The 55,130-nt window shown below is 63.6% G+C and carries 54 protein-coding genes and 1 pseudogene (2 of these 55 running past the window's edge); 20 read left to right on the top strand and 35 right to left on the bottom strand.

All coding sequences use genetic code 11. The annotated features are described in order from the left end of the window. Together LMTR21_RS21135 and LMTR21_RS21130 are read left to right on the top strand one after the other, a co-directional pair. Window positions 1-579, top strand: the 3' portion of a protein-coding gene (locus LMTR21_RS21135; protein WP_065755507.1) for a DUF502 domain-containing protein. The gene continues 207 nt to the left of window position 1, outside the view; the window shows 579 of its 786 coding nt (coding positions 208-786); its start codon lies off the left edge, out of view; the stop codon is at window positions 577-579. A gap of 130 nt (window positions 580-709) precedes the next feature. After that, a complete protein-coding gene (locus LMTR21_RS21130; RefSeq protein ID WP_065755508.1) occupies window positions 710-1,693 on the top strand; it encodes a dihydrodipicolinate synthase family protein in 984 nt (327 codons plus the stop codon). On the opposite strand, the gene recG is transcribed toward LMTR21_RS21130, so the two are convergent. The 3 genes from recG to LMTR21_RS21115 form a co-directional block, all read right to left on the bottom strand. Then, complete coding sequence (gene recG, locus LMTR21_RS21125; protein WP_065755509.1) at window positions 1,645-3,753, bottom strand: ATP-dependent DNA helicase RecG; 2,109 nt, start codon at window positions 3,751-3,753, stop codon at window positions 1,645-1,647. The two genes, LMTR21_RS21130 and recG, sit on opposite strands and share 49 nt — an antisense overlap. Before the next feature lie 84 nt (window positions 3,754-3,837). Further along, window positions 3,838-4,461 carry a peptide chain release factor H gene (prfH, locus tag LMTR21_RS21120; RefSeq protein ID WP_065755510.1) on the bottom strand — a complete coding sequence of 208 codons (624 nt, stop codon included), beginning with the start codon at window positions 4,459-4,461 and terminating at the stop codon, window positions 3,838-3,840. Beyond that, window positions 4,458-5,651: an RNA ligase RtcB family protein gene (locus tag LMTR21_RS21115; protein ID WP_065755511.1), complete on the bottom strand. Its 1,194-nt coding sequence runs from the start codon at window positions 5,649-5,651 to the stop codon at window positions 4,458-4,460. The genes prfH and LMTR21_RS21115 overlap by 4 nt, the downstream gene beginning before the upstream one ends. A gap of 466 nt (window positions 5,652-6,117) precedes the next feature. Here LMTR21_RS21115 and LMTR21_RS21110 point away from each other — a divergent pair, with 466 nt between their 5' ends. Beyond that, window positions 6,118-6,408, top strand: a complete 291-nt coding sequence (locus LMTR21_RS21110; protein WP_065755512.1) for an FAD assembly factor SdhE — start codon at window positions 6,118-6,120, stop codon at window positions 6,406-6,408. Then, window positions 6,405-9,923, top strand: a complete 3,519-nt coding sequence (gene mfd, locus LMTR21_RS21105; protein WP_065755513.1) for a transcription-repair coupling factor — start codon at window positions 6,405-6,407, stop codon at window positions 9,921-9,923. The genes LMTR21_RS21110 and mfd overlap by 4 nt, the downstream gene beginning before the upstream one ends. Window positions 9,924-10,055: 132 nt before the next feature. Here mfd and LMTR21_RS21100 read toward each other — a convergent pair whose 3' ends face one another. The 3 genes from LMTR21_RS21100 to LMTR21_RS21090 form a co-directional block, all read right to left on the bottom strand. Next, window positions 10,056-11,306 carry a PleD family two-component system response regulator gene (locus tag LMTR21_RS21100; protein ID WP_065755514.1) on the bottom strand — a complete coding sequence of 417 codons (1,251 nt, stop codon included), beginning with the start codon at window positions 11,304-11,306 and terminating at the stop codon, window positions 10,056-10,058. An 81-nt stretch (window positions 11,307-11,387) separates the two neighbouring features. After that, on the bottom strand, window positions 11,388-12,893 hold the full coding sequence (locus LMTR21_RS21095) for an AMP-binding protein (protein WP_065755515.1): 1,506 nt from the start codon (window positions 12,891-12,893) through the stop codon (window positions 11,388-11,390). Window positions 12,894-12,984: 91 nt separating this feature from the next. After that, the gene (locus tag LMTR21_RS21090; protein ID WP_065755516.1) at window positions 12,985-14,802 is read right to left on the bottom strand and encodes an extracellular solute-binding protein; all 1,818 of its coding nucleotides are present in this window, start codon (window positions 14,800-14,802) and stop codon (window positions 12,985-12,987) included. Between the two features lie 262 nt (window positions 14,803-15,064). Here LMTR21_RS21090 and LMTR21_RS21085 point away from each other — a divergent pair, with 262 nt between their 5' ends. Next, a complete protein-coding gene (locus tag LMTR21_RS21085) occupies window positions 15,065-15,841 on the top strand; it encodes an invasion associated locus B family protein (protein WP_065755517.1) in 777 nt (258 codons plus the stop codon). Between the two features lie 116 nt (window positions 15,842-15,957). On the opposite strand, the gene LMTR21_RS21080 is transcribed toward LMTR21_RS21085, so the two are convergent. After that, window positions 15,958-16,272, bottom strand: a complete 315-nt coding sequence (locus tag LMTR21_RS21080; RefSeq protein ID WP_065755518.1) for a hypothetical protein — start codon at window positions 16,270-16,272, stop codon at window positions 15,958-15,960. A 48-nt stretch (window positions 16,273-16,320) separates the two neighbouring features. Next, window positions 16,321-16,653, bottom strand: a complete 333-nt coding sequence (gene hspQ, locus LMTR21_RS21075) for a heat shock protein HspQ (protein WP_027537766.1) — start codon at window positions 16,651-16,653, stop codon at window positions 16,321-16,323. A gap of 123 nt (window positions 16,654-16,776) precedes the next feature. Here hspQ and LMTR21_RS21070 point away from each other — a divergent pair, with 123 nt between their 5' ends. Next, a complete protein-coding gene (locus LMTR21_RS21070) occupies window positions 16,777-17,730 on the top strand; it encodes an AEC family transporter (protein WP_065755519.1) in 954 nt (317 codons plus the stop codon). A 195-nt stretch (window positions 17,731-17,925) separates the two neighbouring features. Here LMTR21_RS21070 and LMTR21_RS21065 read toward each other — a convergent pair whose 3' ends face one another. Further along, window positions 17,926-19,116: a UbiH/UbiF family hydroxylase gene (locus LMTR21_RS21065; protein ID WP_065755520.1), complete on the bottom strand. Its 1,191-nt coding sequence runs from the start codon at window positions 19,114-19,116 to the stop codon at window positions 17,926-17,928. Between the two features lie 134 nt (window positions 19,117-19,250). Between LMTR21_RS21065 and pcsA the strand changes: the two genes are divergently transcribed. The 3 genes from pcsA to LMTR21_RS21050 all read left to right on the top strand — a co-directional run bounded on the left by pcsA (window position 19,251) and on the right by LMTR21_RS21050 (window position 21,768). Next, window positions 19,251-19,985 carry a phosphatidylcholine synthase gene (gene pcsA, locus LMTR21_RS21060; RefSeq protein WP_141688550.1) on the top strand — a complete coding sequence of 245 codons (735 nt, stop codon included), beginning with the start codon at window positions 19,251-19,253 and terminating at the stop codon, window positions 19,983-19,985. Next, a complete protein-coding gene (locus tag LMTR21_RS21055) occupies window positions 19,982-20,716 on the top strand; it encodes a TerC family protein (protein WP_065755522.1) in 735 nt (244 codons plus the stop codon). Before pcsA ends, LMTR21_RS21055 begins: the two co-directional genes overlap by 4 nt. 77 nt (window positions 20,717-20,793) lie before the next feature. After that, window positions 20,794-21,768 (top strand): quinone oxidoreductase family protein, encoded by a 975-nt coding sequence (locus LMTR21_RS21050; RefSeq protein ID WP_065755523.1) that lies wholly within the window; start codon window positions 20,794-20,796, stop codon window positions 21,766-21,768. Window positions 21,769-21,900: 132 nt separating this feature from the next. On the opposite strand, the gene LMTR21_RS21045 is transcribed toward LMTR21_RS21050, so the two are convergent. The 3 genes from LMTR21_RS21045 to rimO all read right to left on the bottom strand — a co-directional run bounded on the left by LMTR21_RS21045 (window position 21,901) and on the right by rimO (window position 25,137). Then, on the bottom strand, window positions 21,901-23,097 hold the full coding sequence (locus tag LMTR21_RS21045) for an acetylornithine transaminase (RefSeq protein ID WP_065755524.1): 1,197 nt from the start codon (window positions 23,095-23,097) through the stop codon (window positions 21,901-21,903). A 266-nt stretch (window positions 23,098-23,363) separates the two neighbouring features. Beyond that, complete coding sequence (locus tag LMTR21_RS21040) at window positions 23,364-23,771, bottom strand: PaaI family thioesterase (protein ID WP_246173944.1); 408 nt, start codon at window positions 23,769-23,771, stop codon at window positions 23,364-23,366. 40 nt (window positions 23,772-23,811) lie between these two features. Beyond that, the gene (rimO, locus tag LMTR21_RS21035) at window positions 23,812-25,137 is read right to left on the bottom strand and encodes a 30S ribosomal protein S12 methylthiotransferase RimO (RefSeq protein ID WP_065755526.1); all 1,326 of its coding nucleotides are present in this window, start codon (window positions 25,135-25,137) and stop codon (window positions 23,812-23,814) included. A gap of 131 nt (window positions 25,138-25,268) precedes the next feature. Between rimO and LMTR21_RS21030 the strand changes: the two genes are divergently transcribed. The 3 genes from LMTR21_RS21030 to LMTR21_RS21020 all read left to right on the top strand — a co-directional run bounded on the left by LMTR21_RS21030 (window position 25,269) and on the right by LMTR21_RS21020 (window position 27,419). Then, window positions 25,269-25,859, top strand: a complete 591-nt coding sequence (locus tag LMTR21_RS21030; protein WP_028346026.1) for an ANTAR domain-containing response regulator — start codon at window positions 25,269-25,271, stop codon at window positions 25,857-25,859. Further along, window positions 25,856-27,022, top strand: a complete 1,167-nt coding sequence (locus LMTR21_RS21025) for a CmpA/NrtA family ABC transporter substrate-binding protein (protein ID WP_065755527.1) — start codon at window positions 25,856-25,858, stop codon at window positions 27,020-27,022. Before LMTR21_RS21030 ends, LMTR21_RS21025 begins: the two co-directional genes overlap by 4 nt. A gap of 244 nt (window positions 27,023-27,266) precedes the next feature. After that, entirely contained in the window at window positions 27,267-27,419 is a 153-nt protein-coding gene (locus tag LMTR21_RS21020) for a hypothetical protein (RefSeq protein ID WP_176721835.1), read from the top strand. A 95-nt stretch (window positions 27,420-27,514) separates the two neighbouring features. On the opposite strand, the gene LMTR21_RS21015 is transcribed toward LMTR21_RS21020, so the two are convergent. Genes LMTR21_RS21015 through pxpB form a run of 3 tightly spaced genes read right to left on the bottom strand, consistent with a single transcriptional unit; the run spans window position 27,515 to window position 30,106 of the window. Continuing rightward, window positions 27,515-28,288 (bottom strand): LamB/YcsF family protein, encoded by a 774-nt coding sequence (locus tag LMTR21_RS21015; protein ID WP_065755529.1) that lies wholly within the window; start codon window positions 28,286-28,288, stop codon window positions 27,515-27,517. A gap of 34 nt (window positions 28,289-28,322) precedes the next feature. Further along, window positions 28,323-29,378: a 5-oxoprolinase subunit C family protein gene (locus LMTR21_RS21010; protein WP_065755530.1), complete on the bottom strand. Its 1,056-nt coding sequence runs from the start codon at window positions 29,376-29,378 to the stop codon at window positions 28,323-28,325. Then, complete coding sequence (pxpB, locus tag LMTR21_RS21005) at window positions 29,375-30,106, bottom strand: 5-oxoprolinase subunit PxpB (protein WP_065755531.1); 732 nt, start codon at window positions 30,104-30,106, stop codon at window positions 29,375-29,377. Before pxpB ends, LMTR21_RS21010 begins: the two co-directional genes overlap by 4 nt. A 231-nt stretch (window positions 30,107-30,337) precedes the next feature. Between pxpB and LMTR21_RS21000 the strand changes: the two genes are divergently transcribed. The 4 genes from LMTR21_RS21000 to LMTR21_RS20985 all read left to right on the top strand — a co-directional run bounded on the left by LMTR21_RS21000 (window position 30,338) and on the right by LMTR21_RS20985 (window position 33,347). After that, window positions 30,338-31,036, top strand: coding sequence for a ribonuclease activity regulator RraA (locus LMTR21_RS21000; protein ID WP_065755532.1), 699 nt, complete (start codon window positions 30,338-30,340; stop codon window positions 31,034-31,036). Between the two features lie 23 nt (window positions 31,037-31,059). Next, complete coding sequence (locus tag LMTR21_RS20995; protein WP_065755533.1) at window positions 31,060-31,464, top strand: (R)-mandelonitrile lyase; 405 nt, start codon at window positions 31,060-31,062, stop codon at window positions 31,462-31,464. Window positions 31,465-31,588: 124 nt separating this feature from the next. Continuing rightward, window positions 31,589-31,936, top strand: coding sequence for a DUF6788 family protein (locus LMTR21_RS20990; RefSeq protein WP_065756982.1), 348 nt, complete (start codon window positions 31,589-31,591; stop codon window positions 31,934-31,936). 1 nt (window position 31,937) lies between these two features. Next, entirely contained in the window at window positions 31,938-33,347 is a 1,410-nt protein-coding gene (locus LMTR21_RS20985; protein ID WP_065756981.1) for an ISNCY family transposase, read from the top strand. A gap of 196 nt (window positions 33,348-33,543) precedes the next feature. Here LMTR21_RS20985 and LMTR21_RS20980 read toward each other — a convergent pair whose 3' ends face one another. The 3 genes and pseudogenes from LMTR21_RS20980 to LMTR21_RS20970 all read right to left on the bottom strand — a co-directional run bounded on the left by LMTR21_RS20980 (window position 33,544) and on the right by LMTR21_RS20970 (window position 35,816). Continuing rightward, on the bottom strand, window positions 33,544-33,897 hold the full coding sequence (locus tag LMTR21_RS20980) for a hypothetical protein (protein WP_065756969.1): 354 nt from the start codon (window positions 33,895-33,897) through the stop codon (window positions 33,544-33,546). A gap of 142 nt (window positions 33,898-34,039) precedes the next feature. Beyond that, window positions 34,040-34,876, bottom strand: coding sequence for a DUF2147 domain-containing protein (locus LMTR21_RS20975; protein ID WP_065756968.1), 837 nt, complete (start codon window positions 34,874-34,876; stop codon window positions 34,040-34,042). Window positions 34,877-35,062: 186 nt separating this feature from the next. Next, window positions 35,063-35,816: pseudogene (locus LMTR21_RS20970) on the bottom strand (transporter substrate-binding domain-containing protein). A 125-nt stretch (window positions 35,817-35,941) separates the two neighbouring features. On the opposite strand from LMTR21_RS20970, the gene LMTR21_RS20965 reads away from it, so the two are divergent. Next, complete coding sequence (locus LMTR21_RS20965; protein ID WP_065756970.1) at window positions 35,942-36,454, top strand: DUF1993 domain-containing protein; 513 nt, start codon at window positions 35,942-35,944, stop codon at window positions 36,452-36,454. A gap of 125 nt (window positions 36,455-36,579) precedes the next feature. Here LMTR21_RS20965 and LMTR21_RS20960 read toward each other — a convergent pair whose 3' ends face one another. The 8 genes from LMTR21_RS20960 to LMTR21_RS20925 form a co-directional block, all read right to left on the bottom strand. Next, window positions 36,580-37,725, bottom strand: a complete 1,146-nt coding sequence (locus LMTR21_RS20960) for an IS4 family transposase (RefSeq protein WP_148635931.1) — start codon at window positions 37,723-37,725, stop codon at window positions 36,580-36,582. A 141-nt stretch (window positions 37,726-37,866) separates the two neighbouring features. Further along, on the bottom strand, window positions 37,867-38,292 hold the full coding sequence (locus LMTR21_RS20955) for a hypothetical protein (protein ID WP_065756097.1): 426 nt from the start codon (window positions 38,290-38,292) through the stop codon (window positions 37,867-37,869). Between the two features lie 118 nt (window positions 38,293-38,410). Further along, on the bottom strand, window positions 38,411-39,835 hold the full coding sequence (locus LMTR21_RS20950) for an amidase (RefSeq protein ID WP_065756098.1): 1,425 nt from the start codon (window positions 39,833-39,835) through the stop codon (window positions 38,411-38,413). 68 nt (window positions 39,836-39,903) lie between these two features. Continuing rightward, on the bottom strand, window positions 39,904-40,893 hold the full coding sequence (locus LMTR21_RS20945) for a hydroxyacid dehydrogenase (RefSeq protein ID WP_065756099.1): 990 nt from the start codon (window positions 40,891-40,893) through the stop codon (window positions 39,904-39,906). 30 nt (window positions 40,894-40,923) lie between these two features. Further along, window positions 40,924-42,024 (bottom strand): ABC transporter ATP-binding protein, encoded by a 1,101-nt coding sequence (locus LMTR21_RS20940; protein WP_065756100.1) that lies wholly within the window; start codon window positions 42,022-42,024, stop codon window positions 40,924-40,926. A 4-nt stretch (window positions 42,025-42,028) separates the two neighbouring features. Then, a complete protein-coding gene (locus LMTR21_RS20935) occupies window positions 42,029-42,940 on the bottom strand; it encodes a carbohydrate ABC transporter permease (protein WP_065756101.1) in 912 nt (303 codons plus the stop codon). After that, window positions 42,940-43,878, bottom strand: coding sequence for a carbohydrate ABC transporter permease (locus LMTR21_RS20930; RefSeq protein WP_065756102.1), 939 nt, complete (start codon window positions 43,876-43,878; stop codon window positions 42,940-42,942). The genes LMTR21_RS20935 and LMTR21_RS20930 overlap by 1 nt, the downstream gene beginning before the upstream one ends. A 107-nt stretch (window positions 43,879-43,985) precedes the next feature. Then, on the bottom strand, window positions 43,986-45,326 hold the full coding sequence (locus LMTR21_RS20925; protein ID WP_065756103.1) for an ABC transporter substrate-binding protein: 1,341 nt from the start codon (window positions 45,324-45,326) through the stop codon (window positions 43,986-43,988). Between the two features lie 454 nt (window positions 45,327-45,780). Here LMTR21_RS20925 and LMTR21_RS20920 point away from each other — a divergent pair, with 454 nt between their 5' ends. Then, window positions 45,781-46,572, top strand: a complete 792-nt coding sequence (locus LMTR21_RS20920) for a Spy/CpxP family protein refolding chaperone (protein ID WP_065756104.1) — start codon at window positions 45,781-45,783, stop codon at window positions 46,570-46,572. A gap of 248 nt (window positions 46,573-46,820) precedes the next feature. Here the strand turns inward: LMTR21_RS20920 and LMTR21_RS20915 are convergent, their stop codons facing one another. Together LMTR21_RS20915 and LMTR21_RS20910 are read right to left on the bottom strand one after the other, a co-directional pair. Continuing rightward, window positions 46,821-47,222, bottom strand: a complete 402-nt coding sequence (locus LMTR21_RS20915) for a VOC family protein (RefSeq protein ID WP_065756105.1) — start codon at window positions 47,220-47,222, stop codon at window positions 46,821-46,823. A 12-nt stretch (window positions 47,223-47,234) separates the two neighbouring features. Beyond that, window positions 47,235-48,437 (bottom strand): acyl-CoA dehydrogenase family protein, encoded by a 1,203-nt coding sequence (locus LMTR21_RS20910; protein WP_065756106.1) that lies wholly within the window; start codon window positions 48,435-48,437, stop codon window positions 47,235-47,237. 249 nt (window positions 48,438-48,686) lie between these two features. Between LMTR21_RS20910 and LMTR21_RS20905 the strand changes: the two genes are divergently transcribed. After that, entirely contained in the window at window positions 48,687-48,977 is a 291-nt protein-coding gene (locus LMTR21_RS20905; protein ID WP_065756107.1) for a PilZ domain-containing protein, read from the top strand. A 5-nt stretch (window positions 48,978-48,982) separates the two neighbouring features. Here LMTR21_RS20905 and LMTR21_RS20900 read toward each other — a convergent pair whose 3' ends face one another. Beyond that, on the bottom strand, window positions 48,983-49,951 hold the full coding sequence (locus tag LMTR21_RS20900) for a Bug family tripartite tricarboxylate transporter substrate binding protein (protein ID WP_065756108.1): 969 nt from the start codon (window positions 49,949-49,951) through the stop codon (window positions 48,983-48,985). A gap of 83 nt (window positions 49,952-50,034) precedes the next feature. After that, the gene (locus tag LMTR21_RS20895) at window positions 50,035-50,703 is read right to left on the bottom strand and encodes a DsbA family protein (RefSeq protein WP_084030980.1); all 669 of its coding nucleotides are present in this window, start codon (window positions 50,701-50,703) and stop codon (window positions 50,035-50,037) included. Between the two features lie 194 nt (window positions 50,704-50,897). On the opposite strand from LMTR21_RS20895, the gene LMTR21_RS20890 reads away from it, so the two are divergent. Continuing rightward, window positions 50,898-52,148 (top strand): aminotransferase class III-fold pyridoxal phosphate-dependent enzyme, encoded by a 1,251-nt coding sequence (locus LMTR21_RS20890; protein WP_065756321.1) that lies wholly within the window; start codon window positions 50,898-50,900, stop codon window positions 52,146-52,148. A gap of 268 nt (window positions 52,149-52,416) precedes the next feature. Here LMTR21_RS20890 and LMTR21_RS20885 read toward each other — a convergent pair whose 3' ends face one another. The 5 genes from LMTR21_RS20885 to fixL all read right to left on the bottom strand — a co-directional run. Then, window positions 52,417-52,674 (bottom strand): hypothetical protein, encoded by a 258-nt coding sequence (locus LMTR21_RS20885; protein WP_065756110.1) that lies wholly within the window; start codon window positions 52,672-52,674, stop codon window positions 52,417-52,419. A 41-nt stretch (window positions 52,675-52,715) separates the two neighbouring features. Continuing rightward, a complete protein-coding gene (locus tag LMTR21_RS20880) occupies window positions 52,716-53,420 on the bottom strand; it encodes a helix-turn-helix domain-containing protein (RefSeq protein ID WP_065756111.1) in 705 nt (234 codons plus the stop codon). A 119-nt stretch (window positions 53,421-53,539) separates the two neighbouring features. After that, window positions 53,540-53,977, bottom strand: a complete 438-nt coding sequence (locus tag LMTR21_RS20875) for a response regulator (protein WP_084030966.1) — start codon at window positions 53,975-53,977, stop codon at window positions 53,540-53,542. Window positions 53,978-54,020: 43 nt separating this feature from the next. Then, a complete protein-coding gene (gene fixJ / locus LMTR21_RS20870) occupies window positions 54,021-54,638 on the bottom strand; it encodes a response regulator FixJ (protein ID WP_065756112.1) in 618 nt (205 codons plus the stop codon). Further along, on the bottom strand, window positions 54,622-55,130 hold the final stretch of the coding sequence (gene fixL, locus LMTR21_RS20865; RefSeq protein WP_065756113.1) for a sensor protein FixL. 1,033 nt of this gene lie beyond the right edge of the window; only the last 509 of its 1,542 coding nucleotides appear in the window; the start codon falls outside the window, past its right edge — the gene reads right to left on this strand; its stop codon occupies window positions 54,622-54,624. The genes fixJ and fixL overlap by 17 nt, the downstream gene beginning before the upstream one ends.

The following is a 55,130-nucleotide window of genomic DNA, read 5'->3' as shown; positions in this document are numbered from 1 at the left end:
CCGGAAACCTATCTGCCGTTCGGATTGCCGGGCTCCGGGCTGATCGTCGCGGTGTTTGCGCTGACGATGCTGGGTTTCCTCACCGCCAATTTGATCGGACGGACGCTGGTTGATCTTGGCGAACGGCTGCTCGGCCGCATGCCGGTGGTGCGCGCGATCTATCGCGGCCTGAAGCAGGTGTTCGAGACGCTGTTCTCCGGCAAGGGTTCGAGCTTCCGGAAGGTCGGCCTGGTCGAATTTCCCTCGCCCGGCATGTGGTCGATCGTCCTGATCTCGCAGTCGCCGAGCGCGAATGTCGCGAGCCAGCTTCCCGGCCAGGAGGAGCACATCTCGGTGTTCCTGCCCTGCGCGCCGAACCCGACCACGGGTTTCTTCTTCTACGTGCCAAAGAGCAAGATCATCGAAGTCGACATGAGCACCGAGGACGCCGCAACCCTGATCATGTCGGCCGGCGTGGTGCAGCCCGGCTCCGACCCGCAGAAGCGCAACGCCGCGCTGGCCGGCATGGCGAATGCGGCACGCGTGGCGAATTCAGCAGCCGCACTGCAGCCAGCTCCCGCAAAGGTGAAGGTGGAGTGATTTGAGCCGCCATTCCGGGGCGCATCGAAGATGCGAACCCGGAATCTCGAGATTCCGGGTCTGCGCTTCGCGCATCCCGGAATGACGACAATCCTTGCATCGAAAATCCTCGAATGCTCCTAGGCCGAACATGACCAAGAAGATCGAAGGCATCATTCCCGTGATGATCACGCCGTTCACCGAAAGCGGCGGGATTGACTATCCCGGCCTCGGCCGGCTGGTGGAATGGTACATCGACAATGGTTCGGACGCGCTGTTTGCGGTCTGCCAGTCCAGCGAAATGCAGTTTCTCACGCTTGACGAACGCGTCGAACTCGCCGCTTTCGTCAGACAAGCCGCCGCCCGCCGCGTGCCGGTGATTGCCTCCGGCCACATCAGCGAAAGCCTGGACGATCAGCTCACTGAACTGACCGCGATTGCCGCAACCGGCGTCGACGGTATGGTGCTCGTCACCAACCGTCTCGACGCCAGGCAGGAAGGCGGGACGAAGTTCATCGACGACCTGACCTGGCTGCTCGACCGGCTGCCGAAGCACATTCCGCTCGGCCTCTATGAGTGCCCGGCGCCCTATCGGCGTCTGCTCAGCGACGACGAACTGAAATTCTGCGCGAATAGCGGCCGCTTCGTCATTCTCAAGGATGTCTCCTGCGACCTCGAAACGGTCAAGCGTCGCGTGGCGTTGACGAAGGGCACGCCGCTTGCCATCGTCAACGCCAATGCGGCGATCGCCTTCGATGCGATGAAAGCGGGCTCACGCGGCTTCACCGGCGTGTTCACGAACTTCCATCCCGATCTCTACCAGTGGATGATGACCGAGCACGCCAGCCATCCGGCGCTGGCGGACGAGCTTTCGGTTTTTCTCGCGCTGTCGGCGATGGCCGAACCGATGGGCTATCCGAAGCTGGCAAAACTCTACCACCAGCGTCTCGGTACATTCGAGTGCACCGACAGCCGTGCCGTCACCTACGATGTCCACGAGAAATTCTGGGCGCTGGAGGATCTGCTCGACAAGATCGTCGAGGGCACCGAACTCTACCGGGGCCGCATTGCCGACGCCGCGGCGCGTCATCCCGCGCCGATCAGCGGCACGGCTTCATCGCGCTCATACAGGTAGAGCAGGCAGCGCAGCGCCTCGCCGCGCTCGCCCTTGAGTTTCGGATTGTCCTTCATGATCCGCAGCGCCTCGTCGCGCGCCTGCGTGATCAATTGGGCGTGCACGTCGGAGCGGGCGATGCGATAGCCGGGCAGGCCGCTCTGGCGGATGCCGAGCACGTCGCCTTCGCCGCGCAGCTTCAAATCCTCCTCGGCGATCCGGAAGCCGTCGGTGGTCTCGCGGATCACCTTCAGCCGCGCCTTCGACATCTCGCCGAGCGGCTCCTTGTAGAGCAGCAGACAGGTCGACGCCTCCGACCCGCGCCCGATCCGGCCGCGCAACTGGTGCAATTGCGCGAGCCCAAAACGCTCGGCGTTCTCGATCACCATGATGGTCGCGGCCGGGACGTCGACGCCGACCTCGACCACCGTGGTCGCCACCAAGAGCCCGATCTCGTGCGCGGCGAACTGCGCCATCACGCGGTCTTTCTCCGTGCCCTTCATCTGCCCATGGACGAGACCGACCTTGTCGCCAAAACGCTTCTGCAGCTTCTCGAAGCGCTCGGTGGCGTTGGTGAGATGTTCAGTGCCTTCGGCCTCGGATTCCTCGACCAGCGGACAGATCCAGTAGACCAGCTTGCCGGCCTTGAGCGCGCGGCCAACCGCGTCGACGACCTCGTCGAGGCGGCTGGCCGGAACCGCGCGGGTTTCGATCGGCTGCCGGCCGGCGGGCTTCTCGCGCAACTCGGATACATCCATGTCGCCAAAGTATGTCAGCACCAGCGTGCGCGGGATCGGCGTCGCGCTCAGCACCAGCACGTCGACGGCTTCGCCCTTGTTGGTGAGCGCAAGGCGTTCGCGGACGCCGAAACGGTGCTGTTCGTCGACCACCGCCAGCGCCAGCGCCTTGAAGATCACGTCGTCCTGGATCAGCGCGTGCGTGCCGACCAGAAAATCGATCTCGCCGGCTTCGAGCTGCGCCAAAATCTCGCGCCGCTCCTTGCCCTTCTCGCGACCGGTCAGGATGGCGACCCGCAAGCCCGCGCGTTCGGCCAGCGGGGCGATGGTCTTGATATGCTGGCGGGCGAGAATTTCGGTCGGCGCCATCAGCGCGGCCTGCTTGCCGGCCTCGGTGACAGCGGCGGCGGCGAGCAGCGCCACCACCGTCTTGCCGGAGCCGACATCGCCTTGCAGCAGACGCAGCATCCGCACCGGTTGGAGCAAATCCGCGGTGATGGCGGCGACCGCCTCGCGCTGTGACGCCGTCAGCGCGTAGGGCAGGGCGTCGATGATCCTGTGGCGCAGATGGCCGTCGCCGGCATTGCGGTCGCCGGCCGGACGCCGGAGTTGCGCGCGCACCAGCGCCAGCGCCAGTTGGCCGGCCAAGAGTTCGTCGAAGGCGAGCCGTGACCAGAACGGGCCATCAGGCAAAATGTCGGTGAGTTCGACCGGCACGTGCACGCGATTGAGCGCCTCGCGGATTGGCGGAAAGCTGCAGCGGCGGATCACTTCCGGGCTGATCCATTCGGGAAGCTCGGGGGCCTTCTGCAGCGCCTGCGCGATCGCGCGGCGTAGCGAACCCAGCGCGAGGCCTTGGGTCAGCGGATAGACCGGATCGATGCCGCTGAGTTTCGAGAATGCCGCCTCATCGACGACACGGTCGGGATGCACGATCTGCGGGATGCCGTCATACATCTGCAGCGTGCCCGACACGTAGCGCTTCTCGCCGACCGGCAGCAGCTTCTCGACATAGCCGGGCTTGGCGCGGAAGAATGTCAGCACGACGTCGCCGGTATCGTCAGAGGCATAGACAAGGTAGGGCGCGCGGGAATTGCGCGGCGGAGGCGGGCGGTGGCGATCCACGGTGACCTCCAGCGTCACCACGGTTCCCTGTGCCGCCTCGCGGATCTTCGGCCGCGCCCGGCGGTCGATCACGCTGGCCGGCAGATGCAGCAGCAGATCGACCAGCCGCGGCGTCTCATCGCGGCCAAGCAGGTAGCGCAACAGCTTGTCCTGCTTCGGCCCGACGCCGGGAAGGCTCGTGACCGGTGCAAACAAGGAATTGAGCAAAGTGGGACGCATTGCAGAAGCCTAAGACCGTTTCGTGCCGTCATGCGCGGGATTGCGCGGAACGTCCACGGCTTTTTTCCGGCCAGGGGCAACGATCTATGCCGTCTTGAAGGCCATGCCCTTGAACCGCTTCACCGCCCGCCCGCGTTCCAGCCGATCATGCGCTGCATGCGCATCGTTCCGCGCGGTGATCGCTTCGAGTTCGCCCTGCAGCCGGAGTAGCGCCGCAATCCGCTCCAGGGCCAGCGCCTTGTTGCGGTGCTGCGAGCGTTCCTCCCGCGCCACGACAGAAAGCCCGCTGGCGATGTGGGTGGCGCGCACGGCGCTCTCGGTCTTGTTCTGATGCTGGCCGCCGGGACCTCCGGCCCGGAAGGCTTCGAAGTGGACATCCTGCGCTGCCAGCGCCTTCGGGGCTTCCGGCGGTGCCGGAAGCTCGACGACGCCGATGAACCAGTTCTTGCGCTTGTGATGCGGCCGGACCGGGCTTTGCGCCACCCATTGGATCGCACCGATCCATGGCCGCGCGAACGTGGCCGCGGCCTCGCCGTGGATCACGACGATGGCCGAGCCCGGACCATGCTTGTCGGGGCTCGGGCCTTCTACGCAGTCGGTTTCAAGCCCTAGCGCAGCAGCTTCGGCCACGAGCGTTGCAATGGCTTTCCGGACCGCGATCTGGCATTCCGCCGGACCGCGTCCGCTGGTGAAGAGAAGCCGGATCATCGGCGATCCTCCTTCCAGGATTTCTCCCGTCGGGAGGCACCGGCCGCGACACTGGACTGCGCCTTCTTGAACGTCACCAGCGGACGGAACGTCGCCACTACGCGTGCGAGGCCGAACTCGACGAGATCGGCGATGACGCGTTCGATGTTCTTGTAGGCCTCCGGCGCCTCTTCCGCGAGCAGGCCGCGATCGCCGCAGACGACGATGCCGCCATAGGGATTGCGCTCGAGCCGTGCGACGTCCGACTTTTTGACCCGGACGCGGCCGTGCATGGAGGCGCGATCGTATTTGCGGCCGGCACCGTGGGCGAGGGAAGCGAGCGCATCGGTTTGCATCGCCGCCAGCGGCTCCACGAGATACGACAACGTCCCGCGCGATCCCGGCACCGGCACCAGCCCGCGGTCGGAAGCCGCCGCGCCCTTTCGATGCAGCGCCATTACGTTGCCGCCTGCGTCGGCCTGACGCTCGACCATGTTGTGCGCCAGATCGTTGACAAGACGCAGGTCCGCTCGCGCCGCGGCCGCAGCGCGTTCAGCGATGATGCGGCGGTTGAGCCTGGCCCACTGTACGGCGTGGTCATGCGCATCCATGTAGGCGCTGCCGGCTTCACTCGCGGGGGCAAGCGCTACCTGCCCATTCCCCATCTCTCGCTCCAGGATCGAGAAGCCGAGGCCCCGCGAACCGGAATGGACCAGGACATAGGCATGGTCGCGGTCGAGCCCGGCCTCTGCGGCGGTGGCAGGCTCGAGGATTTCCTCGATCGCCTGGAATTCGCAGAAGTGGTTGCCGCCGCCAATGCTGCCGAGCGACGCATCGAACGCGGTAGTGTGAAGGCTGGCGTCAGCCAGAACGCTGCTTGTATCGCCGTCCCATGGCCGATCGAGCGCGTGCAAGCGCCCGGCCAGTTGATCGAGCCGCAGCTTGCGCGCGGCGACATCAAGCTGAAACAGCCCCATGCCGCAGCCGATGTCGGAGCCGACAAGTTGCGGGTGAATGTGATCCGACAGAACGGCGCAGCCTACGGGACCGTATTTGCCGGGATGAAGGTCCGGCATCGCGGCGACCGCGCGGACGCCGGGCAATCCGGCGACCTGTTGGAGTTGCAGTGTAGCATTGCCCTCGATCCAGGATTTGGACGAGGCGAAGACGTGGATCGGCGCGCAGCCGTCCACTTTGGGAGAAGTGCCCATTGAAAAACTTTCAGGAGATCTGAGAATCGTCGACGCGCGCTGGCGCAACTATCGTTGGCTCTAAACGCGCGAGTTCCCAAGCGGCACGGCTAACGCACGCGCGCTTAGGCGATGCCCTCGACGGGGCGGCGAGACATCAACGTCATCGAGCCTTCTCCCTGATGATCGTGCCAAAATCGGCACCGATCGCGGGCAGACACATAACGGCGAAATGCAAAAGCTGCAACCCCCGCGGCTACGAGGAGAAGGCGCAGCCAAAACTCCTGCCGTCATGCCCGGGCTTGTCTCGGGCATCCACGTCTTTTGCTCAATGTGGAAGCGAGACCTGGATGGCCGGGACAAGCCCGGCCATGACGAGCATTTGTGGAGGCAATGCAGACAACAAGGGCTGACATCGGCGGTCCCGAACGCTATATCAACCCCGCCCGGCACGTCCGGGCTTTTGGCGTTCGGATGGGACAGGGAAATGACGGGTACGACACGATCGAGCGGTGGCCTGGATGACCGCCGCAAGCGGCTTTTGTTTCGCTGCTGGCATCGCGGTACCCGCGAAATGGACCTCATCCTCGGACGCTTTGCGGATGCCGAGATAGCTGACATGCGCGATGACGAACTGACCGAGCTGGAACGCCTGATCGAGGTGCCCGATCCCGATCTCTATGCCGCGCTGATCGGCGACACGCCGCTCGATCCGGAATATGCGACCGCGCTGTTCGAGCGCATCAAGGCGTTTCGCGCCGTGGATCACGACGCATGAAGGCGCCCGTCAAATCGCCCGCCGCGCTGCTGGCTCCGGGCCGCGCGCTGACCTTTGCCAATGTCGCCGAAGGCGCCGAGGGGCTGGTCGTCTCGGACCTCGCCCGTGCGGTGGCGGCGCGGCCGAAACCACCGGCGGTCAGCCTTGCCGTGGTCTGCCGCGATGGCCCGCGCATGCAGCAACTGGCGCGGGCGCTGGAGTTCTTCGCGCCCGATCTGCCGGTGATGCAGTTTCCGGCCTGGGATTGCCAGCCCTATGACCGGGTGTCGCCGCATGGCGGCATCCTGGCGCAGCGCCTGACTACGCTGGCGCGGCTGTCGCGCCTGCAGGGCAGCGACAAGCCGCTGATCGTGCTCACCACCGTCAACGCCATCGTGCAGCGCGTGCCGGCGCGCGAGGTGGTGGCGGCGCAGGCGCTGTCGGTTGCGCCCGGCCATGTCGTGCCGATGGATTCCATCGTCGCCTGGCTGGAGCACAATGGCTACAACCGCTCCTCGACCGTGCGTGAGCCCGGCGAGTATGCCGTGCGCGGCGGCATCCTCGACCTTTTTCCGGCCGGGCTCGACCAGCCGGTGCGGTTCGATTTCTTCGGTGACAGCCTGGAATCGATCCGCACGTTCGATGCCGAAACGCAACGGACGCTGCTCGACATGCGTGCGCTCGATCTGGTGCCGATCTCCGAATTCCAGCTCGTCACCGAGACCATCCGGCGCTTCCGCATGGGCTATGTTGCGACCTTCGGCGCGCCGCAGCGCGACGATCCGCTCTATGAAGCCGTCAGCGAAGGTCGCCGCCATCCCGGCATGGAGCATTGGCTGCCGCTGTTCCAGGAGCGGATGGATACGCTGTTTGACTATCTCGACGGCGCGCCGGTTGCGATCGAGCCGCAGAGCGAGGACGCCGCGCGCGAGCGCTTCAAGCAGATCCAGGATTATTACGAGGCCAGGCGCGAGGCGCTGGAGCATCCGGGGTCAGGCGCGATCTACAAGCCGTTGCCGCCGGACCGGCTCTATCTGACGGAAACGGAATGGACGACGCGGCTGAGCGAGGCCGCAGTGGCACGGCTGACGCCGTTTGCGGTGCCTGAGGGCACCAGCGACATGTTCGACGCCGGCGCGCGGCAGGGCCGCAGCTTCACCCCCGAGCGCGCCGACACGACCGTCAACGTGTTCGAAGCCGTGGTGGCCCATGTGCTGGCGCTGCAGGTGCAGCGCAAGAAGGTGGTGATCGCGCTGTGGAGCGAAGGCTCGCGCGACCGCATGGCCAGCATGCTCAGGGATCACAAGCTTGCCAATATCACCAGCGTCAACGCCTGGCGCACGGTGCAGGCAACGCCGCGCAACGAGGCCATGCTGGCAGTCGTCGGCATGGAAAGCGGTTTCGAGACCGACGAATTCGCCGTCATCACCGAACAGGACATCCTCGGCGACCGCCTGGTCCGCCAGCGCAAATCGAGCCGCAAGCTCGACAACTTCATCTCCGAGGTCACGAGCCTTTCGACCGGCGACCTCGTTGTGCATGTCGAGCACGGCATCGGCCGCTTTGTCGGGTTGCAGACGATCGAGGTCGGCGGCGCGCCGCATGACTGTCTCGAACTGCATTATGCCGCGGAAACGAAGCTGTTCCTGCCGGTCGAGAACATCGAGCTGTTGTCGCGCTACGGGTCCGAGCAGACCGGTGTGGAGCTGGACCGGCTGGGTGGTGGCGGCTGGCAGGCGCGCAAGGCCAAGCTGAAGAACCGCATCCGCGAGATTGCCGGCGAACTGATCAAGATCGCGGCCGAGCGGCAGTTGCATGAAGCGCCGAAAATGCCGGTGCAGCCGCATGTCTATGACGAGTTCTGTGCGCGCTTCCCCTATGAGGAGACTGAGGATCAGCTTGGCGCCATCACGTCCACACTGAAGGACCTCGAAAGCGGCCGCCCCATGGACCGGCTGATCTGCGGTGACGTCGGTTTTGGCAAGACCGAAGTGGCGTTGCGCGCGGCGTTCGCGGTGGCGCTCGATGGCAAGCAGGTTGCGGTGGTGGTGCCGACCACGCTGCTGGCGCGGCAGCACAGCAGGAATTTCGCCGAACGCTTCAGAGGGTTTCCGGTCAATGTCGCGCAGGCCTCGCGCCTGATCCCGGCGAAAGAGCTGACGCAGACCAAGAAGGGGCTCGCCGAAGGCAACGTCGACATCGTGATCGGCACCCATGCGCTGCTCGGCAAGGCGATCAAGTTTCGCGACCTCGGCCTTTTGATCGTCGACGAGGAGCAGCATTTTGGCGTGAGCCACAAGGAGCGGCTGAAGCAGTTGCGGGCGCAGGTGCATGTGCTGACATTGAGCGCCACCCCGATCCCGCGTACGCTGCAGCTGGCGCTGACCGGCGTGCGCGACCTCTCGATCATCGCCTCGCCCCCGGTCGACCGTCTCGCGGTACGCACCTTCGTGGCGCCGCATGATCCGCTGATGATCCGCGAGGCGCTATTGCGTGAACGCTACCGCGGCGGCCAGGCGTTCTACGTGGTGCCTCGGATCGAGGACCTCGCCAGCGTCAAGGACTTTCTCGACAAGAATGTGCCGGAGATGAAAGTCGCGGTCGCCCACGGCCAGATGCCGCCGACCGTGATCGAGGACATCATGTCGGCGTTCTATGACGGCAAGTACGACATCCTGCTCTCGACCACGATTGTCGAGTCCGGCCTCGACATCCCGAACGCCAATACGCTGATCGTGCACCGCGCCGACATGTTCGGCCTGGCGCAGCTCTATCAGTTGCGCGGCCGGGTAGGGCGCTCGAAATTGCGGGCATATGCGCTGTTCACGCTGCCGGCGCAGCAGAAGATTACGGCTCAAGCGGAGCGCCGCTTGAAAGTGCTGCAGTCGCTGGAAACGCTGGGAGCCGGCTTCCAGCTTGCGTCGCATGACCTTGATATCCGCGGCGCCGGCAATCTGCTCGGCGAGGAGCAGTCCGGTCACATCAAGGAAGTTGGCTTCGAGCTCTATCAATCGATGCTGGAGGAAGCGATCCTCAATCTCAAGGCCGGCGTGGCGGAGCCGGCCGCCGACCGCTGGTCACCGCAGATCACCATCGGCATGCCGGTGCTGATCCCCGAGGATTACGTCAACGACCTCGCGGTACGGCTGTCGCTGTACCGGCGGCTCGCCGATCTCGACACCGACGAGGAGATCGACAATTTCGCCGCCGAGATGCGCGATCGTTTCGGCGTGCTTCCGGACGAAGTCCGCTATCTCTTCAAGGTCGCGGCGATCAAGGCCTATTGCCGCAGAGCCAATGTCGAGAAGGTCGATGCCGGGCCGAAGGGCGCGGTGATCTCGTTCCGCGACAACAGCTTTGCCCAGCCGGATCGCCTGGTCTCCTTCATCCGCCAGCACGGCCAGGCCGCGAAGGTGCGTCCGGACATGAAGGTGGTGTTCCTGCAGGTATGGAAGACACCGGAAGAGCGGCTGATGGGCACGACCGAGATCCTGCGGCAGCTCGCCAATCTCGCCGAGAGCAAGAAGGCCGCGTAGGCGGGCGCGGCGCGCGGGCTCTCTCCGTCATTGCGAGCGAAGCGAAGCAATCCATCTTGCCGCATGTGCGGAGCCGTGGATTGCTTCGTCGCTTTGCTCCTCGCAATGACGGGGATAGATGGGGGGCTCTCTCTACGACGCCGCGCGCTGTGCGCCTTCGTGCAGCCGCGACCGCAGCGACTTCGCGGAATCGTTCGGCAGCAGCGTTGCGACCGTCACTGAAGGCTCCGACCGGGCGTCGCGCTGGCCGTGGCTGGTATGGCGCATCACGCTCGACAGCCGCCGGGCGACGGCATGGGCCGTCTTCAGGTCGGCCTCGGCGAACACCACGACCACCGAGCCGTCGCCTTGTGCGGCGCCAAAATCCATTCGCCGCATCAGGCGGCTGATGATCCGCGCGCCGTCGAATTGCGCGCGGGGATGATCGGGATCGAACGCAAAGCGCGCGACCGATAATCCGCCGCCGCGCTGCTGGGTCTGGTAGATGGCGCTGGCAAAGTCGCGCTCGAAGGCTTCCGCCGTGAGCAGCCCGGTCCGCGCGTCGATCAGGCCGTCGGCGTCGATGGCCTTCAGCGTGCGGCTCAGATGCGCTTCGAAGGCGTGCTGGCGGATCAGCGGCAGCACGATCGTTGCCACCTCGGCGGCATCGCCGGAAACGATCTCGAGATTCGGCAGATCGTAAGCCGGCGCCAGATCGCCTGCGGTCACGACGACGGGGAGATTGCGGAAACGGGCATCCTCCGTCAGCACGGTGAGGAAGGCATCGACGACGCGCAGGCTGAATCCTTCGCCGAGCACGATGCCGTCAATGTCCCTGGCGTTGAGGTGCTTCGCAGCCGCCTCGATCGAGAGCGCGCCGACCACGCCGCTGCGCTCGCCAAGCGCGACCGACAGTGCGGGATAGGCGCCGCCGCGGCCGATCAGCAGCACGGTAGCGTCACGCGCCGGATCGATCTGCGACAGCGTCATCGGCGCCGCCGGCACCAACCGGCGCATCACCGTCGCATGCAACGCCCGCACGCGCAGCGCGGCACGCACGCGGGCCATCAGCCGGTCGGGGCCGGCTTGTTGGACCTGACTTTGAAGGACTTGGCTCTGAAAGAAGGGAATGACGTTGTCGGGATAGGCCGTCTGCGGGTCCACCGCGATCAACGGCAGATAGGGCTGGCGCGCCGCGACCCGCGCGGCGAGGCCCGCCAGTCCGGCTGCATCGGCGTCGGAAGCTGCGGCCAGCACGGCGGCTGGCTGCACCTGCTCGACCGCGCGCGACGCATCCGCCCATCCGGTCTCGACCACGGGAAACAGTCCTGCGCCATCGAGCGTGGCGGCAAAAGATGGTCGGCTCGCGCTGGATACGACGAGGATCGGACCTTGCTGGGACATCTGAGAACTCGGACAAAGCGCGCAATAGGGAGCCGCGATCCTAGTTCGCGGCGCTTAATGCGGCGTCAACGATCGCCTTCCTCAGGCGGCGTTGCTCCGATCCCGAAATGCCTCAACCATCAACGGGTTAAGGCCAAGTTCTGTCAGCGCGTCGCGGGCGCGTGCGTTGTCGAGGGCGCGCCCCGCCAGCCGGTGGCCGCTGATGCGGTCCGGCAAGGCGGTCAGGAGCGCGCCCTGGCCGAGCCGGCGTGCCCACTCCTGCAGGTCCTGCGCCAGGAAGCGGTAGCCGCCGACGGCCATGACGCCGGACGGCGGCGCCGTGATGTGGACCGCGCCCGTGACGCGGTCCAGCCGCGCCGCATAATCCGTGTCGACATAGTCGCGCGGCGGTGTGGCGATCAGGGAGTCGCTCGGCGACGGAGGCGGAGCGTAAGCCGCAACCGGCACCATCGGGCCGCGCAATCCCAAAGTGCCACGCGGCGTCACGAGGATGTCGCCCGCAATCGAAGATCCCGGCAAATCGCGCGGCGCGCCGTGCGGGCCGGGCTTGATCAGGGCCGGCGCGCCATCCTCTGCGATCCGGCGGGCGCCGAACAATCCGGCCTCGCCGAACAGATAGACATCCGTCAGCGTCGCCTGTTGCGCAGACCAGCCCGCGCTGGAGCCGACCTGTTCCGGCGTGCGCCACAGGCCGATGACATTGCGCAGGCTCGGCATCCGCGCGGCGAGGTCCAACTCGTCCAGCCGCAGCGCCAGTTGGGCAGGCGCAACCAGCGTATCGCAGGCCTGCTCGTTGATCTGCTGCTCCAGCACCTCGTCGTCGAAGGGGTGGTGCAGCACCAGCGTCCCACCCGATAGCAGCCAGATCGCCAGCGACGAGGCGAGGCCGGCAAACGACATTGGCGAGAACGCCGACAGGATGGTGGCGCCCTGCGGCACGTCGCTTTCGAGCGACATGGAAAGCCCGCCCGCGATCAGGCCGAGATGGGCGCGCGGGACCGGCCGGAAACCGTCCGCGGTGACGTCGAAGGAAATCAGCGCCGCCTTGCGGCCGTCCTGGATCACGGCGCGCGTGGTCGGGGATTCCCGGAATATGGCGTTGTCGAGCGAGGCCATGCCTTCCGGCAGGTCGCTGCCGAAGCCGCAGACATGGCGGATCGAGAACGCTTCGGCGGCGGCGTTCATGGCGAGATCCGAATAGATCACGCCGTCGATCTTGCCCGAGGTCACGATCGCCCGCGCTGCGGTGCGGTTGAGCGCCATGGTCAGTTCCGACTGCCGCCAGAGCAGCGGCAGCACCGCGACGACGAGGCCGGCGCGGTAGGCTGCGAGCACCGTGAGCGCGAATTCGATGGTGTTCGGCAGTTGAACCGCGATCACCGAATTGGACGGCAAGCCGGACTCGATGAAGTGCGCGGCCAGCGACGAGATCATGCGGTCGGCCTGCGCGAAGGTAAGACGCTTCGGCGGCTGGCCGGTGATGCGCGCCTTGTTGGGGGGATCGACCAGCGCCAGCGCGTCCGGCTGCCGTGCCAGGTTTCGTTTGAATAGCGTATCGAGCGTCGGCGAAGCGGTCGGCTGGGTCACGGCGTTACTTCGGTTCTATCACGAGGGTTGCGTCGGTTGGGCGAGTTACTCGGCAGGTTACTCAGGCAAGCTACTTGGGTACGCAACTAAATCACTTCGCTTCCGGCTTCTGCCACCAGGTTTCCGGCAGATAGCCCGTCAACGCGATCGCCACAGGTTGTTCTACCCGATTCCAGCGCGCGATCCATTGCTCCTGCACGTTAAACACCGGAATTGCGTAGAAGCCCGAGATCAGAACGCGATCGAGCGCCCGCACCGCGGAGATGAAGGCCGGCCGCTCGCGCGCCTCGAGCAGCGCCGCGATCAGGGCGTCGATGGCCGGCTCCTTGGCTCCCATGTAATTCCGCGTACCGGGAATGTCGGCGGCCTCACTGCCCCAGTAGAACGATTGCTCGTTGCCGGGGGAGAGCGATTGATCCCAGCGGTTCTGCAGCATGTCGAACTCGTAGCCGAGCCGGCGCTGGTCGAACTGCACAGGGTCGACGGCGCGCACGCTGACCTCGATGCCGGCGCGCTTGAGGTCGCGCTGATAGGCCAGCGCGATCCGCTCCTGATCGCGTGTCGTGACCAGGATTTCGAAGGTAAGCGGCGCCCGGGTCGAACGCTGCCGCAGCACGGCTCCATCGAGATCATAGCCGGCCTCCGACAGCAAGTTCAGCGCCTGGCGCAACGTGGTGCGATCGCGGCCCGATCCGTCGGTGACGGGCAGTCGGTACGTGCCGTCGAGAATATCGGGACGGATGCGCTCGGCGAACGGTTTCAAGAGGTCGCGCTCGCGCGCGTCGGCGGGCCGGGCGTAGGCGGAGAGCTCGGATCCTGCGAAGAAGCCCGGCGATCGGGCATAGAGCCCGAAAAAGTAGTTGCGGTTGATCCACTCGAAATCGAACAGCAGCGTCAGCGCCTGCCGCACGCGGATGTCTGAAAACACCGGCCGCCGCGTGTTGAACACCAGGAATTCCGCCGGCTGCGGCATTCCGGTCTTGATGGTGTCGCGGATCACCTCGCCGTTGCGGACCGCCGGAAAGTCGTAGCCCTCGTGCCAGCGCAGCGGTTCGTGCTCGACGCGAAAATCGTAGAGGCCGCGCTTGAACGCCTCAAACAGACCGTTGGATTCGCGGTAAAAATCGAGCCTGATCTCGTCGAAGTTCCATAGGCCCCGATTTACAGGCAGGTCGCGGCCCCAATAGTCGGGATTGCGGGTCAGCGTGACGCTGGCCCCCGGCTTGACTGATGTGACGCGATAGGGACCGGAACCGACCGGCCCGGTCATCGTGGTTTCCTCGAACGTGGCGGGATCGACGGCATGCCGGGGCAGGACCGGCATCAGACCGAGGATCAGCGGCAGCTCGCGGTCATTGGTGCCGCCGAAATCGAAGCGCACCGTGAGCGGGTCGAGCGCTTCGGCCTTTGCGACCTTGGAATAATACTGGCGGTGATTGGGGCGGCCCTTGTCGCGCAGCAAGGCCCATGAAAACAGCACGTCCTCTGCCGTGACCGGTTTGCCGTCGGCGAAGCGCGCCTTGGGGTCGAGGCGGAAGGTGACATAGCTGCGTGCGTCGTCGGTCTCGACGCTCCTGGCCAGCAGGCCATAGAGCGTGAAAGCCTCATCATTGCCGCGTGCCAACAGGCTCTCGACCACAAAGCCCCTGATTTGCTGAACCGCGATGCCGCGGACGATCAGGGGATTGAGACTGTCAAAAGTTCCAAGGACGCCCCAGACCAGCCGGCCGCCCTTCGGCGCATCCGGATTGGCATAGGGCATGTGGGTGAAACCGGCGGGCAAAGCGGGCGTACCGTGCATCGCCAGCGCGTGGGTTTCGGCCGCCATCGCACCGCTGAGCGGCGTTACACCCAGCGCGAGGGTGATACAGGCCAATACACGCAGAGGGATACGCCTAAAGGCTGTCATCGGTGGCCAGCAATTTGATTCGAAAATGCACACCGAAAAGCTTTACCATAGGCTTTGGCCCCCGCATGCGGGGAACACCAAAGATGCTTGTCGGCATTGATCTTTTCGGCTGCCGCTGTATTGAAGGCGGGCAGTTGATGCCAGCGGGAACGCCTGTCACGTATCCGCCTCAATTGCCAACGAGATAGCCGCCTCAGCGCGGGTAGAGGTGTCGGCGTCTGCAGCGGTTTCGGGCGCTCCGGTTCAGAAAGGGTTTTCCGCAATGAATTTCCGTATCTTGGCCGGGTCGGTCCGGCCGCGTGGGCAGATCCTGGCCCTGTTGGCGGCCTCGGCACTGTCGGCAACGTTGATCGCGTCGGCTGCGCACGCGCAGGCACCGGCGCCTGGCGCTCCGAAGGCGGCCCCGAAGGCCGCTCCCAAAGGTCCCGCGCCCGCCCCGCAGGCCCCTGCGGCTGGCGCCCCTGCCGCCGCTGCCCCCCAGCCGCAGGAACAGCAGGTCCAGCTGATCTATGCGCCCTGGACCAAGTTCTGCCTCAAGGGTCAGGAAGCCGGCGCCAAGCAGGTTTGCTTCACCGGCAAGGACGGTCGCATCGAGTCGGGCCAGCCCGTGATCGCCGCCGTCATCATCGAGCCGGAAGGCGAGCCCAAAAAGCTCCTGCGCGTGACGCTGCCGCTCGGCATGCAGCTCGTCCACGGAACCCGGATCATCGTCGACAGCAATGCGCCGCTGCAGGGCCCCTACGTCATCTGCTTCCAGAACGGCTGCATGTCCGACTACGAGGCGACCCCTGAGCTGATCGCCAGCCTGAAGAAGGGCCAGAATCTCGTTGTTCAGGCGATCAATTCCAACGGCGCGCCGCTGACGTTGCCGCTGCCGCTCGCGGGCGAATTCGCCAAGGCCTATGACGGTCCGCCGACCGATCCGAAGCAGTTCGAGGAAAACCAGAAGAAGCTGCAGGAAGAGCTGCAGAAGCGGGCTGAAGAGCAGCGCAAGAAGCTGGAAGGGGCCCAGGGTGGTGCCAATCCGGCGACGAAGTAACAGTCGCACCATTCGACAAAACAAAAGGCGCCCCAACAGGGCGCCTTTTTTGTTTGGGCAGCGATTCCTCGGTAGACTGGGTAATAGCTTGAGCCACTGCGCATGTCGCGCTGGACTCAAATGGCCGGATAAACCTGCACGCCCTGTTCGTACACTGTCGCATCATGCAGCGGAAACACGTGGTGCCCGCAGTGTTCGCTGAACACGGCTACCGAGCGCAACTCGGTTGAAACGACGGCGAAAGCCCAGCGCAGCTCGACGAACGATCCGTCCATCAGCTCAACCCGACAGTTACCGGAAGGATACGCCATGAAGCGCGTCGGTTGGGCCCGGAAATCTTCCTCCCGCACGCCAAAACGCGCAGCCAGCATCGGAGCCCAGTCCTGCTCCAGTTGTTCGGCCAGGCGGGGTACGGGGTATTTTCCTGTCATGCTTGTCCGCGACGGACCCATGGCCTTGTGTTGGCCGATGACGGCGCGCTAGTTCAGCGACGGATTGCGCGGGCGATAGCCGCCGGATTTGTCTTTCACGAAAATCTCGGCCACCTGCGAATGCCGGATCGGCTCGCCGGAATCGTCCGGCAGCAGATTCTGCTCCGAGACATAGGCGACGTATTCGGACTCCGAATTTTCCGCGAGCAGGTGATAGAACGGCTGATCCTTGTGAGGCCGAACCTCCTCGGGGATCGACAACCACCATTCCTCGGTATTGTTGAATTCCGGATCGATGTCGAAAATCACGCCCCGGAATGAGAACACCCGGTGGCGGACGATCTGCCCGATCTGAAATTTGGCGGTGCGCGCTTTGATCATGTCCCGTCGAATAGACCATGATTGTGGCCGATGCTAGGGGCAATAGAACGAGTTAACCTTTACGTGTAGTGGCCATTTCCGGCGCCATCCTCCCGAAATCACTGACAAAAAGACGCTTCCGAGATGGTCGATATCCTCAACCTTGCGCTCCCCTATTTTGGATTGATTTTTATCGGCTTCGCCTGCGGCAAGACCCGGGGGCTGCCGGAATCGGGTCTTAGCTGGATGAACTTTTTCCTGCTCTACGTCTCGCTGCCGGCGCTGCTGTTCCGGATCATGTCGGAGACGCCGTTTTCCGAACTGGCCAACCCGCCATTCCTGATCGCAACCACGCTGGCGACCATCAGCGCCTTCGTGCTTGCGATGGTGGCTGGCCGGATCATCGGTGAGCTGTCGTTGCGCAAGGCCACCATGGCGGGGCTTGCCGGCGCTTACGGCAATATCGGCTATATGGGCCCCGGACTGGCGCTGGCGGTACTTGGCGCCAAGGCGGCGGCGCCGACCGCGCTGATCTTCTGCTGCGACAGCATTTTCCTGTTCACGATCGTGCCGCTGCTGATGGCGCTGACCGATCGCGACCATCCGTCGTTTCTGCATGCGATTGGCGTCGCCGCGCGGCAGATCGTGCTCAATCCGCTGATCATGTCGGCGGCGGCGGGCGCGCTCACCGCGGCGTTGCACATTCGGCTACCGGTCGCCATCGACAGGACGCTGCTGTTTCTGCAGAACGCCGCCGCGCCGACGGCGCTGTTTGTGCTGGGGGTAACCGTGGCGCTGCGGCCGTTCGATCGTGTGCCCTGGGAGGTGCCCGGCGTGATCGCGATCAAGCTCCTGATCCATCCGCTGATCGTGTTCGGCCTGATGCTGCTGTTCGGCCCGTTCGCGCAGCCCTGGGCCGCGACCGCCGTCCTGATGGCTGCGCTGCCGCCGGCGCTGAACGTGTTCGTGATGGCCCGGCAGAACAACACCTGGATCGAGCCGGCGTCCGTCGCCGTCCTGATCGGGACCTTCGCCTCCGTGGTCACGCTGACCAGCGTGATGTGGTTTATCCAGAGCGGACGGCTGGTGTTTCCGTAAGGCGTGGCGCGGAGATGCAAAAACGCGAAAACAACCCCATGCAAAGTAGACAAACATAGCCCGCATGAGCCAACGGGTCGCGCGAATGCGCGCCCGGCGACGAGCGCAATTGCGCTCGCGGAGTGATGACAGGTTCCGCGATATGCGGGACCGGTCCCCGGGGTCGCTTCGCTCGCCCGGGCTACGGCAGTATGGTCAGCCGACGCGCTTCCAGGTCGGCGCCAGTCCCTCGCGCATGGCGAGCCGCCGCAACGGCCCGAACGAGCCGAGCAGATGCATGCCCGCTGCACGGAGCGATTGCATGGGCAGGAAATCGCTCAGCAGCGAGCGGTTGGCGACGTCGATCGCAATCAGCCGGCTCGCGACATCGGCACGGCGGGCGGACTGATAACGCGCCAGCACGGCGGGCGATCCCGGATCCTCGCCACGCGAGAGCGCATCGCCGGCGATGTCGGCGACATCGGCCGCGTCGCGCAATCCCATGTTGAGGCCCTGGGCTCCGATCGGTGGCACCACATGGGCTGACTCACCGACCAGCGCGACGCGATGGCTGGCGAATTGCTCGGGACGCTCGATCGTCAGCGGAAACAGGTTGCGTCCGGCTTCGACTTCGACGCGGCCGAGAATGGAGTGCGACTGTTTTTCCGCGGCCTCCGATAGTTCGCCGTCGCTGAGCGACATCAGCCGCTCGGCTTCCCGGGTTGCGGCAACCCACACCACGCTGCAGCGGTTGCCGGGCAGGGGCACGAATACGCACGGGCCCTGCGCGGTATGAAACTCGGTGGAAATGCCGTTGTGCGGCCGCGAATGGGAGATGTTGAAGGTCAGCGCCGACTGGCGCAGGTCGCGGCGGCTGATCGCGATGCCGGCTGCCTCGCGGGAGGGAGATTGCCGGCCGTCCGCGCCGATCACCAGCCGCGCGGCGAGCTGGCTGCCTTTGCCGGTGCTGACAGTAACGAGCGCATCCTGCGGGGCGATCGTGACAGCCTCATCGTCAAATCGGGTCAGGTTCGAAAGTTCTGCGGCGCGTTCTTCCAGGGCAACCATTAACGATCTGTTGTCGATGTTGTAGCCGAATTGCTCGAGACCAATCTCGTCCGAGCTGAAGCGCACCTCCGGCGCCCGGATCAGCCGGCCGGTATCGTCGACGAGGCGCATCGTCCTAAGGGCAGCCGCCTTGTCGCGGCAGCGCGGCCAGACGTCGAGCCGCTCCAGCAGATCGGTGGATGCTCCCAGGAGTGCCGTCGTGCGGTTGTCGGCATAGGGCACGCGGCGGGCGAGCAGGGCTATCCTTGCGCCGGTTGCTGCCAGCGCGACGGCGGCGGTCAATCCAGCCGGCCCACCGCCGATCACGGCGGCGTCATAAACTTGAGATGCGTCGTTCATATCAGGACAATTGACGTTCGGGCCGGCATTTTCAAGCCATCAACCGGCCGAAATGTTTCCGCCCAATCGCGCGGCGGAACGCCGCAAGCGCCGATATGCAAATCGGAGCGATTCCTGATAGCACTGCCGGAGCAATGGACCAGACCAGCGAGCCAGATTCCACTCCTGCAACCAGCCGAATGCGGACCGCCGCATTCGCCGTGCACATCTTCACCGCGCTGGGCGCGGGCATCGCGTTGCTTGCGATGCTGGAGGCCGTGCGCGAGCATTGGGCGAGCATGTTCGGCTGGCTCGGCGTCGCCCTGATCATCGATGCCATCGACGGCCCGCTGGCGCGAAAACTGGACGTCGAGCGGTTGCAACCGAACTGGTCAGGCGAGGTGCTCGATCTCGTCGTCGATTTCGTGACCTACGTCTTCGTTCCGGCCTATGCGATTACGGCGAGCGGCCTGCTGCTGCCGCTGGCGGCACCAATTCTCGGCATCGGCATTATGGTGTCGGGCGCGCTCTATTTCGCCGACCGGCGCATGAAAGCCTCCGACAATCACTTTCGCGGCTTCCCAGCGCTGTGGAACGCCGCGGCGTTTTATTTGTTCTTGCTGCACCTGCCGAAGGAACTCGCCACACTCGGAATCGCAATCCTGATCGCGCTCACATTCGCCCCATTTCATGTGCTGCACCCGTTCAGGGTAGTGCGTCTGCGCTGGCTGACCCTGTGGCTGATGGCAACCGGGGCCGTGCTTGCGATCTACACGCTCATCTGCGATTTCAACGTAGGTGCTCCCATCGTCGCCGGGCTTTGCGCCATCGCGGCCTATGTTGTGGGAAGCGACGCAGTGATCCGGAAAATAAAGTCGTTCAGAGCATGATGGAGTTATTGACGAGCCCGGAAGCCTGGGCAGCGCTGGTGACCTTGACGGCACTGGAAATCGTGCTCGGCATCGACAACGTCATCTTCATTTCGGTGATCGTATCGCGCATCCCGCCCGCGCAAGCCAAGCGCGCGCGCCAGATCGGCCTCCTGCTGGCGCTGGTGTTTCGCATCATACTGCTCAGCCTGTTGGTGTGGCTGATCGGCCTGACGGAGCCTGTCGTGACGGTGAAGAGCGTCGATCTGTCCTGGCGGGATATCATTCTGATTGCCGGCGGTGCTTTCCTGATCGCGAAGGCAACGCATGAAATCCATGCCGAGGTCGAGGCTAGCCACGGCGAGCCGGATACCAAGCCGCGGGCCAGTGTATTCTTGATGGCGATCATGCAGATCATCATCATCGATATCGTGTTCTCGCTGGACTCGATCATCACGGCGATCGGCATGGCGCAGGATATCGAAATCATGGTTGCAGCGGTGGTGATCGCCTGCGCCGTCATGTACATTTCCTCTGGCCCGGTAGCGAAGTTCGTGGCCGATCACCCGACGACCAAGATGCTGGCATTGGCCTTCCTGGTGCTGATCGGCGTGGCGCTGGTGGCGGACGGATTCAAATTCCATATTCCGCGCGGCTACATCTATTTCGCCATGTTGTTCGCAGCCGCGGTCGAATTGTTCAACGTGCTCGCCCGGCGCAACCGCAAGAAGGCCGCCAGGAGCCGGGGGTGAGTTGACATCCGGCCGGCGATGGCTTTCGTTTCGCCTTCAGGTTGGGCGTTTCAGGGACTACCGAGGGAGAGGCTGTCATGACCAAGGCTGTGCGGGTGCACAAGGTAGGGGGTCCGGAAGCCCTGGTATATGAAGACGTGGACGTGGCGGCGCCTGCAGCGGGCGAGGTCCGCATCCGCCAGCACGCCGTCGGCCTCAACTTCATCGACGTCTATTTCCGCACCGGCCTCTACAAGGCGCCCGGCCTGCCGTTCATCGCCGGCAACGAAGCCGCGGGCGAAGTCGTGGCCGTCGGGCCCGGCGTTACCAATTTTCACCCCGGCGATCGCGTCGCCTATTATTTCACGCTTGGCGGCTACGCCTCGGAGCGGGTGATCCCGGCGGACAAGCTGGTCAAGCTGCCCGACCACATTACCTACGAGCAGGGCGCGGTGCTGATGCTCAAGGGCCTGACGGTCTGGTACCTCCTGCACAAGACCTTCAAGGTCGAGCCGGGCCATCGCGTGCTGATCCACGCCGCGGCGGGCGGTATCGGCCTGCTTGCCTGCCAGTGGGCGAGGGCGCTCGGCGCGCATGTGATCGGCACCGTCGGCTCCAAGGCCAAGGCCGATCTCGCACTCGCCAATGGCTGCGATCACGTCATCCTCTACAACGAGGAAGATTTTGTCGCGCGTGTCAAACAGATCAGCCGCAACGAGCTGTGCGACGTCGTCTATGACGGCGTCGGCAAGACCACCTTCCCGGGGTCGCTGTCGTGCCTGCGGCCACGCGGACTGTTCGTCAGCTTCGGCAACGCCTCCGGCCCGGTGCCGCCGTTCCCACTTGCCGAGCTCAACAATCACGGCTCGCTGTTTGCGACGCGGCCGAAACTCAATGACTATGTCAGCACCCGCAAGGAGCTGCTCGAAGGCGCCGACACGCTGTTTGCCGCCGTCATCAACGGCAAGCTGCACGTGCCGATCAACCATGCCTATGCGTTGAAGGATGCAGCCAAGGCACATATCGAACTGGAGAGCCGGGCGACGACGGGTGCGGCGATCTTGAGGCCGTAATTTTTATGCGGGATCGCTCCTCAGATTCGTCATGCCCGGCCTTGTGCCGGGCATCCACGTCTTTTGCAGCAGCGGAAAGAAAGACGTGGATGGCCGGGACGAGCCCGGCCATGACGAAATCCGACAGATGAATTACGCCACCCGACGTGCTGCACCCGCCTTCACCAGGACCGCGTCGAGGCAATCGATCATCAGCGATATCTCCTCGCGCGTGACGTTGAGCGCCGGCATGAAGCGCAGTGCATCGGGCTGCGGCGAGTTGATGAGCACACCGTCTGCGAACGCTTCGGCCACGATCGACGCGCCGATCGGTAGTTTGAGATCGAGCGCCAGCAGCAGGCCGCGGCCGCGTACCTCGCCAAGCCCATGCCGGGCGGACAATTTCTGCAGTTCGCTTTCGAGAAACAATCCGGCATCCGTCACGGACTTCAGGAATTCCGGTTTTGCCACGTGCTCGAGCACCGCAAGGCCGGCGGCGCACATCAGCGGGTTGCCGTTGAAGGTGCCGCCCTGGTCGCCATGCTCGAAACAGGACGCATAGTCGGTCGCCAACAAGGCGGCCAGCGGCACGCCGCCGCCGATACCCTTGCCGAGCGTCATGATGTCGGGCTCGATGCCGGCATGCTCATAGTGGAATAGCTTGCCGGTCCGGCCCATGCCCGTCTGGATCTCGTCGACGATCAGTAGCAGCCCGCGTTCCTTTGTCAGTGCCCGCAACTCCCTGAGGAATTGATCGGTCGCAGGCCATACGCCGGCTTCGCCCTGGATCGGCTCCAGCATCACGGCGACCGTCTTGTTCGAGATCAGCCGCTTGACGGAATCGAGGTCGTTGAGCTGCGCCTTGGGGAAGCCGGTAACCTTCGGCTCGAACAGCGGCTCAAAGGCCTTCTTGCCCGAGGCCGACATGGTTGCGAGCGTGCGGCCATGAAATCCGCCGACAAAGCTGATGATTTCATACGCGCCGTTCTTGTAGAGCGATCCGAATTTCCGGGCCAGCTTGATCGCGCCTTCATTGGCTTCGGCCCCGGAGTTGGCAAAGAATACCTGATCGAAGCAGCTATTGGCGACCAGCGCCTTGGCCAACTTGAGGCTGGGTTCGTTGTAGAAAGCAGGACTTGGCGTCAGCAGCCGGTTGGCCTGTGCGGCAAGCGCTTCCGCAACGGCGGGTGGCGAATGGCCGAGCGCGTTGACGGCCCAGCCCTGCACGAAGTCGAGATAACGCTTGCGGGCGTCGTCCCAGAGATAGGAGCCCGCACCGCGGACGAACACCACCGGTGGGCGAGCGGTAATTTCCATCAGTGCGTCGAACGGATGGGTGGCGTCAGTCATGTCGATCTCCTCTGGGTGGTGCTGGGGTGAAAGGTGGGCCGCAACGCAAGAAGGCCGCACTTTTGAGGGTGCGGCCTTCTCGAAAACGTGGCTGAAACTAGCTGATCAGCGTTGTCGTCGGACACGGCGCAACCCATCGTCGCTGGAGCGACGACGCAGGCAGGCGCGGCGGTTGGTCCGGTTCAGTTTCATGGCGACGGCCCATACAGCCAGTTGGCGGTGGATGTCAAGGGTGTACGAAATTGTCCGTCCGCCCAAGTTGAAATCTAAGACCGGCTCTTGCGCTCGCGAACGCGCAGTTCGGCCCTGGCCGTAGCGACTATCTGGCCTTCGCTGTCAGTGAGTTCAGCCATCACTTCGGCCGAGCGCTCATCCTGGTGAACAAGACGCGCGGTCGCAATCATCGCTCCCAATGCAGCCGGCTTCAGGAAGCTCGTATCCAGGCGGGTCGTCACGGCCGTCAGATGCGATGGTAACCTGGCCATGACCGCGTTGCCCGTTGCGGAGTCGAGCATCGCTGACAACATGCCGCCCTGTACGGTGCCGTGGCGATTGGCGAATTCCCTTTTCGCCGTAAATCGAAGTTTCACTTCACCAGAATGTGGATCTACAGAGACGATCTCGCGACCAAGAAGCTGGGCGGCTGGCGGCATTTCCTTTAAGTGATCTGACATCTTGTTGCCCCATGCAGCACCACGGCATGATCCGCTTTGATCAGAATCCCGCGACGCTGCCGTGCAGGTCGTACTGATCGGAGCGCTCGATCTTCGCAGTGACGATCTCGCCGACTTTCAGCGGGCGGCGGCTGGAGAGATAGACCGCGCCGTCGATCTGCGGCGCGTCGGCCTTTGAACGGCCTTTCGCGACCGTCGGCCCGACTTCATCGACGATGACCTGCTGTCTCGTGCCGACCTTGCGCTTGAGGCGGCGGGCGGAGATTTTCTGCTGCCGGGCCATCAGCGCGTTCCAGCGCTCCTGCTTGACCTCGTCGGGCACCGCATTGCCGATCGCGTTGGACGCGGCGCCGGCGACCGGCTCGTACTTGAAGCAGCCGAGACGATCGATCTCGGCTTCCTCCAGCCAGTCGAGCAGGTAGGCAAAGTCGGAATCGGTTTCGCCGGGGAAACCGACGATGAAGGTCGAGCGCAGCGTGAGGTCAGGACATTCCTCGCGCCACTTCTTGATCCGCGCCAGCGTCTTTTCCTGCGCGGCGGGACGCTTCATCGCTTTGAGGACGTCCGGGCTTGCATGCTGAAAGGGTATATCGAGATAGGGCAGGATCTTGCCCTCGGTCATCAGGCCGATGACTTCGTCCACATGCGGGTAGGGGTAGACATATTGCAGCCGAACCCAGGCGCCGAGATCGCCGAGTTCCTTGGCGAGATCGAAGAATTTGGCGCGAACCTGGCGGTCCTTCCACGGGCTTTCGGCATACTTCACGTCGACGCCATAGGCCGACGTGTCCTGCGAGATGACGAGCAATTCCTTGACGCCGGCATTGACCAGTCGCTCGGCTTCGCGAAGCACGTCATCGGCCGGGCGCGACACCAGGTCACCGCGCAGCTTTGGAATGATGCAGAAGCTGCAGCGGTTGTTGCAGCCTTCGGAAATCTTCAAATAGGCGTAGTGCCGCGGCGTCAGCTTGACGCCCTGTGGCGGCACCAGGTCGAGATGCGGATTATGCACCGGCGGTAGCGCCCGGTGAACGGCCTCCAGCACGCTCTCATATTGCTGCGGGCCCGTGATCGACAGCACGCCGGGGTAGGCGGCCTCGATCTGCTCGGGTTCGGCGCCCATGCAGCCGGTGACGATGACCTTGCCGTTCTCGGCCATGGCCTCGCCGATGGCGCCGAGCGACTCCTGCTTGGCGCTGTCGAGGAAGCCGCAGGTGTTGACGATCACGATGTCGGCGCCGTCATGCTTGCGCGCCAGCTCATAACCTTCGGCGCGCAGCCGGGTGATAATGCGCTCGGAATCCACCAGCGCCTTGGGGCACCCAAGCGAAACAAAGCTGACTTTGGGCGCAGCGGCCTGTTGCATATCTAATTCTGCCTGATTGATGAGCACGAACTAGTCCCAATTGCTCACAATTACAAGGCTTTGCGGGGATTTCTGACGTGCTATGGAAGCCTCGCTAGGTTAAGAAGCCTTGCCGGGTTAAGAATTGACCGATGAGCGCTGAGTCTTCGCCGAAAATCGTGATTGTCGACGAAAGCCCGATCCGGGCCGCGATCCTGGAAGAGGGGTTGCGGGAGGCGGGCTTTACCGGCGTCGTGCATATCAGCGAAATGCAGAGCCTTTTGGCGCGGATCTATGCGCTGGACCCCGACGTCATCCTGATCGATCTCGAAAATCCCAGCCGCGACGTGCTGGAACAGATGTTCCAGGTCAGCCGCGCGGTACGGCGCCCGATCGCCATGTTCGTCGACCAGAGCGATGCGGCCTCGATCCAAGCCTCCGTCGACGCCGGCGTCTCCGCCTATATCGTGGACGGCCTGAAAAAGGAGCGGATCAAGCCGATCCTCGACCTCTGCATCTCCCGCTTCAACGCCTTCTCCAAGCTGCAGGACGAACTCGACCGCACCAAGTCAGCACTCGAGGAGCGCAAGGTGATCGACCGCGCCAAGGGAATCCTGATGAAGGTGAAGGGCCTCACCGAAGAGGAGGCCTATGTGCTGATGCGCTCCACCGCAATGCGCGAGAAAAAGAAGATCGGCGAGATCGCGCAGTCGATCCTGACCGCATCGGAGCTGTTGAAATGAAAACACCGCTGCATATCGGCTTCATTCCGCTGGTCGATGCGGCCGCGCTGATCATCGCCGTCGACAAGGGTTTTACCGCCGCCGAAGGGCTCGAGGTTACCCTGGTGCGGGAAGTGTCGTGGTCCAATGTCCGCGACAAGCTCAATATCGGCATGCTCGACGCGGCGCATCTGCTGGCGCCGGTGGCGATCGCCTCGAGCCTCGGGCTTGGCCACGTCAAGGTGCCGATCGTGGCGCCGTTCAATCTGGGCATCAACGGCAATGCGATCACCGTGTCGCCGGCGCTGCATGCCGCGATCATGGGCGAGATCGACGGCGACGCCCTCGATCCCATGGTGACCGCGCTGGCGCTCGCCCGCGTCGTGGCCGCCCGGCGCAAAAGCGGCGCGGAACCGCTGACGTTCGGCATGACGTTCCCGTTCTCCACCCACAATTACCAGCTCCGGTTCTGGATGGCGGCAGGCGGGGTCGATCCCGATGAGGACGTGCGCCTCGTCGTGCTGCCGCCACCCTACATGGTCGACAGCCTCGCCAACGGCCATGTCGATGCGTTCTGCGTCGGCGCGCCCTGGAACTCGGTCGCAGTCGATCTCGGCGTTGGCCACATCCTGCACTTCGTCTCCGACATCCTGGTGCGTGCGGCAGAAAAGGTTCTCGCGGTCAGGGAAAAGTGGGCGGAAAAGAATCCCGAGGTGCTGGCCGCCCTGATCCGGGCGGCTGCCCACGCCGCCGAATACATCGAGGACGCCGGAAACCGCGCCGAGGCCGCCCATGTGCTGGCGCGGCCTGACCGGCTCGGCGTCGGCGCCGAGGTGATCCAGCGCACCCTCGACGGCCGGCTGAAGGTCTCACCCGATGGCCAGCGGCGCGAGAGCGGCCGCTATCTGCTGGTCGGGCGCGAGGGGGCAGGCCGGCCCGACCCGGCCCAGGCCGCCTGGCTTTATGCGCAAATGGTGCGCTGGGGGCAGGCGGCGATGCAGCCGGATGCGCTCCGAACCGCCATGGGGGTGTTCAGGCCGGATCTCTACGATGCCGCCATGAGGCACCAGGGTAAGGTCCCAGCCGCCTCGGAAGCCATCGGCGCCTTTGCTGGACCCGCTTTCGATCCTGCGGACATCGCCGGTCACCTGGCTGCCTTCGGGATCGGGCGCTGGAAGCCTTGAGTTCGGTCGGTTGAGGTTCGGCGAACGGAAGAAGCAAAGACCGGTTCCAGCAGGACGTTTACCAATCCGGGTTCCAATCGGCTCAAGTCGGCCCGAATAAAATTCTCGCTCTGGTCGGGAGAGGGGGAATTTTCCCCTCGAAATGGAGGGCGCCGGAGCGCCCGTATCGCTATTTCGGCGGGCACCTTGCATCGGAGCGCGATCGATATTCCATATGCATTCCATGCTGCGTTGGAGATCGACCATGCGCGAACTATCGGCGGAAGCCCGCCTGCACCTTTACGCGCGCTCGGTGTCCCGCCGTTCCGGCACCGGCTTTCACACCGCCGCGCTCTACAGCGCGTTCGCGCTCATTGCCGCCATCGTGTTCGGCACGCTGTCGGTGCATCCGTTCTGAGATTTGTAGGGTGGGCAAAGGCGCGTTTGCGCCGTGCCCACCGTCTGACTATCCGCGAGAATGGTGGGCACGCTTCGCTTTGCCCACCCTACGTTTCAGGAAACGGCCGTCTTGAACGGCGCGACCGCAATCCCAGCATCCTTCAACGCCTGACGTACGCCGCGCGCGATATCGACCGCGCCGGGCGTATCGCCGTGAATGCACACCGTGTCGGTGCGCATCTTGATCACCTTGCCGGTGACTGAGACCACCGCGCCATCCTGCACCATCCGCACCACGCGGTCGGCGATCGCTTTTGCATCGTGCAGTACGGCGCCCGGCTTCTTGCGTGACACCAGCGAGCCATTGTCTTCATAGGCGCGGTCGGCAAAGACCTCGTGCACCATCGGCAGGTTGGCGGCTTCGCCGGCCTGCACCAGCTTGGAATTGGCGAGCACAACAAAGATCAAATTCGGATCGACGGCCTTGATGCCGTTGGCGATGGCTTTTGCGGTCATGTCGTCCTCACAGGCGACGTTGGAGAGTGCGCCATGCGCCTTGACGTGGGTGACCTTGTAACCGGCCGCGGTCGCAATCGCCTGCAGCGCGCCGATCTGGTAGGCGATCAGGTTCTCGATCTCGGACGATTTCAAGCCCGGAATCGGCCGCCGGCCGAAGCCGTGCAGGTCGCGATATCCAGGGTGTGCGCCGACGCTGACGCCGCGCGCTTTCGCCAGCTCGACCGTGTGGCGCATGATGTCGGCATCGCCGGCATGAAAGCCGCAGGCGACATTCACCGACGTTGCCAGCTCGATCATCGCGGCGTCATTGCCCATTTCCCACGCGCCAAAACCTTCGCCGAGATCGCAATTGAGGTCGATGGTTGTCATGATGTCCGTCCGCTTCTTGTGAGTGGATTGATGGTCAGTCCGGGCCTGCTATTTCGGCCATCGATACTGCGTGCCAGGTTCCGGCATCGACCGCATTGACGGCGTGGCCCGCGACATTGGCATCGTGCAGCGCGTCGATGTTGAGATCAACGCTTTCGATCGCTCGCAGCCGTTCGGGCAGGGTGCGTAACAGCTCCGCAAATTTGCGCGCCTCGGCCTGCGCTTCCGCCATGCTGACGGCCCGAAAACGAAAGCCGCGCCCGGCAGGGATCTGCGCCAACCGTCCGAAGTCGGCCGAAATCACGGTCGCGATCTTCGGATAGCCGCCGCTGGTGCCGCGGTCGCGCATGAGCACGATCGGCTGGCCGTTGCCGGGCACCTGCAGGCTGCCGTTGACGGTGCCGTCGGAGACGATGTTGTGGCCGTGGAGATGCTTGAGTTGGGGGCCTTCGAGCCGGTAGCCCATGCGGTCGCTGGTCGCGGATATCTTCCATTCGCTATCGAGGAACAGCTTCTTGGTCTCGTCGGCGAATTCGTCGTCCTGCGGTCCAAAGACCACGCGGATCGGCGCCTCGGGCGCTGCGGGCAACTCGATCCGCCGCTCCGGCGCGCCGCTTGCGGCCTTCGTCTGCAGTTCGTCGCCGGCCTGCAGCGGGCGCGGATAGGGGCTGCCGAGGCCGGCGCGGGCGTTGACGGCGAGGCTGCCGAACATCGGCTCGCCGGCAATGCCGCCTTCGATCGCGAGATAGCTGAACGAGCCGCCGCGGGCAAAGCCGAGCGTCAGCGTTTCGCCGTCGGCAAGCGTTGCGGAAGTATCCGGCGCCACGGCGCGGCCGGCGATATCGGCATTGCGCGGGGCTCCCGCCAGTGCGACGCGCACGGCGCCGCCGCGCGCGGTAAGTTTTGCGCCGAACGGACCGACTTCGACGGCTGCCGCGAATGGTTCGTTGCCAACCAGCGTATTCGCGGCGGCCAGCGCCAGCCGATCCATCGCGCCGCTCGGCACCAGGCCATAGCGCTGGGCGCCGGGACGTCCGCCGTCCTGTACCGAACTTGCCGGGCCGATCGAGGTAATGACGAGCTTGCTCATGAGGCGATCTGCTCGGCAATGAATTCGCCGGCTTCGGCGGCGCGATCCTGCTCCGCGAACGTTTTGGCATCGACGGGCGTAAACGTAACGTTGTCGCCCGGCTCCAGCAGGAAGGTCGGATCGCGATGGAGCTGGTAGGTGCGGACGGCCGTCTGTCCCAGCAGGTGCCAGCCGCTCGGGCCGGCGAGACATTGCACGCCGGTCTGCACCCCGCCGATCGAGATGGTGCCGGCCGGCGTCAGCAGACGCGGGTTCTTCCGGCGCGGCATGTGCAGGCTATCGGCGAGCCCGCTGAGATAGGACCAGCCGGGCGTAAAGCCGATCATGGCGACCCGGTAATCGCCGGCGACATGCCGCGCCACGATTTCGTCCGGCGTGGTGTTGAGCGTTTTGGCGACGTCCTCGAGGTCGATGCCGTGCTCGCCGCCATAGACCACCGGAATGCGCCAGCGCCGGGTCTTTGTCGACGCCGGCACCGGCCGTTGCACGAAGCCGAGGATTTTTTCGCCAAGCGTGTCGAAATCAATTTGCACCGGATCGTAATGGACCAGCAGCGAACGATAGGTAGGCACCGTCTCGGTGATACCCGGGATCGGTTCGGCCGCGAGTTCGCGGTCGAGCGCCAGCACCCGCCGGTTGGCGGCATCGTCGATGTTGCGGCTGAATTCCACCGTGATGGCGCTGTCGCCACTCGGCAAGAGACGGGGCGGGGGTAGCGTTGGGGCCATGGCCTCTAAACTTGTCTCGCAGCGCTGGTGCTGACCGCTCAACCTGTAGCGTGTTTTGGGCGCGAGTGGAATTCGCTTCGCGGAAAATCCGCCAGTAAGTTCAATAAATTAATCTGCACTCCGACGATAAGATGTTGTGATGGCGCGGCCTTACGACAGCCCTTGACGCGATGTCCGCGCTTCGCAAGATGCGCTGGTTCTCACCCACCTCTTGCGGAGCCTGCATTCCAGATGTCCCTGTCCCCCGAAGCCATCGCAACCCTGTCCGGCGTGTCCACCGCCACCATCACCACCGTGCTGCTCAAGAAGGGCCTGCGAAACGTCTGGATGCGCGGCACCAAGCCGCTGCGGCCGGGACAGCCGCGGCTGGTCGGGCCGGCCTTTACGCTGCGCTTCGTGCCCGCGCGCGAGGATCTCGCCACACCGGAATCCTGGTCGTCGCCGATTTCGACCCGCACCGCGATCGAAGCGATGCCGCAGGGCTGCATCGCCGTGGTCGACGCCATGGGCGTCGCCGATGCCGGCATCTTCGGCGACATTCTCTGCGCGCGCATGGTCAAGCGCGGCGTTGCGGCACTGATCACCGACGGCGTGGTCCGTGACGTCGAAGGCGTACTCGGCACCAACCTTCCGGTCTGGTGCGACGGCTTTGCGGCGCCGCCTTCCGTGGCGGGGCTGACGTTTGTCGGCTGGGGCGAGCCGATCGGCTGCGGCGGGGTCGCGGTATTTCCGAACGACATCGTTGTTGCCGACCAGGATGGCGCCGTGCTGATCCCGCAGGCGCTGCTCGACCATGTGCTGGCCGAAGGACCGGAGCAGGAGCGGATGGAAGCCTGGATCGTCAACGAGGTGAACAACGGCGCGGCCTTGCCCGGCCTCTATCCGATGAACGCCGAGACCAAGGCGCGCTACGCGGCGACGAAGAAGTAAGCTCGAAGAAGGGAGATCACTTCATGGATATTCATCTCGCGGGCAGCCGGCCGACCCGGCGGGGACCTGCTGAATATTTTACCGGAACGGTGCTGCAGGATCCGATCAACATGGCGCCTGCGCCCGCGCGTCTGAACTGCTCGCGCGTCGCCTTCGAGCCCGGTGCACGCACCGCCTGGCACACCCATCCGCTTGGTCAGACGCTCTACGTCATCTCCGGCGTCGGCCGGGTGCAGGCCAAGGGCGGCCCCATCAGAGAGATCCGTCCCGGCGATGTCGTCTGGATTCCGCCGAATGAGAAGCACTGGCATGGAGCGGCGCCGCAAAACAGCATGACTCACATCGCGATGCAGGAGGCGCTCGACGGCGTCTATTCCAACTGGATGGAGCATGTCACCGACGAGGAATACAACGCCGCGGTTGGCTAGCTACTTTCCGGCGCAAAAATCGCTCGGCTTGGGGCGTGCCCAGAGTCGTGTAGCGGAGCGAAAACTGCAAGGTCGCACGGATTGGCCGTTGACGGGAGGCGGCGGCACTGATTCATTCTTATGAATGATTCGTGATCGAGCCCTTCAAACGCGCGAGAAGCTTGTCGGCAAGCTGCCGGTTAGCGGCGAGCTACTGCGCGGTTCGCTGCTGGAGCGCACTGTTCGTCACAAGAGCGGCTGCCCGAAGTGCGCGCGCGGCGAAGGGCATCAGGTGCACGTGCTGACGGTGAGCTATGGGGGCGGCCGCGTGCGCCAGTTCAGCGTGCGCCGTGAACGCGTTGCCGAAGTGCGCCGTTGGCTGGACAACTATCAGAAGCTGAAAGAAGCGATCGAAGCGATCTGCGAGCTCAATCACGACCTGCTGGGCCCTGATGCGGCGATGCCGCGGGGTGGGAGGAAGAAGCGTGATTGAGATGCGCAGAGCGCAACTGAGCTTCGGCGACGGCTTGATCGCGGGAGAAGTGAGCGATCTTCGCGAAGGTTGGATGACGCATGCCGACCGGGTTCTCGCGGATGAACAGATTGTAGGCGCGGTCTACGAGGCGCTGGCGAGACGGCATCCCAAGAGCCGCAGTCGTGGCCGGCTGGGCGCGCCGGCCGAAGTGGTGTTGCGATTGTTGATCCTCAAGCACGTTCGCAACTGGAGCTATCAGGTGCTGGAGCGCGAAGTGCGCGCCAATCTGGTATATCGCGACTTCTCCCGGGTGGGCGGCGGCAAGACGCCGGACGCGAAGACGATGGGGCGTTGGGGATTGGCTGTGGATCCGGAGACAATCAAGCAGATCCACGACCGGATTGTGCAAGTCGCGCAGGAACAAGGGGTGACGCAGGGACGCAGAATGCGCGTGGATACGACGGTGGTGGAGACCAACATCCACTACCCGACCGACAGCACGTTGCTGGGCGACGGGGTCAGAGTGTTGATCCGCACCATGAAGAAGGTCGCCAAGATCGTGGGCACGGCCGGAACCAAACTGCGCGACCGAACGCGAAGCGTAAAACTGCGCCTGCTCGATATCTCGCGAACCGCCCGTGCCAAAGGACCGCTCAATCACGAGAAGCTCAGGCAAGGCTACCGGCGGCTGTTGAACTCGACGAGCCGTGTGGTGGGGCAAGCGAAGCGCTTCTCCCATGAAATCTCCGCAGGCGTGAAGCGGGCCAGGGGCATCTTGAAACGGCTGGCGCTGCAAGGCTTGCGGCAGGAGCTGGAAACGATGATACCGCTGGTGCGGCAGGTGATGCGGCAGACCCGGGAACGCATCTTCCGCGGCAACACGCGGGCAGAGGACAAGCTGTTCAGCGTGTTCGAGCCCTCGACCGAGATCATTCGCAAGGGCAAGGCCGGCAAGCCCAACGAGTTCGGCAAGATGGTCAAGCTGCAGGAGGCCGAAAACCAGATCGTGATCGACTACGAAGTCTATGATCGGCGGCCGAGCGATTCGGACCTGTTGGTTCCGGCCATCGAAATCCACCAAGCCAAGCTCGGCCGCACTCCACGTCTGGTCGCGGCAGACGCCGGGTTCTACTCCGCCAGGAATGAAGCCGCGGCGAAGGCGAGCGGCGTCAAACGCGTCTGCATCCCCAATCGCTCCACCAAGAGCGTCTCGCGCAAGCGCGAGCAGAAGAAGCGGTGGTTCCGCAACGGCCAGAAATGGCGGACCGGATGCGAGGGGCGCATCAGCGTGGCCAAACGGCGGCACGGGCTCGATCGCTGCCGCTACAAAGGCAGCACCGGAATGAAGCGCTGGGTCGGGCTCGGCGTTGTCGCCGACAACCTCATGAGCATCGGCCGCGTGATGGAAGAACGGTCACTAAAAACGTAGTCCACTTCCAGAGCAATCTTGGCATCTCATCGCCCCGCCCCCCGGCGGGGCTTCTCGTTGTCTGCGTGGTTGACCGCGCGCTTCACAACAGCGATTTTTGCGCCGGAAAGTAGCTAGATGAGCATGATTCGGAAAAGTGTGTAGCGGTTTTCCGAAAAGATCATGCTCAAACAATTCGAAGAAACGTCATCACGCTTTAGATCCGCTGCGCGGTCCAGGTGCCGGAGCACAAGGCCGCGCGCCACGTGCCCGATCCCGACGTGCCCGTGAGCACGCCGGAGCCGACCGCGCGCTTCATGCCGCTCGCGAGCGTCACGCGAATGGCGCCGGCTTCCGCCACGCGGCCGGACGCAGTTACAGCCGTGCTGTTCGATGCGACCTGGCCGTTGCTGATTCCGATCGAGACCGACGCACCGCTCACGCAGGCGGCGTTCGATGAGGTGATCTGCACATTCCAGTCGCCGTCGAATGTCGCGGCTGCGGACGGCGTCGCAAGGCCCAGTGCAGCAAGCAGCGAAACGGCGGCGAGGGATTTCCAGGATTTTACCATGTCGTGCCCCTTTGGTTTGGACACGGTCACGGTCTCACAACGGTTCTATGGCGACTGTGATTGCCATCACGCGCTGTGCCGAAATGGAAAAGCCCCGCGCTGCGGCGGGGCTTTTGGTCGTATGGGAGGCTGCGGCTTGCGGTCAGTTGACGCGAGTCCAGGTCTGTCCGCCGCAGAACATGCCGCCGAAGGCGCAGCCCTGAACGCGGAGGCTGTCGGTGCCTTTCAGCGCGATCGTGGAGTCGTACGTGCTGCCGGTGTTCGGATCGAAAATCCGACCACTCCACTTGTCCTTGGCGGGCTTCATGTTGATCAGAACCTGCTCGCCGTTCTGGTTCGACTTCTTGTCGACGGAATAGCCGCAGAGATTCTGGCCGCACTGTTCGATTCGAACCTTGCCTTCCTTCTCCTCCGTCAGCCACACGCCGAGCGGTGAGTTCGAAGACGGCGGCGGCGAAGCTGCCGGAACCGCGGCCTGCTTCTGTTGTGGCGGCGGTGCTGGCGCGGCAACGGGAGCCGGTGCGGGCGGGACTGCCGGAGCGGCGTTCTGTTGCGTCTGAGGAGCGGGCGATGCCGCTGGGGGCGCAGGGGTTTCAGCCGGTGCAACGGCCGCCGTATTGCTCGACGGCGCGGGCGGTGCTGCGGTCTGAGCAGGGGCAGCAGGCGCTGGTGCCGCCGGGACAGCCGCTTGCTCTGCCGGCGCGGGTGCAGCCGGTGCTGGTGCCGTTTCAGGTGCGGCCTGCGGCGTGGTCTTCGCCTGCTGCGGGACCTTCCTGGTCGGACGATCGAGATCGCCTTCCTCGCCGCGCGGGCGTTTGGCCTTCTTGCCGGTATTATCGTAGACGCCGGGAATGGAAACGGTGCCGCGATCAGGGTCGATCGTAATGGTGCGGCCGTTATACTCAAACGAGTACTGCGCCTGCGCGGCGGTGACGGTGCTCGCCAGCAAGAGCACGGCGATAGCGAGGCACTTTTTCATTATGACGACCTCCTGAAGGGGAATCCCACTGATGCTATTAAGCAGTGGCAGCTTCACCCAGCGTGATCCAGATCACTTTCAAACTATAAGTCGTGTACTAGCGGCTTCGGTTCAAATTCGGCCCTGAGCAGATTAGATAGCGCGCAATGGCCGGTCAATTTGCCTGCGAAAACAGGCTTATCTGGGTCAGTCGAACCAGACGGCGTAGATTTTCCTGAAGCTGCCATCCTGGACGGCGATGTGCAGCCACTGATCGACAAAAGGCCTTCAGCGGCATGTCGCGCTGCAGCCAATAGGCCTTCTCGGAAAAGTCGAACGGCTTGTCCGGATGCACCGCGCAGAGCACGCCGGGGTGCCGCTTCTGCTGGTAGCGGGTCTCGGAAGCGTCCGTCATCATCAGGTCGGCGTTGCCCTTGGCGATCTCGTCAAAGATCGTGACATTGTCGTTCCACATCTTGATCTCGACGTTCCTGATGTTCGCCTTGGCGAAGCGCTCATTGGTGCCGCCGGGATTGACGATGACGCGCGTGCCTGATTTGTCGATATCGGCGATGGTCTCATACTTGCCCTGGTCGGCGCAGCGTGCGATCGGCGTCTTGCCCTCGCGCATGATCGGCGCGGAGAACATTCCCTTTTTCTGCCGGTCGAGCGTGATCGAGACGCCGCCCATCGCGATGTCGAAATTGTCGGCCTCGAAATCCTTCATCAGCTGCGGCCAGGCCGTCTGAACGAACTCGACCTTGACGCCGAGCGCCTTGCCCAGCGCTTCCGCCATGTCGACGTCGAAGCCGCTGAATTTCGATGTCGCCTTGTCGAAATAGGTGAACGGCTGATAGTCGCCGGTCATGCCGACCCGCAGCGTGCCGCGCTTGATGATATCGTCGAGGCGGGAATTCGCCGGCTGCTGAGCATGGGCGGCAACGGTCCACAGGACAGCCATTGCAAGACTAACGAACACGCGAAACATCAGGTCTTCTCCGCCGGCAAACTAGATGACACTCTGGAGCGATGGCGCCGACTTAGACCAGATATGCCCGCGGTGTGCCACCCGGAGAAATCGAAATCGTGACCATCTCGCTTCACGAGGCTTCCGTCGGCGTTTTCGTGCCGTATCTCGAAAATCTGTCCAGTCTCCTCGACAGGGCCGCGGCCCATGCCGAAGCCCGAAATATCGATCCCGCCGTTCTTCTGAACATGCGGCTCTCACCCACGATGTACAATTTGAAGCAGCAGGTCGGAGAGGCCAAGCGGCATGCGATCGTTGCCTGCGCGCTGCTGGCGGGCCGCGCCCCGCACACATTTTCAGGCACTGAGCTCGATATTCCAGAGCTGAAGTCGCGGATATCGGCAACGGTCGATTTCGTGCAGGGCTTGCCGCGCGAGGAAATAGAGAACGCCGCCGACAAGGAGGTCGCATTCACCTTCAAGAACGGGACCCAGCGAAACTTCACCGGCAAATCACTGCTGCTGACGTTCAGCGTTCCGCAGTTCTTCTTTCATGTCACGACCGCCTACGACATCCTGCGCCATGCCGGCGTCGATCTGGCCAAGAAAGATTTTCTGGGGCCGCCGAGATAGCTGTTAGAGCAGCACGCCGTCTCAAGAGTTCGTCATGGCCGGGCTTGTCCCGGCCATCCACGTCTTTTCGTGCGGAGGCCAAGACGTGGATGCCCGGGACAAGCCCACGGCTGTCCGGTTTAGTTTTAGCATAGACTTAGGCTCATCTGCCGCTGATCTTGGACGATTGGCGATGGTTCGAGCAGCTTGTCGATCGATCGGCGGTGCATGAGGTTGGCCCGAACCAGCCTGCTGAAGACGGTTGGGCTTGGAACGGCTTTCTGTGCAGCCTGGGCCAGGCGCAGCAGCAGGAAGGCGATGAGCGCGACCGCAATCTGGATGCGTATGGCATTCTCGGATGTGCCGACGAAGCGAGTGATCTTGAGGGTCTGCTTGATCCAGCGGAAGAACAACTCGATGGCCCAGCGTCGACGATAGAGATCAGCGATCTCTTGTGCGCTGGCATCGAGATCATTCGACAAGATACGCAGCATCTTTCCGGTATCGGTCATGATGCGGACCTCGCGTACCGCATCCTGCATTGGATTGCAGCGGCTCTTGGCCTGGCGTGCGGGAAGGAAGCCGATGCGGTCGGAGAGGATGTTGCCGTCCGGGATGACGGGCAGTTCCTCCACCACGTCGAGCGGCGTGTTGGATTTGAAGCGGCTGACGATCCGGCAGCCGGCGGCATCGAGCGCGGCCCACCAGGCATAGTCGTAATAACCGAGATCGAAGACATAAGTGGCGCCCGGCTCGATCGGCATTTGCTGGGCCATGGTGATGTCGTTGACGTTGGCCGGAGTGACCGCGGCATAGATTGGGCGATCCGCGTCGGCGTCGTAAATTACGTGCACTTTGGCACCGCAGACCCCCGCCGAGAACCGCGCCCAGCCGGCGCTGTGTTCGTTCAAGCGCACGCTCGTGGCATCGATCAGGTAGGTCGTCTCGGCAAGCTTGCGACGCAGCCCGCGATGCGCCTGCTTCATCATTATCGCCAACAGTTCGGTGAACACGGCGGCAGGCCGCTGTGCGTTCGCATCCGAGAAGGTCGATCGTTGAACCGGTGCCGCGCCCACATGGTAGAGCCGCACAGCATGGCTCGAAAGTCCTGCCACGATCTCGCGCAAGCTCGCCGCCCCCGAAAGCTGACCATAAAGCAGCGCCACCAACTGGCTCTTGGTCGACAACCGGCGCACCCGCGCATCGGCTCCATGCTCCTCCACAAGCCTGTCGAACCGATGCCATGGAACGTGCTTTAGAAGTCCGTGGAATACGCTATTCTGATGCAGCATGGCTTGATCCTTCTCCGTGTCCCAAAACGTCGCCAAACGCTTGGAGCACAGAAGAATCAACGCCATGCGCCTTGTCTACAAAAATTAAACCGGACAGCCGTGGGACAAGCCCGGGCATGACGGTGGGTGGGACAATTCCCCTTACGCTTCGCCGCTGTCCTGGCGGGCCAGATGGGCGGCAGCGGTACGCCCGGTCATCTCGCTCTTGAACAGCTCGAAGCGGCGGCGTGCGTCGCTTTCGCGATCATCGACCATCCGGATTGCAGCTTCCCGCGACATCGGGCCGGTCACGATCGGGGGCGAGTTCTCTCCGATGGTCTCGTCGACATAGTAGTCGCCGTTCTCAAGGCGGACTGTCCATTTGAAGCGGATCGCCGCCATCGGGCCGGGACCGTGCTTGGCGTAGCCATGCGCCTCGATCGGCGGAGGAGATGTCGGGATGGGCGGCGGGACCGCCGGCCTTTGCTCGGCAGCCACGGCCTTTTCAGGTTCGCGGCGGGCTTCCGGCGCGTCGAGAATGCTGGCGATGGTCGCCAGTGCATTGTCGGTTGGGTCGCCTTGAGTCACGATTCAGCCTCCGGATTGCGCCCGTTTGGCAGAATCGGTGCCCCGATGCCGCCCGGTGCCTTTCCTCGCTAGCGATAAGGCCGGGCTTTGTCCATCCGTGGCGTTTTGGAGGCGACGCTTAGGCGCACACCGGCGGTAATCGGTTCTTCCAGGGACGCGCCTGTTCGAGCTGGCTGGCCAGCCGGAACAGGGTTGCCTCGTCGCCGAACCTGGCCGAAAACATCATGCCGAGCGGCAATCCCGCCTTGTTCCATGCGAGCGGCACCGACATCGCCGGCTGTCCGGACATGTTGAACATCGAGGTCCCCGGCATATAGCGGCGCAGGATCGGGGTGATGTGCGACAGATCGTTCGACATGGTGTTGAGCTCGCCGATGCGCAGCGGCGGCGCGCACAGCGTCGGAGACAGGAAGACATCGCAGCTCTCGAAGAAGGCCGCCAGCGCGCGGGATATCTGGAAGGCGGCGAGCTGGGCGGCGACATAGTCCGTCGCCGTGTTCTTCTTCGCGTTGTGCGCATGCGCCAGCGTCAAGATCTCGAGATCCTTGTCCGTCATCTCCCGACCGAACCGCTGCTCGAGCAACCGCACCGTCAGCGCGGTGTTGGCGCCGACGATCGTGGTTATGGTCGCGGCCGGATCGGCGGGAAGTTTCGGCGCACGTTCCTCGACGTGATGGCCGAGCCCCGCCAGCAGGCTTGCGATCTCGCGCACGGCCGCTGCGATTTCCGGATCGATGGCATCGCCATACGGCGACTTGTCGGTGAAAGAGATGCGGAGCTTGCCGGGGTCGCGGCCGACCTCCTGCGAAAACGGCCGCTCCGGCGGCGGCGCGACATAGGGGCTCGACGGCTCCGGGCCATGGATCGCGTCCATCATGACAGCACTGTCGCGCACGCTGATGCTAACGACATGGCCGCAGGAGAAGCCGCCCCAGCCTTCGCCGCGATCGGGGCCGAGCGGATTGCGCGCCCGGGTCGGCTTCAGGCCGAACACACCAGACGCGGAGGCGGGGATCCGGATCGAGCCGCCACCATCGCTGGCATGCGCGACGGGGAGGATGCGGGCGGCAACCGCCGCCGCCGCACCGCCCGATGAGCCCCCGGAAGAGTGCTCGAGATTCCAGGGGTTGCGGGTCGGCCCAAACAGGCGCGACTCCGTCGTCGGCATCAGGCCGAATTCGGGGCTGGAGCTTTTGCCGAAGATCGACACGCCAGTGGCGAGGAAGCGCTGCGCCAGCGTGCCGCTGTGGTCGGCCACAAACTCCTTCAGAACCGTGGCGCCTGAGGTCGTGCACGTGCCCTCCAGAGGATCGAGGTCTTTCAGCAGGAATGGTACGCCCGTAAATGGGCCATCAGGCAGGCCGCGCGCGATCTGACGCTCGGCATGGTCGTAGTGTTTGACGACGACAGCGTTGATCTGCGGATCGACCTTCGCAGTACGGGCGATAGCCTCGTCGAGCAATTCTTTGGGCGTGACCTGTTTCTTCCGAACCAGGTCAGCGAGGCCGACCGCATCGAAATTGCCGTATTCCTTGAAGGCCATGCACATACCTCGCTTCCCGGCGGGCCGATGGGGGACCGGCCGCGCCTGATGTCATTCACCCCGATGGTTCAGCCGAGCACGTCCTGATTGATCACATTCTGACGCACGGGATCGCCGTCCAGGACACTGAGAATGTTGCGGGCGGTCTGCTCGCTCATCCGGTCGACGGCTTCCACCGTGACGCCTGCGACATGCGGCGCCATGATGACGTTCGGCAAAGCGAGCAACGCCTGACCGGCCGGCGGGGGCTCCTGTTCGAAAACGTCGAGGCCCGCGCCGGCAAGCTTGCCGGACACCAGCGCCGTGTGCAGCGCAGCCTCGTCGACGATTCCGCCGCGCGCCGTGTTGATCAGATAGGCGGACGGCTTTATCAGCTTCAGCCTGTCGGCATTGAACATGCCGACCGTCTCCGGGTTTTTCGGACAGTGGATGGTGACGAAATCAGCGCGCGGCAGCGCGGCGTTGAGGTCGGCGACCGGTTCGCAGCCGGCGGCCTTGATGTCGGCGGCGGACTTGTAGGGATCGAAAACCAGGACGTTCATTTCCATCGCGAGGCAGCGCTTGGCGGTGCGGGTGCCGATGCGGCCAAAACCGACGATCAGAACCGTCTTGCCGAAGAGGTCGAAGGGCAGCATCCCGAGCCTGTCAGCCCATTTGTCGTCCCTGACGAGGGAATGCATTTCCGTCGCGCGCTTGGCGAGCGTCAGCATCATGAATACCGCATGCTCGGCGACGGAGGGCGAATTGGCGGTGCCAGCCACCATCAGTGGGACCTTGCGGCGGCTGAGCGCGGGGACATCGACGGCATCGAAGCCGACGCCGATCCTCGTCACCACCAGCATGTCCTTCGAGGCTTCGAGCTCGGGCTCGCCGAAGCGGGTGCCGCCCAGGGCGACGCCGTGTACAGGCGCATGCTCCTTCAGCTTGGCCTCGAAATCCTTCTGCGCAATCATGTTCGGAAATTCCACGATCTCGATGTCGTCGCGCGCATGAAGCAGCGCTCTTCCCTGCTGCGACATCGATTCCGTGATGAAGATTTTCTTCTTGTTGGTCGCCATTTCCTGCCCTTGGGTGCCGCTGATGCGTCGTCAAAGGACGACGCCGGTCACCTCGTTTAGCAGGTGCATATTGTTGAGGTCCACAGCCAATCGGAGCGGGGCGCCATCCTGCGCGCCGGCATTGGGATTGACCCGGCCGCAGACCTGCGCGCCTTCCAGGGTAAAATAGATCAGCGTCTCCATTCCCATCGGCTCGGTGACGTCGAGCACCGCGTCAAAGGCCTCCACGCCGGGTTCAGGATGCGGCTTCGCCTCCGTGATGTGCTCCGGCCGCAGCCCCAGCAGCAGTTTGTCGGTACGCGGAATGCCCTGATAACGGGCAGCCCGGGCCGGCGGCAGCGGGAAGGCGATGCGGTCGGTCAACCGGACGTGCAACTTGCCGGCGAGATCTTCCAGCCGGCACGGGACGAAGTTCATCGCCGGCGAACCGATGAAGCTGGCGACGAATTTCGTCGCCGGCTTGTGATAGAGCTCGTTCGGCGTGCCGATCTGCTCGATCCGGCCATGGTTCATCACCACCACGCGGTCGGCCAGGGTCATCGCCTCGACCTGGTCGTGGGTCACGTAGACCGTCGTGGTGCGGACCTTTTGGTGCACCTTCTTGATTTCGATCCGCATCTGCACGCGCAGCTTGGCATCGAGGTTGGATAGCGGTTCGTCGAACAGGAACACCTTCGGGTTGCGCACGATGGCGCGGCCCATGGCGACGCGCTGGCGCTGGCCGCCCGACAATTGCTTCGGCTTGCGGTCGACCAGCTCGACGATGTCGAGCATGCGCGCGGCCTCGTCGACGCGGCTCTTGATTTCGGCCTTCGGATAGCGTTTCAGCCGCAGCCCGAACGACATGTTTTCCGCGACCGTCATGTGCGGGTAGAGCGCGTAGTTCTGAAACACCATCGCGATATCGCGATCCTTCGGCGGCACGTCGTTGACGACGTCGCCGCCGATCATGATGTCGCCGTCGGAGATATCTTCCAGGCCGGCGATCATCCGCAGCGTCGTCGACTTGCCGCAACCCGACGGGCCCACCAGCACGACAAACTCATGGTCGGCGATGTCGAGATCGATGCCGCGCACCGCCTCGACTTCGTCATAGCGCTTCACAACCTTACGCAACGTCACGTCAGCCATGAGATCAACCCTTCGTCGCACCGGCGGTCAGGCCGGCAATGTAATAGTCCATCAGGAACGCGTAGATGATGAGCGGCGGCGCGGCGCCGAGCAGGGCGCCGGTCATGATCTGACCCCAGTTGAACACGTCGCCCTTGATCAGCGTCGTGATGATGCCAACGGGCATCACGAGCTGGTCAGTCGACGTGGTGAACACCAGCGGATAGAGGAATTGCGCCCAGGAGACCGTAAAGGCGAAGATCGTCGCCGCGATCAGGCCCGGCAACGCCACCGGGATGAATATCCGCGTCAGCGTCTGGAACCATGATGCGCCGTCGATGATGGCGGCTTCGTCCAGTTCCTTCGGAATGCTTGCGAAGTAGCCGATCATGATCCAGGTGCAGAACGGTACCGTCAGCGTCGGGTAGAGGATCAGCAGCACGTACCATCTGTTGATGAGCTGGATGCCGGTCCAGTCGCCGATCACCGCGAACATCTTGAACAGCGGAATGAACAGCAGCGTCTCGGGAATGAGATAGGTCAGGAACACGCCGGTCGCGAGCGTTGCCGAACCCCAGAACCGCATCCTCGACAGCGCAAAGGCGGCGGGTACTGCTATCAGCATGGTGATGGTGACGACGAAGATCGATACGATCGCCGAATTCCAGAAGAAGCGCAGGAACTGGTTTGATGTCAGTAGCCCGGTGTAGTTCTCAAGGGTCGGATGGAACACCCACCACGGATTGGTCGCCGCCGAAATCTCCGCGCTGCTCTTCAGCGAGGTGATGAGCATGTAAACCGGCGGCGTCAGGAAGAAGATCGCGAAGATTACGAGGAAGAAATAGGACCAGCGCAGCGCCCAGGCGCGGTCGCGGCTCATGCTGCCGTACTTGACCTTGCGGGTCGGCGCGGCCTTGTCGATTGTCGCCGTGGTCATCAGGCTTCATTCCCGCGTTTGGAGATGTCGCGCAGGATGAAGATCGCTGCGATCGCCAGAATCGGCACCATGAAGAGAGACACACTGGCACCCAACGGAATATCGCTGCCTTCGATACCGATCCGGAACGCCCATGTCGCGAAGATATGCGTGCGGTCGAGCGGGCCGCCCGCGGTCAGGATGCGCACGATGTCAAAATTGGCAAAGGTCACGATCAGCGAGAACAGCGTCGTGATCGCGATGATATTGCGCATCATCGGCAGCGTCACATACCAGATGCGCTGCCACCAGTTGGCGCCGTCGATCGCGGCTGCCTCATAGAGCTGGTCGGGCACGGATTTCAGCGCGGCCAGGTACATGATCATGAAGAACGGCGCGCCAACCCAGATGTTGACGAGGATCACCGAGAAGCGCGCCCACATGGCATCGCCGGTCCAGGGGATCGGCCCGACGCCGAAGAAGGAGAGCGTGTAGTTGAACGCGCTGTAGGAAGGATCGAACAGCCAAAGCCAGGCCAGCGTGCTCATCGCCGGCGGGATCACCCACGGCACCAGCAGCATGCCGCGCCACTTGCGCTGACCCTTGGCCGGGATGTTGTGGACGAAATGCGCAATGATGAAGCCAAGCACCGCCTTGAAGATGACGGCCGTGATCGCAAAGATGCAGGACTGCTGGACGACGAGCCAGAATGTCTCCCGCTTGAACAGGAACTCGAAGTTACCGAGGCCGACAAAGCGCTGCATTGACTTGTTCAACGTCGCCAGGTGCAGCGCGTAGAAGGCGGGATAGACCACGAGGGTCGCAATCAGCAGAATCAGGGGTAGCGCCATCAGGAACGCCACGGTTGATTTGCGCTTGAGCATGTTGTGCAGGCCGCCTCGTTTGCCTACGGTTTTCTTGGTGGCGGCCCGGTTCGGCTGCAGTACGACGTCAGCCATGGTCTGTTCTCACCCTGTCACGTTCGGTCTGCTTCGCAGACGCCGCGATTGATGCGGATACGTAATGGCGGCCTGCGATCAGGCAGGCCGCCATATCGTCCCGTCCGTCAGCTTCGCATGAAGCCTTCGCACTCGCCTTCGGCCCAGGCGAGCACCTTCTCCATCGACTCGCCCTTGGAGTATCGCAGGCACATCTTGGTCAGCGTCGCCTGCGTGTAGATCTGCTGGGCGATCTTCGGCGGGGCGGGGGCCGCAGCGATCGAGAGTGTCTGATGGTTATGTGGGTTCGGATAGTGATAGAGCGTGCCCTTCGGCGGCGCTTCCTCCTGCCAGACCTTCAGCGTGGTGAGTTTCTCGTAGCAGGGCAGGTCGTAGCCGCCGCTCGCCACCACCATCTTCTCGATCGCGTCCGGCTGCGAAAGCGCCCTGAGCAAGCTCTTGGCCGCTTCCTTGTTCTTGGAGAACGACCAGGTGCCCCAGAAATAGGGCAGATAAGGTGCAAAGCGGCCCTTGGGCCCCGCCGGGAAGCCGTGGGTCCAGCACTGCTCGGCCACCTGCGGCGCGTCGCGTTTGGCGACCGCCCAGGCGCTCGGAGGGTTCATGATCAAAGCTCCCCTGCCGGAGACCAGCCATTTGTTGTTGGAGGCATCGTCCCAGGCGCCGACATCGGGCGGCAGGAAGGAGATGAGCTTCTTGTAGAACTCCAGTGACTGGCGCACCGCGTCGGTCTTCACCGTGACGTTGCCCTTCTCATCGACGAGGGCTGCGCCGAACGACTGGAAGATCGCGCCTGCCGTATCGACATTGTCGGTGGTCTCGCCGAGACCGATGCCGAAGGGAACGCCGCCCTTCTGGCAGGCTTCCGCAGCCTTCAGGAAGGTATCCAGGGTCCAGCTATCGGCCTTCGGCGGAGCGCCTGCCGGATACAGTGCCTGCACGTCGATGCCGGCATGCTGCTTCATCAGGTCGATGCGCGAGCAGGGTCCCTTGATCTGGCTGCCGACGCTGGAGGGCACCGCAAGCCACTTGCCCTTGGACTGGCCGAGATATTTTACGGTGCCGTTGGGTTCGCCGTTCAGCTTGATGAGGCCTTCCACGACGTCGTTCATAGGCTCCAGCAGCTCGGCCTGCGCATGCGGCCACCAGGTCTGCATGGCCATAATGTCATGACCGGATTTCGCTTGCGCTTCGGCGGCGATGGTGAGGATGAGCTTGTTGCCCTGGCTCGGAATGTAGTCGATCTGAACCTCGACCTTCTCTTTTTCCGCCCAGGCATTGACGATATCCGTCGAGGCCTTGTTCGCGCCGGGAACCCAGTGGTCCCAGAAACCGATCGAGAGCTTGCCGGCGGCGTGGGCGCCGCGCACATACGGCGCGGTAACGAGAGCTGCGGATGTTAGCGCTGTCGCAGCAACGAATTGTCGGCGAGAAAGCTTCCTACGAGACATGGCGTTTCCTCTTTGCTGAGCCAGATTTTGCTTTTTATTTTTGTTCTCCGTCTGGAGGAGAGCCGCGTCGAGGCGGTGGCCAGCGGAGATTTCGCAATCGGATCAGAACAGAATTGTTTGCATCTGTCGAGAAAACACCGCGGCCGTCGTTATTGAACTAACGTTGCGTGGAAATTCCGGGCGGCGGGAGCGACGATGCCATGTCATTGGGATCGTCAATAATTGACGCGGCAATATTGCGTTGCACACGTTTGTTATTCGTGTCCCGACCACGGGGTGTGCGACTGCGCCGCAGTCGCCAAATGGTGTCTTCCACCCCGGATATTTCCATCCGTGGAACCATCAGGGCGTAACGGTGGACGAGTTTAGGGCGGAAACGATAGTTTAGGCAGAAGAGGATTCCCGGCGCGAGACGACGCGCGCCCAACTCTCGATCGACGATGGAGACCAGATAATGACCCGTCCCTTGCACATTGTGCCGATGCCGTCGCGATTGCGTTTTGCGCTTGGCGTCATCGCCACGCTGGCTCTTGCTGCGCCTGCGACGGCGAACGCGCAAGGGCTGGTGCAGGGCGTGCAACAGGGGGCACGAGAGGGCAACAAGGCTGCCGGTCCGGTCGGCGGTGTCCTGGGCGGCGCGATCGGCGGCGTCGTCGGGGTGGTCACGGGCGTCACCGGCGTTTTCACCGGAGGCAATAACAACAATCCCAATGCCAAGGGCGGACAGGCACCTGCGACGAAGGATGCCAAACAGGGCGAGGCTTCCAAGCAGGGCGAGGCCAAGCAAGGCGAAGCATCGAAGCCGTCCAAGGGGAGCAAGGCGACCAAGACCGCGAAGCAGCAACCACAGCAGCAGCCGGCCGTCCTTACCCAGACTGGCGCGCCGCAACTGACGGCCGAACAGATCGTCGCCAACAGCGACGCCAATATCGAACGGATCAAGAAGGAGCTAAACCTCACACCCGAGCAGGAAAAGCATTGGGCCGGCTTCAACAGTGCGATGCACTATCTCGGTCATAACGGCGCTGATCGGCTCAACCTGCGCGTGGCGCGCGCCAAGCGCGATCCGCCTGACGACATCATCGAGCAGATGCGCAATGAGGCCCAGTTTCTCAACGACCGCGCCGTCGATCAGCGCAACGTGGCGGATGCGGCCGAGCCGCTATTCGCCAGCCTGGACGACAAGCAAAAGGCGGTCTTCATTCAGGAAATGGTCAATCTGAGCCACGAACGCGGGCTCGATTAGCGGCGCACTGCCGAGCGAATAGCCGGGTACGCAGGCCCTGGGGTAGGTTGAAAGGCACGGCACCCGGCTACTCTGCCGCAGCGGCGCGGCTCCCCCAATCTCATTGCAATGATGAAGAAACCCTGACGGACTGGCGCCATAGTCGTGGCTGACTTGCGGCGTTGTCGGGAACTTCATTCTTTGGTTGCAAGTGTTGCTCCCCAACATCACGTACGGCACCGGCTGCCGTCGATTAGGAGCCGGGGGGCTCAGGTCTTTGGAAAGTTCAGTTCGACGCCAACGCCATCGGGATCGTAGAGGAAGAACTGGGTATCGCCGGTCCGTGGCACGATGCTCTCGCGGAATTTGACGCCTTTCGACTGCAGGCGCCTGCGCATCCCTTCGACGTCGGTCGCCGCGAAGGCGATGTGATCGAATCGTCCGGTATCTTCATACTTCCGCTCGGTGCCGCGCACCACGATACCATCGCGCGGCTTGCGCGTGCCCATCAGATGCACCGTGGCGGTGCCGCCCGAGTAGAGCCAGTAGCCGGGGAAATCGAGCGGCGGGCGGTCGCCATTCTCCAGCCCAAGGACGTCGCAATAGAAATCCTTGGTGCGCTCGAGGTCGGATGGCTCGATGGTGTAATGCTGCAGGACGCCAAGTCCCATGGTCGTTCTCCCCTAAACAAAGCTGAGATCGGTATCGACGCCCATCATCCAGGCGCCGACGGTTTCAAAATGCCGGAGCTGGCCCTGCAACTGCTGGGTCACCGTATGGATGTCGCGGAATCGCCGCTCCAGCGGATGGTTCTCGAAGATCGCGGTGGCGCCCGCGGCGTTGTAGGCAAAGTCGACCGCTTCGCGCGCCTTGTGAATGGCATGGGTGGAGGCCATGCGGATGTTCATGCGCTGCGCCACCGTAATCGTCGCGCCGGCGCCAAGATCCTTCCAGGTGTCGGCCATCGACTGCAACACGTAGCCGCGCGCGGCGCGGAGATTGACTTCCGCCTGGGCGAGGTTGCTTTGAACCACCGCATTGTCGCGCAGCGACATCCTCGCGCCACGCGGCACCTTGTTGCGCATCGTCTCGACGAAATTGTCGAGCGCGGTGCGGGCGATGCCGCAGGCAACGCCGGCAAAGCCGACCTGGTAGCAGGTGTGGTTGCTCATGCGGTAGAGCGGGCCGCGCTCGCGGCATTCGCGGTCGAACTCGCGGGTAATCGAATGGTCCGCGCGCACGAAGAAGTCGTTGAGCGCGAACTGGTCGCTGGCCGTGCCGCGCAGCCCGACCGTATTCCAGATGTCGGTCCACTCGACGTCTTCGGTGCGTACCAGCATGGTGCGTTCGAGCGGGGCTCCATTGGCGTCGCGTTTGGGCGAGCCGTCGGCTGCATAGATCGGGCAGTGCGCCCCGAGCCAGGTCGCGTGCCGGCCGCCGGACGCAAAGGACCACGCTCCGGTCACCCTGTAGCCGCCCTCGCATTCGACGGCGCGGACCTTGGGGCCGGGACCCCACGCCAGCACGGCGCGCGGATCGCCGAAGATCGCCTGGGCCACCGGCAAGTCGAGATACGCCGCCGACATCGCGCAGCCACCGGCCTGGCTGAGGCACCAGGCGGTGGAAGCGTCTGCTTTGGCAATGGTTTCGATGACGTGGAAGAAAGTGACGGGATCGGTTTCGATCCCGTTGGTCGAACGGGGCAGCAACAGCCGGAACAATTGCGCGTCGTGCAGCTTGTCGAGCAGAGCCGGCGGCAGCCGCCGCGCGGTTTCGATATCGTCGGACGCTTTCGCGACATCCTCACATATGGCTTCGGCCCGGGCGATCACCGCCTGGTCGCCCGCGAGATCGGCAGAGCTTGCGATCGCTGCGTTCAAGATCATGTGTGGGTCCGTCGTGTCCGCGTGCCAGTCATTGGTGAAAAGCTAGCGTGCCGTCGCCGCAATCGGCAAGCCCATGGCGACGCGGAGCACATGTGCAGATAGCCGATCCGCGATTTCGTGCCGCTCTGCACAATGGTCCTGACGCTATGGCAAGTCCGGTCTATCGCTGCGGCGCACACGCCGACTTGTTTAAGGTTTTGCGCTAGCGTTGCGGTTTAGCCGGGATCGATCCAGAACGGGACGAACAGGATGGAAGAGAAACGCAAGTATCCGCGAACCCTGATCGACGAGCCCGCCTATGTCTCTTCGGGCGGTTCCGTCATGTCCTGCGTGGTGCGGAATATCTCGCCCGCGGGGGCGGCGATCGACGTCGACAACCCGGCCTTCGTCCCGAAACACTTTCGGCTCGTGATGGCAAAGGATCCCTCGATCGTGCATGAGTGCCGGGTCGCCTGGATCCAGAAGAACCGTATCGGCCTGACCTTTACCAGGATCGTGGATGCCGCTGTGGAGCAGCCGTCATCCAACCAGGGCTGCTGAACGCACTATTCGATCCGCAACTTTGCATCGCGTACGACCTTGCCCCACTTGTCCATCTCAAGCCTGATCCGCGCGCCGAACTGATCCGGCGTGTTCGCAACCGCCTTGAAGCCGAGCGTCGTGAGGCGTTCCCTGACGTCGGGTTGCGCGACGATCCCGGCAATCTCGCGATGGAGCAGATCGATGACCGCCTTCGGGGTTCCGGCCGGCGCGACAATACCGGTCAGCGTGTCGGCTTCCTGATCGCTCACGCCCTGTTCGGCAAAGGTCGGCACGTTGGGCAGGCCTGCGGCACGCTCGGCCGAGGCAACGCCGAGCGCGCGCAACTGTCCACTCTGCACCGCGGACAAAGCAGGCGGCAGCGCCGTGAAAGCGATCGGCGTGTGTCCGCCGACCGTCGCTTGAATGGCCGGGGCGGCGCCCGTGAAAGGGACGTGGACCAGATCGAGCTTGAAGGCGAGGCGAAACAGCTCGCCGCCCAGATGGGGCGTCGATCCGACCCCGGGCCCCGCAAAGCTGTATTTGCCGGGATTGTCCCTGATGAGCTGCACCAGTTCGGGCAATGTCCTGGCAGCGACCTGCGGGTTGACCACCACGACATTCGGCGAAACCGCAACCAGCGTCACCGGCGCGAAATCCTTGACCGGATCATACGGCACCTTGGCGTAGAGGCTGGGATTAACGACGAAGCCGGTGCTGACCACCATGATGGTGTAGCCGTCCGGCGCCATGCGGGCGACCTGGCCGGCCGCGGTGTTGCCGCCGGCGCCGCCGATGTTCTCGACAAAGAATTGCTGGCCGAGATTGTCGCTAAGCTTCTGGGCGACGACGCGGGCGATGACGTCGGTCGGTCCACCGGCAGGAAAGCCGACCACGACGCGTACCGGCCTGCTCGGATAGTTTTGCGCCGAGGCCGCCACGACGCCCGACAGCAGCCACACGGCTGCCAGCAATACCCGTACAGCCGCGGTCATGGCGTTCTCCCCCAGATGTTTGTTGGGGGCATCATCGGCGAGGCAGCGGCGCCGGACAAGGGGCTTCCGGGAGGTGCGCCGTGCTATTTCTTGAGCAACGGTGTGATCCGTTCTTCCAGCTCCTCGAACGACATCGAGCCTTGCAGCTTTACACCGTTGAGGAAGAACGTCGGCGTTGAGGTAACCTTCAATTCCCGATGGGCGTACTGCTGATCGTTGCTCAGCTTGTCGAACTGCGCCTGGTCTTCCTCGCAGGTCTTGACGTCCTCTTCGCTCATACCGTGCTGCTTACCGACATAGAGCAGCGTTTCCTTGGTCTGCGTCATCAGGCGGTCCTGCAACTTGAACAACAGCTCGACTGCTGCGAGGTACTTTTCGGAATCGCCCTTGCCGATACAGCGCGCCAGTATCGAGGCTGCGGCCGCTTTGATGTCGAGCGGGAATTCGCGGAACACGAAACGCACCTTGCCGGTGTCGATATACTTCGAACGCAGCATCGGAAAAACATTTTGGCCGAACGCCGCGCAATGCGGGCAGCTCATCGACGAATACTCGGTGATGGTGACCGGCGCCTTTTCAGACCCGATGGCGATGTTGGGGAGGGACACCGGTTTGGCGACGTTAGCCGCAATCGTGCTTTGCGCCATCGCGGAGCCCGCGAGGGTGAGCGACGCGAATGCAACAAGCGCGACGAAGGCAATGGGGCGATGGACGTTCAACGTTGCTCCGAAACGATTGCGGCAAGGGATGATCAAACGGGAGCTCGTCTTTTATTGCTTTAGAAAGCCAAAAGCCACCCGATCGGATTGATCCCATTGGGAACCGCGCATTTGTGATCAGGCCGGCTATGGGACCTTGTCGCCTGTCATGCGCGATGGTTTGATGGTCGTGACGCCCGCGCCACTGAGGCTCGGTTCTGTCAAACGAAATGCATCACGAGAACGTCATGACCCAGCACATAGCGCGGTTAAGCGAAACGCAGACAGCGGATGCGACCTTGCGAGCGAGGGCCCAGCGGGTCGTTCCCGGTGGCATGTGGGGCCATCTGAATGCCGCGCGGCTTCCAGAAGGCTACCCGCAATTCTTCGCCTCCGCTGAGGGGTGCCGCGTGCGCGACGTCGATGGGCGCGAGTACATCGATTTCATGTGCAGCTGGGGGCCGATCCTGCTCGGCCATCGGCATCCCGAAGTTCAGGCGGCGGCCGCGGCGCAGGCTGCCAAAGGGGACTGCCTGAACGGTCCGGGCGAGGTGATGGTGGAGCTTGCCGAGGATCTCGTCGCCATGCTGCCGCATGCGGACTGGGCGATGTTTCAGAAGAACGGCGGCGACGCGACGACAAGCTGCGTGACGATCGCACGCGCCGGCACCGGACGCCGCAAGGTGCTGGTCGCGCGCGGCAGCTATCACGGCGCGCTGCCATGGTGCTCGCCGAGCGTTGCCGGCGTGACGGCCGAGGACCGCGCGCATCTCCTGCATTTCGAGTACAACGATGTCCAGAGCCTGCAAGCGGCCGTCGAGCAAGCGGGCAAGGATCTCGCCGCGATCCTGGTGACGGCTTTCCGCCACGACATGGGACGCGATCTCGAATTGCCGACGAAAGAATTTGCCGAAGCTGCGCGCGCGGCTTGCGATGCGGCCAACGCCGCTCTGATCATCGATGAAGTGCGAGCGGGACTGCGCCTTGATATCAGAGGGAGTTGGGAATCGCTCGGCGTGCGTCCGGACCTGTGCGCCTGGAGCAAGGCGATTGCCAACGGCTACGCGCTCGCCGCTGTTACCGGCAATGATCGCTTCCGCGAAGCCGCCACCAAAATATTCGTCACCGGATCGTTCTGGTGCGGCACGGTGGCCATGGCGGCGGCGCGGGCGACGTTGCGGATCGCGCGCGAGACCGATGTGCCCGGACATATCCGTGCGATGGGCTTGAGGCTGCGTGAGGGATTGGCCGCGCTGGCGAGTGAACATGGCATAGCCATCCGCCAGAGCGGTCCGCCGCCGATGCCGCTGATGCTGTTCGAGGGCGATCCGGAGGTACGCAAGGGCAGGGCGTTCTGCTCGGCCGCGCTACGCCACGGCGCGTTCTTTCATCCCCAGCACAACATGTTCCTGTCGTCGGCGCATCGTGCAGCCGATATCGACGAGGCGTTGCAGGCGGCTTCGCATGGCTTCAAGGCCGTCCGCGAGCTGGAAGTGTGATCCGGATTTGCGGACATCCATAAAAATGCCCCGCAACGCGGTCGCTACAACCGACGATGGCGGGGCAGTCTTAGGAGAAAACGGCGAGATCGCCGAGTGATGCGGGACATCCTCGTCCGGCATGTAGATCGACCATCTCCGCATTTCGCCGGTTTCGCATTGACGTGGATCAAATCGACGCCAGCACGAGATTACATGGTACGGCGGGGGCAGCCGACCGCGCAGGCTCGCAAGTGCTCGAGCTTCAATTAACGTCGCGATCAATTCCTTACGCGACGCGGTTCCATGAATGCTTGCTGCGCACGGGCGAATAGACCGCGGGATGTTCGAACTCATGATGACCGCTCAGGTGCATGACCTCGACGCAATCGGCGTTGAGGCGTTCGTTATCCACCAACCGCTCTGCCAGCACTATCGCCTGGGAAGGTTCGTCCGATTGGACATCGATCTGGCGCTGCAGGCATTTGAAGCTGTGCCCGTCGGAATTGCAGAGATCCTTGTAGAAGGAGACGCGATAATTGTTCATCCGGCACCTCCCATCCTTCCGGCTTTTGCCCCAGCTTACTCTCAGGCGTCCAGATCCGCCAGTCGCTGGCGATTGCGTAGCACGATTTGGCGGGCGCTGGAGAACACCAGAATGCCCTGGTCGCTGAGTTGTGAAAGCGCCCGCGAAACGGTCTCGAGCGTCAGGCCAAGATAGTCGCCGATGTCGCGGCGGCACATCGGCAGCGCCATCATGCCGGCTTTGGCGAGCCGGCGGTCCATCTCCAGCAGGAAGGTGGCAACTTTTTCCATCGCGGTCTTGCGGCCCAGCAGCAGCATATGGTCTTCGGCATGCCGGAGGTCGCTTGCGGTCATGATCCAGAGGTTATGGGCTACCTGGACATTCGATCCGGCGACGGCTTCGAGGCTGCGCCGCTTCACCAGGCGGACCGTGGTCTCGCCAATCGCTTCAGCCGTCAGGCGATGGGCCGTACCGGCATCGAGGCCGAACACGTCGCCGGGCAGGTGGAATGCGCCGATCTGCCGCCGTCCGTCGTTGAGGAGCTTGTAGGTGCGCACCGCGCCGCGGACCACCTGATAGACGTATTCGCAAGGCTCGCCCTCGCCGTAGATTTCCTCGTCCTTGCGGTAGGAGAATTCGGTGGCGATCACACCCGCGCAGGTCGCGATCACGCTGAACTGATCAACGGCTGGAACACTCTGGGCGCGCGGGGCGGGGAAAACCTTGGCTGCCGGGACTGCCGCGGCGGTGATCGTCTGGGTGAGCATTTGCCATCTCCTCGATGCGGGATGGCTTTGGTGTAATTGGGATTTTAGCTGCCCGATATTTGGGGCGATATCCTAAGGGAGATCCCCTACGGGGTTTTACGGAGGGGAGCCGACCGGCTTCAGGACTGGTTCGCCGCGTTCGGCGCATTGATGGCGTTTCGAACGCAATCGACCAGGTTGCCGTCCAGGTTGGGTTTCAAGAGCACGTGGCGCACGCCGACCAAACTGGCCTTGGCCGAGATGCCTTGGTCGGGATAGCCCGTGATCAGAATGATCGGGGTTGAAACGTCGAGCCTTCGCAGCCGATAGGCCAGTTCCAGGCCGTCGAGCTCCGCCATCTTGTAGTCAATCACGAGACAATCCGCTCGATTGCGGGTGGAGGATCCGAGCAGCGCGGTTCCGCTGCGGAAGGTCCGGACGTCGAAACCCTCGGTCTCCAGCAGAAATCGCAGCGACGTCCGGACATCGTAATCGTCATCGACGACGTAGACCATCGCCTTCCGGGGCGGAAGGCCCACGCTGGCTTTATCTGTGGCACTGTGGCGGGTGTCGATCATGCCGACAGAGTAGAGGCTTTTCCAGCCGCCGAATTGACCTGCCTCAATCTTCGACGAAGCCTGCCCGGATCGCAAACCGCACCAGTTCGGAAAGATTGCCGGCCTGCATCTTGGTCATCACGTTTGCCCGGTAGACCTCCACCGTGCGCGGGCTGATGTCGTATTCCCGGGCGATGGCCTTGTTCGATTGGCCCGTCACCAGCCCCTGCATCACCTGGCGTTCGCGCTGGGTGAGGCTGGCGACGCGCGCTGCCATGTCGGCCGACAACGCTTCGCCTTTCAAGTTGCTCTCGCGTTCCGCAAGGGCGGCCTCGATCATGCCGATCAGCCGGTCGTCCTCGAACGGCTTTTCCAGGAAATCGAGCGCCCCGAGCTTCATCGCTTCGACGGCCAGCGGCACGTCGCCATGGCCGGTCATGACGATCACCGGGAGTTTTCGCGGCCGCGCGTTCAGTTGGCGCAGCAGTTCCATGCCGTCGATGCCGGGCATGCGTACGTCGGTGACTACACAGCCGGGCTCGAGGTTCGCAACCTCGTTCAGGAAAGCCTGCGCGGAATCGAAAAGACGGACGCTGAAGCCGGCCGAACCCAGCAGGAAATCCAGCGAGTCGCGCATCGCCGGATCGTCGTCGATGACATAAACCTTAGCGTTCGCTGGCATCGGTCATATCCTTGGCATGCGCGGCGGGCAGCGTGAAGCGGAAGGTCGCGCCACCGGAGCTGTTGGTTTCGGCCCACATCCGCCCGCCATGGGTTTCGATGATGGTGCGGCTGATGGAAAGGCCGACGCCCATGCCGGCCTCTTTCGTTGTGAAAAATGGCTGGAACAGGTGTGTAAGCGCATCGCCGGCGAAGCCGGAGCCGGTGTCGGAAACGGCAATTTCGATCATGTCGTCTGCAGCCCTGATATTTGAGGCAATCAGCTCCCGGTGCGTCGAGGCCGCCATCGCTTCCAGCGCATTACGGAATAGATTGACCAGCACCTGCTGGATCTGGACCCTGTCGGCAAGCACGAGATCGCAGGTCGGATCCAGGTTGAAGCGCAGGAATACGCCCTGTTCGCGGGCGCCGGTGAGCCCGAGCGCGCCGGCTTCTTCGATCATCTTTGAAAGGCTTTCGACGCGCTTCTCGGACGCTTCGCGGGCGACGAAAT

This window comes from Bradyrhizobium paxllaeri, from assembly GCF_001693515.2.
Lineage (GTDB): Bacteria > Pseudomonadota > Alphaproteobacteria > Rhizobiales > Xanthobacteraceae > Bradyrhizobium > Bradyrhizobium paxllaeri.
Note: the sequence above shows the minus strand (reverse complement) of the source record. Positions and strands in the feature narration are given on the sequence as shown.

Excerpts from the sequence above, each read along its gene's own strand:
- LMTR21_RS21130 (WP_065755508.1), top strand. The coding sequence starts at position 710 with ATGACCAAGAAGATCGAAGGCATCATTCCCGTGATGATCACGCCGTTC.
- recG (WP_065755509.1), bottom strand. The coding sequence starts at position 3,753 with ATGCGTCCCACTTTGCTCAATTCCTTGTTTGCACCGGTCACGAGCCTT.
- prfH (WP_065755510.1), bottom strand. The coding sequence starts at position 4,461 with ATGATCCGGCTTCTCTTCACCAGCGGACGCGGTCCGGCGGAATGCCAG.
- LMTR21_RS21115 (WP_065755511.1), bottom strand. The coding sequence starts at position 5,651 with ATGGGCACTTCTCCCAAAGTGGACGGCTGCGCGCCGATCCACGTCTTC.
- LMTR21_RS21110 (WP_065755512.1), top strand. The coding sequence starts at position 6,118 with ATGACGGGTACGACACGATCGAGCGGTGGCCTGGATGACCGCCGCAAG.
- mfd (WP_065755513.1), top strand. The coding sequence starts at position 6,405 with ATGAAGGCGCCCGTCAAATCGCCCGCCGCGCTGCTGGCTCCGGGCCGC.
- LMTR21_RS21100 (WP_065755514.1), bottom strand. The coding sequence starts at position 11,306 with ATGTCCCAGCAAGGTCCGATCCTCGTCGTATCCAGCGCGAGCCGACCA.
- LMTR21_RS21090 (WP_065755516.1), bottom strand. The coding sequence starts at position 14,802 with ATGACAGCCTTTAGGCGTATCCCTCTGCGTGTATTGGCCTGTATCACC.
- LMTR21_RS21085 (WP_065755517.1), top strand. The coding sequence starts at position 15,065 with ATGAATTTCCGTATCTTGGCCGGGTCGGTCCGGCCGCGTGGGCAGATC.
- LMTR21_RS21080 (WP_065755518.1), bottom strand. The coding sequence starts at position 16,272 with ATGACAGGAAAATACCCCGTACCCCGCCTGGCCGAACAACTGGAGCAG.
- hspQ (WP_027537766.1), bottom strand. The coding sequence starts at position 16,653 with ATGATCAAAGCGCGCACCGCCAAATTTCAGATCGGGCAGATCGTCCGC.
- LMTR21_RS21070 (WP_065755519.1), top strand. The coding sequence starts at position 16,777 with ATGGTCGATATCCTCAACCTTGCGCTCCCCTATTTTGGATTGATTTTT.
- LMTR21_RS21065 (WP_065755520.1), bottom strand. The coding sequence starts at position 19,116 with ATGAACGACGCATCTCAAGTTTATGACGCCGCCGTGATCGGCGGTGGG.
- pcsA (WP_141688550.1), top strand. The coding sequence starts at position 19,251 with ATGGACCAGACCAGCGAGCCAGATTCCACTCCTGCAACCAGCCGAATG.
- LMTR21_RS21055 (WP_065755522.1), top strand. The coding sequence starts at position 19,982 with ATGATGGAGTTATTGACGAGCCCGGAAGCCTGGGCAGCGCTGGTGACC.
- LMTR21_RS21050 (WP_065755523.1), top strand. The coding sequence starts at position 20,794 with ATGACCAAGGCTGTGCGGGTGCACAAGGTAGGGGGTCCGGAAGCCCTG.
- LMTR21_RS21045 (WP_065755524.1), bottom strand. The coding sequence starts at position 23,097 with ATGACTGACGCCACCCATCCGTTCGACGCACTGATGGAAATTACCGCT.
- LMTR21_RS21040 (WP_246173944.1), bottom strand. The coding sequence starts at position 23,771 with ATGTCAGATCACTTAAAGGAAATGCCGCCAGCCGCCCAGCTTCTTGGT.
- rimO (WP_065755526.1), bottom strand. The coding sequence starts at position 25,137 with ATGCAACAGGCCGCTGCGCCCAAAGTCAGCTTTGTTTCGCTTGGGTGC.
- LMTR21_RS21030 (WP_028346026.1), top strand. The coding sequence starts at position 25,269 with ATGAGCGCTGAGTCTTCGCCGAAAATCGTGATTGTCGACGAAAGCCCG.
- LMTR21_RS21025 (WP_065755527.1), top strand. The coding sequence starts at position 25,856 with ATGAAAACACCGCTGCATATCGGCTTCATTCCGCTGGTCGATGCGGCC.
- LMTR21_RS21020 (WP_176721835.1), top strand. The coding sequence starts at position 27,267 with ATGCGCGAACTATCGGCGGAAGCCCGCCTGCACCTTTACGCGCGCTCG.
- LMTR21_RS21015 (WP_065755529.1), bottom strand. The coding sequence starts at position 28,288 with ATGACAACCATCGACCTCAATTGCGATCTCGGCGAAGGTTTTGGCGCG.
- LMTR21_RS21010 (WP_065755530.1), bottom strand. The coding sequence starts at position 29,378 with ATGAGCAAGCTCGTCATTACCTCGATCGGCCCGGCAAGTTCGGTACAG.
- pxpB (WP_065755531.1), bottom strand. The coding sequence starts at position 30,106 with ATGGCCCCAACGCTACCCCCGCCCCGTCTCTTGCCGAGTGGCGACAGC.
- LMTR21_RS21000 (WP_065755532.1), top strand. The coding sequence starts at position 30,338 with ATGTCCCTGTCCCCCGAAGCCATCGCAACCCTGTCCGGCGTGTCCACC.
- LMTR21_RS20995 (WP_065755533.1), top strand. The coding sequence starts at position 31,060 with ATGGATATTCATCTCGCGGGCAGCCGGCCGACCCGGCGGGGACCTGCT.
- LMTR21_RS20990 (WP_065756982.1), top strand. The coding sequence starts at position 31,589 with ATGATTCGTGATCGAGCCCTTCAAACGCGCGAGAAGCTTGTCGGCAAG.
- LMTR21_RS20985 (WP_065756981.1), top strand. The coding sequence starts at position 31,938 with ATGCGCAGAGCGCAACTGAGCTTCGGCGACGGCTTGATCGCGGGAGAA.
- LMTR21_RS20980 (WP_065756969.1), bottom strand. The coding sequence starts at position 33,897 with ATGGTAAAATCCTGGAAATCCCTCGCCGCCGTTTCGCTGCTTGCTGCA.
- LMTR21_RS20975 (WP_065756968.1), bottom strand. The coding sequence starts at position 34,876 with ATGAAAAAGTGCCTCGCTATCGCCGTGCTCTTGCTGGCGAGCACCGTC.
- LMTR21_RS20960 (WP_148635931.1), bottom strand. The coding sequence starts at position 37,725 with ATGCTGCATCAGAATAGCGTATTCCACGGACTTCTAAAGCACGTTCCA.
- LMTR21_RS20950 (WP_065756098.1), bottom strand. The coding sequence starts at position 39,835 with ATGGCCTTCAAGGAATACGGCAATTTCGATGCGGTCGGCCTCGCTGAC.
- LMTR21_RS20945 (WP_065756099.1), bottom strand. The coding sequence starts at position 40,893 with ATGGCGACCAACAAGAAGAAAATCTTCATCACGGAATCGATGTCGCAG.
- LMTR21_RS20940 (WP_065756100.1), bottom strand. The coding sequence starts at position 42,024 with ATGGCTGACGTGACGTTGCGTAAGGTTGTGAAGCGCTATGACGAAGTC.
- LMTR21_RS20935 (WP_065756101.1), bottom strand. The coding sequence starts at position 42,940 with ATGACCACGGCGACAATCGACAAGGCCGCGCCGACCCGCAAGGTCAAG.
- LMTR21_RS20930 (WP_065756102.1), bottom strand. The coding sequence starts at position 43,878 with ATGGCTGACGTCGTACTGCAGCCGAACCGGGCCGCCACCAAGAAAACC.
- LMTR21_RS20925 (WP_065756103.1), bottom strand. The coding sequence starts at position 45,326 with ATGTCTCGTAGGAAGCTTTCTCGCCGACAATTCGTTGCTGCGACAGCG.
- LMTR21_RS20920 (WP_065756104.1), top strand. The coding sequence starts at position 45,781 with ATGACCCGTCCCTTGCACATTGTGCCGATGCCGTCGCGATTGCGTTTT.
- LMTR21_RS20915 (WP_065756105.1), bottom strand. The coding sequence starts at position 47,222 with ATGGGACTTGGCGTCCTGCAGCATTACACCATCGAGCCATCCGACCTC.
- LMTR21_RS20910 (WP_065756106.1), bottom strand. The coding sequence starts at position 48,437 with ATGATCTTGAACGCAGCGATCGCAAGCTCTGCCGATCTCGCGGGCGAC.
- LMTR21_RS20905 (WP_065756107.1), top strand. The coding sequence starts at position 48,687 with ATGGAAGAGAAACGCAAGTATCCGCGAACCCTGATCGACGAGCCCGCC.
- LMTR21_RS20900 (WP_065756108.1), bottom strand. The coding sequence starts at position 49,951 with ATGACCGCGGCTGTACGGGTATTGCTGGCAGCCGTGTGGCTGCTGTCG.
- LMTR21_RS20890 (WP_065756321.1), top strand. The coding sequence starts at position 50,898 with ATGACCCAGCACATAGCGCGGTTAAGCGAAACGCAGACAGCGGATGCG.
- LMTR21_RS20885 (WP_065756110.1), bottom strand. The coding sequence starts at position 52,674 with ATGAACAATTATCGCGTCTCCTTCTACAAGGATCTCTGCAATTCCGAC.
- LMTR21_RS20880 (WP_065756111.1), bottom strand. The coding sequence starts at position 53,420 with ATGCTCACCCAGACGATCACCGCCGCGGCAGTCCCGGCAGCCAAGGTT.
- LMTR21_RS20875 (WP_084030966.1), bottom strand. The coding sequence starts at position 53,977 with ATGATCGACACCCGCCACAGTGCCACAGATAAAGCCAGCGTGGGCCTT.
- fixJ (WP_065756112.1), bottom strand. The coding sequence starts at position 54,638 with ATGCCAGCGAACGCTAAGGTTTATGTCATCGACGACGATCCGGCGATG.